Below are 57,671 nucleotides of genomic sequence, written 5' to 3'. Positions count from 1 at the left end.
CAAACCGGCTATATGCACAACCGGCTGCGCATGATCGCCGCCAGTTTTCTGGTCAAGGATTTGCTGATTGACTGGCGTCTGGGCGAACGCTATTTCGCGGAGAAGCTGCTGGACTTCGATCTGGCCTCGAACAACGGCGGCTGGCAATGGGCGGCCTCCACCGGCTGCGACGCGCAACCCTATTTCCGCATCTTCAACCCGGTGACGCAATCGCAGAAATTCGATCCGGACGGCCGCTTCATCCGTCGCTACGTGCCGGAGTTGGCCGCGCTCAGCGATCAGGCGATCCACGCCCCCTGGCAGGCCAAGGCGCTGCCGGAAGGCTTCGTGCTGGGCCGGGACTATCCACGCCCCATCGTCGACCACGCCGAGCAAAGGCAATTGGCGCTGGCTCTGTTCGGCAAGCAATGAAAAACGCCCGCATCCGCGGGCGTTGTTTCCAGCAAACCATTGACGGGTAAACGTCAGGGCTTTTTCTTGGCCGCCGGTTTGGAGGCTTCTTTCTTGACGCCGGCCACCGGTTTGGCCGCAGCGGCGGCGGGCTTGGCGGCGGCGGCGGGTTTGGCCGCGGCTTTCGGCGCGGCGCTGGAAGCGCCGCTGACCGCGATCTCGCTGCGCAGTTTTTCCAAGGTCTTGTCGCCAATCCCGCTGACGTTTTTCAGATCGTCAACGCTCTTGAACGGTCCGTTCTTGGCGCGATAATCCACAATGGCCTTGGCCTTGACTGGGCCGATTCCGTTCAGCGCCTCCAGCTCCTGCTGGTTGGCGGTATTAATGTTGACGGCGGCGAAAGCGGTGCCGCAAATCAGCATCAGGGCGGCAAACAGGGCTAACAATTTTTTCATCATTGATCTCCTTGTGAGACAGGACTGGCAACCTCAACCGCGTTGCAGGATCAATTCTATGACGACCTTGCTGCCAATGTAAGCTAGCGCCAAGGACAGGAAGCCGGCCAAAGTCCAGCGAATCGCCACCCGGCCGCGCCAGCCTTGCAACTTGCGGCCGATCAACAGGCCGCCGAACAATAGCCAGGACAACACGGCGAAGATGGTCTTGTGCGTCAGCGCCGCGGCATGTCCCAACACTTCTTCGGAAAACACCACGCCGGTCAACAAGGAAACCGTCAGCAGCAAGAAGCCGACGCCTATCACCTGGAACATCATTTTTTCCAGGGACAGCAAGGGTGGCAATTGCTTGACCAGCGGAGAGGCCCGTTTATCGTGCAGGGCTTTCTCCAAAAACAGCATCAGAATGGCGATCAGCGCGCCGATGGCGAACAGGCTGTAAGCAAACAGGGAGACCAGGATATGCAGCACAAAAGCCGGATTGCTCAGGTCTTGAACCACGTGCTGGCCGGGGAACAGCAGGGCGAAACCCAGCGCGGCCATCGCCAGCGGCATCATGAACAGCTGCAGGCCTTCCACGCGATAGAAGAAGCTGCAAGTCCAATAAATCAGCAGCATGATCCACACCATCACCGACAGCGCGCGGCCAACCCCCAGGGACAGCAAAGCGCCCTGAGTCAGCGGCAACAACACCGCAATCGCCTGCAGCAGCAGCAGCACGCCCAATAGGCTGTGTTCCAGCCGCGGCTTGCGCGGCCAGCACGCCAGGCCGCGCCAGTTGGCGAAGTAGTGCCAGCTGAAAACCCCGTAAGAGAGGATCAGCGCAATAGAAAGTACGAGCAGGAAACGAGTCATGTCGGGTGTTTTATCAAAACCGGGCGCAGCCCCGGCGGCTCGTGGTAAAATCGATAGTTTGAGAGTCTACACCAACCGGCAAGCCGTTGGCAGAAGTAAGGACGCACCATGCTAGACAACCTGACCAGCCGCCTGTCCGGCGTGATGAAAAATCTGCGCGGCAATGCGCGCTTGACCGAGGCCAATATCCAGGACGCGATGCGCGAAGTGCGCATGGCCCTGCTGGAGGCCGACGTCGCCCTGCCCGTGGTCAAAACCTTTATCGCCCAGGTCAAGGAGCGCGCGCTCGGCCAGGACGTGGCCGGCAGCCTGACGCCGGGCCAAGCCCTGGTGGGCGTGGTCAATGAGGAATTGACCAAATTGATGGGCGAGAAGAACGACGCCCTCAATCTGGCCGCCGTGCCACCCGCCATCGTGCTGATGGCCGGTCTGCAGGGCGCCGGCAAAACCACCACGGTCGGCAAGCTCGCCAAGCTGTTGAAAGAGACCCAGAAGAAAAAAGTGCTGGTCGTCTCCGCCGACGTTTACCGCCCCGCCGCCATCGAGCAGTTGAAACTGCTGGCCCAGCAGGTCGGCGTCGAATGGTTCCCGTCCTCCGGCGACCAGAATCCGGTCGATATCGCCCGCGCCGCGGTGGATCACGCCAAGCGCCACTTCTTCGATGTGCTGATGGTGGATACCGCCGGCCGTCTGGCCATCGACGAGGCGATGATGGCCGAGATCAAGGCGCTGCACGCGACGCTGAATCCGGTGGAGACCTTGTTTGTCGTCGACGCGATGCAGGGCCAGGATGCGGTCAACACCGCCCAGGCTTTCAATGAAGCGCTGCCGCTGACCGGCGTCATCCTCACCAAGATGGACGGCGACTCGCGCGGCGGCGCCGCGCTGTCGGTCCGCCACATCACCGGCAAGCCGATCAAATTCATCGGTGTCGGCGAAAAAGTGTCCGGCCTGGAACCCTTCCACCCGGACCGGATCGCCAGCCGGATTTTGGGCATGGGCGATGTGCTGTCGCTGATCGAGGAAGTGCAAAAAGGCATCGATCAGGACGAAGCCGCCGCCATGGCCAAGAAGTTGAAGTCCGGCAAGGGCTTCGACCTTGAAGACTTCAAGGCCCAGATGCAGCAGATGAAGAAAATGGGCGGCATGAGCAATCTGCTGGAGAAAATGCCGGGGCAACTGGGCCAGATGGCCAAGGGCGTGCAGGGCGCGGAGGCGGAGAAAGCCATGCGCCGCATCGAAGGCATCATCAACTCGATGACGCCGCAAGAGCGCCATAAGCCGGAATTGCTCAAGGCCAGCCGCAAACGACGCATCGCCGCCGGCGCCGGCGTGACGGTGCAGGAGGTCAACAAGCTGCTGAACCAGTTCGAACAGACTCAGAAAATGATGAAGCAGTTCTCCTCCAAGGGAGGCATGATGAAAATGCTTCGCGGCATGAAGGGCATGATGCCCGGCATGTAAGCTGAAACGGGTGCCTGGCACCCGTTTTTCTTGATGTAAAAGGATTTCGATGTCGCTCGATGTTGCCGTTCTGACCGATTCGCGCCTGCTGCCGCCTGACGACGGTGACTGGTACCGCCGCCAGGTTCATCATGAAGACGGCCTGGTGCTGGCGGCGCTGCAGCGCCAGGGCTTGCGCGTCCGCCGCCTGGCCTGGGACGATCCGGACATGGACTGGGCCGACTCGGCTTGCGCGCTGTTCCGCACCACTTGGGATTACTTCGAGCGCCTGCCCGCGTTTTCCGACTGGCTGGCGCGCGCGGCCGCTCAAACCCGCCTCTTCAACGAGATTGAGCTGATTCGCTGGAATCTGGACAAACACTACCTGTCCGAGCTGCAACAAAACGCTGTTCATACGGTGGACACGCGCTACATTGAGAAAGGCGCGCCGCAAACGCTGCGCCAGTTACTGGAAGAGCGGAACTGGGACGACGCCATCTTGAAACCGGCCGTCTCCGGAGCCGCCCGGCACACTTATCGCGTCGCCCCGACAAACGCGGAATCGCTGGAATGCGTATACGCCGAGCTGATCCAGCAGGAGACCATGCTGCTGCAGCCCATGCAACACAATGTGCTGAGCCAGGGAGAATTGTCCCTGATCGTCATCGACGGCCGCTTCAGCCACGCCATCCGCAAAACGCCGAAGTCCGGCGACTTCCGCGTGCAAGACGATCACGGCGGCCAGGTTCACCCGCATCATGCCGACGCGCAAGAGATCGCTTTCGCCGAAGCCGCCGTGCGGGCGGTCCCTTTCGACGTGCTGTACGCGCGCGTCGACATGATTCGCGACAACCATGACCGCCTGGCGGTCATGGAGCTGGAAATGATTGAACCGGAGCTGTTTTTCCGCTTCCGACCGCAAGCCGCGGAGGAGTTGGCCGCGGCGCTCGCGCGCCGTCTGCGCTGAGCAATGAGCGATTTTGTACCGCAACCCGCCAGAACACCGGCAACCCACGTTTGGAACTACCCAGCATGAACCTGACCACGCTGACCGCCCTAAGCCCCCTGGATGGCCGCTACGCCGGCCAAGTCGAGGCCTTGCGCAATCTGTTTTCCGAGTACGGCCTGATGAAGTTCCGCATCAAAGTGGAGCTGGAATGGCTGAAGATGCTGGCCGCCGAGCCGGGCATCGAGGAAGTGCCTTCCTTCTCGGAGGCCACCATCCGTGAAATCGACGACGTGATCGCCAACTTCAACGTGCAACACGGCGAAGAAGTCAAAGCCATCGAGGCGCGCACCAATCACGACGTGAAAGCCATCGAATACTGGCTGAAGGAACGCCTGTCCGGCAATCCGGAAGTGATGGCGGCCAGCGAGTTCATCCACTTCGCCTGCACCTCCGAAGACATCAACAATCTGTCACACGCGCTGATGCTGAAAACCGCGCGCAACACCGTGGTGCTGCCCGCGATCGACGAAGTCATCCACAAGCTGCAAAAACTGGCCCACGAACTGGCCGACACCGCGATGATGTGCCGCACCCATGGCCAGCCTGCGACCCCGTCCACGATGGGCAAGGAGTTGGCCAATACGGTCTACCGCCTGAAACGTCAGCGCGAGCAACTGGTTCATCAGGAAATCCTCGGCAAGATCAACGGCGCGGTGGGCAATTACAACGCCCATCTGGTCGCCTACCCCGACATCGACTGGGAAAGCTTCTGCGGCCGCTTCGTCACCGGCCTGGGCCTGACCTTCAACCCCTACACCATCCAGATCGAACCGCACGATTACATGGCCGAGCTGTATCAGGTCCTGGCGCGGGTCAACACCATCCTGATCGACCTGAACCGCGACATCTGGGGCTATATCTCGCTGGGCTATTTCAAGCAAAAAGTGAAGAAAGACGAAGTCGGCAGCTCCACCATGCCGCACAAGGTCAATCCGATCGACTTCGAAAACGCCGAAGGCAATCTGGGCATGGCCAACGCCATCCTGGGCCACTTGGCGGAAAAGCTGCCGGTATCGCGCTGGCAGCGCGACCTGACTGACTCCACTGTGCTGCGCAATATGGGCGTGGGCTTCGGCTACACCATTCTGGGCCTCAAAGCCTGCCTGAAAGGCCTGAACAAGCTGGAAATCAATCCTCAGGCAATCGCATCCGAGCTGGACAATAGCTGGGAGCTGCTGGCGGAGCCGGTGCAAACCGTAATGCGTCGCCATGGCGTGCCCAACCCCTACGAGCAACTGAAAGAGCTGACGCGCGGCAAGGGCGGCATTACCCGTGAAACCCTGCATGCCTTCATCAAGAACCTGGAGTTGCCCGAAGCGGAGAAAGCCCGCCTGCTGGAATTGACCCCGGCCAGCTATATCGGCAAGGCCGCGGAACTGGCCAAGCGCATTTAATCTCGCCTGCGCGAGCAATAAAAAAACCGCCCTCACCCGGCGGTTTTTTTTATTCAACGACCATTTAAAAAAATAGATCGGCGCGAAAAACAAAAAACCCAGCTTTCAAAAGAAAGCTGGGTTTTTGAATTTGGTTGCGGGGGCAGGATTTGAACCTACGACCTTCGGGTTATGAGCCCGACGAGCTACCAGACTGCTCCACCCCGCGTCAGAGAGGTTGCATATTATACAAGCCAGCTTTGACTGTCAAGATATTTCTACCTTGAGCCAGTTCAGGCGCTCCAATTCACCCAGCCCAGCTGCCATGTCGCCAAGATCACCAAGCCAAAGACGATGCGGTACCAGGCGAACGCATTGAAATTATGGCTGGACACATAGCGGATCAAACCACGCACGGCGAAGAAGGCGCTGATGAAGGCCGCGACAAAGCCAACGCCTATCACCGGCACATCGGCGGCGGTGAATTGGTGCCAATGCTTGTACACATCGTAGAAGGTGGCCGCGAACATGGTCGGCACCGCCAGGAAAAAGGAAAACTCGGTGGCGACCTTGCGATCCAGGCCAAACAGCATGCCGCCGATAATGGTGGAGCCCGAACGCGACGTGCCGGGCACCATGGCGAACACTTGGGCACACCCCACTTTCAAGGCGTCCTGCCAGCTCATTGCGTCCACGCTGCTCACCCGCGGCACGCGCTGTTTGCGCTCAACCAGCAGAATGATGACGCCGCCCACCACCAGGGCCAGCGCCACCGTCACCGGATTGAACAAATAGTGCTTGATCGCCTTGATCGCGAAAAAACCGATGACCGCCGCCGGCAGGAAAGCCACCAGCAAATTACTGATGAAGCGCAGCGACTGGGCCTCCCGCCGCAAAGCCCCCTGCGCCACGCCCAGAAAGCGCTGCCGGTACTCCCAAACCACCGCCAGGATCGCGCCCAGCTGTATCACCACCTCGAACACGTCGGCATTGTTCTGAAAGTCGATCAGATCCCCGACCACGATCAAGTGCCCGGTGCTGGAAATCGGGAAAAACTCCGTCACCCCTTCGACAATGCCCAGCAATAAAGCCTTGGCCAACAGCATTACATCCATGTCCACCCATCCCCCATCAAGGATTAATACGCACAAAAGGCAGCCCCAGGGCTGCCTTCTTCACCAAGCGTCTTGCTCGATTCTTATTTTTTCTCGGCTCGGGCTTTGGCCACCAGCTCGTTGATCACCTGCACCATGCGCTCCGGCGCCACCGGCGTCACCACGTACTTGCCGTTGACTATCACCGTCGGGGTGCCCTGGATCGCGTAATCGCGGGTCATCTTGGCCGCCTTGGCCACCTGCGCGTTCACGCCGAAGGATTTGTACGCCTGCATCACCTTGGCGGCGTCAACGCCCTTCTGCTGCTTCAGCCAGTTGGCGAACACGCCCTCGTCCGACAGGTTGACGCGCGACTTCACCACGGCCTCGAAAGCCGGGCGATGCAGTTTTTCGTAAGTGCCGGAGGTCTTGAAGGCGGAGAACATGCGCACAAAGCCTTCCATCGACTTCTGCCACACGATCTGTTCTTTGGAGAAGGCCACGTCGGCGGGCTTGCTCTTCTCCCAGGCGCTCATCGCCGGCTCAAGTTCCAGGCAGTGAATGCAATGGTAGGAGAAGAACTCGATCACCTCGACTTTTTTCGGATCCGCCACCGGCTGCGGCGTCGCCAGCATGGTGTAATCCTTGCCCAGCTCAATCGCCGCGTTTGCCAAGCCGCTGAACAGCATCAACGAAAGCAATAACCACTTTTTCATTATCGATTTCCTAAATAGAGGAAGAGTTTATTCCGCCTTGACGACCGTCGCGCCAATGCCGTCCTGCTTCAACTGAGCCTTCACCCGATCCACCTCGTCCTGGCGGTTGTACGGCCCCACCCTGACGCGATGCACCAGCCCCTTTTCCGGCACAGTCACCGACTGGATTTTGGCTTCCACGCCCAGCAAGGCCAGCTTGGCCTTGAGGTTGTCCGCCTCGTCCTGATTCTGGAAGGATCCCAGCTGCAAGTAGACCTTTTTGGCCGGCTGCTGCGCAGAAGGTTCCGTCGCTTTGCCGTTCTTGCCGGGCACCGCATCCACCTGTCCTGGCAGGATCTTATAGAAATCAAAGCGTTGCTCGTCCTTGCCAGCGTCCTTGGCCGCCGGCGCGGCCGGGGCCGGCTTGGCTGGGGTTTCCGTCGGCATCGGCGGCGCAGCGGAAGGCGGCTCCTGAGCCGGCTTGACCGCCGGCGCCGGAGCGGCGGCGGTTTCCGAGGCGGCGTCGGCAATACGGGTGCCCGGCGCCAGCAGCTCCGTCGGCGGCGCGGAAGCGCCGGCCGCCTTGCGATCCAATTTCTCCAAGTTGCTGAACGGCGTAGAGGACTTATTCAGATACATGGCGAGGCCGACCGCGACGGCAATGCCGACGATCAGACCGATGACGATGCCCGCCACCATGCCGCCGCCTCCGCTTTTGGAGCTGGATGAGCGACCGCGGGAACCACGGGAGGAATTTTTTAAATCTCGATTTGCCATGCAGCACTTACGCTTTTAACTAATCAAATAGTTCAACAAACTATCTGGATTGATCAATTCTTTATTTATTGTTAGCCATTAGGCATTGCGGCGCGTCGTAATTGAATCGCCTGCAACACATGCTCCCGCATGACCATTGCCTGACCCTGTAAATCGGCAATGGTTCTGGAAACTCGAAGTATCCGATGATAACTGCGCGCAGACAAGCCGATCTTGTCCAAAACTTGCCGCAATAATGCCAGCGCCTCGGCATGAAAATCGCCAATCGCCTCCAGTTCGGCCCCGCTTAAGCCGGCATTCACCTTGCCCTGCCGGGCCAATTGCAGACGATACGCCGTCTCCACCCGTTCGCGCACCAAAGCGCTGGACTCGCCGACAGCCCCGCCCACCAACTGCTCCGCCGGCAAGGACTGCACTTCAACGTGCAAATCGATACGATCCAATAAGGGACCGGAGATTTTACCTCGATAGCGCCCCACTTGCTCGGGCGTGCAGCTGCATTTTCCGCTGAAATGCCCAAGATAACCACACGGACAGGGATTCATGGCCGCAATCAGCTGGAAGCGCGCGGGAAAACTGGCTTGGCGCGCGGCGCGCGAGATGTGGATCACCCCGGCCTCCAGAGGCTCGCGCAGCACTTCCAGCACCTTGCGATCGAACTCGGGCAATTCGTCCAGAAACAAAACGCCGTGATGCGCCAGGCTGATTTCTCCCGGCCGCGGATCGCTGCCGCCGCCCACCAGCGCCACCGCGGACGCGGTATGGTGCGGTGAGCGGAACGGCCTTACGCCCCAATCGTCCAGCGCGAAGCCGTCGGTCCCCAAGGAGCGCACGGCGGCGCTTTCCAGCGCCTCTTCGTCCGGCATGCCGGGCAAGATGCCGGGCAGACGCGCGGCCAACATGGATTTGCCGGTGCCGGGCGGCCCCATCATCAAAAGACTATGCCGTCCGGCCGCGGCCACTTCCAGCGCGTGGCGCGCCAGCGGCTGGCCTTTGATGTCTTGTAGATCGGGGTAGTCCGGGGCCGAACGAGGCAAACCGCCTTCTGGTCGATACGGTACCAGCTCGGAGAGGCCGTTGAGAAAGGCGCAGGCTTCCACCAGAGTGCTCACGCCGTACAAGGGCATGCCTTCCAGCACCGCGGCCTCCTTGGCGCTGGCCATCGGCAAGATGAAGGCGCGCCCCGCTTCCCGCGTCCGGCACGCCATCGCCAAGGCGCCGCGGACCGGCCGCAAGGCCCCGGTCAAAGCCAGTTCTCCCGCGATCTCATACTCCGCCAGACGGGGGCAACGCACCTGTCCGCTGGCCGCCAGAATGCCGATGGCGATGGGCAGATCGAAACGGCCGGAGTCCTTGGGCAGATCGGCCGGAGCCAGGTTGACTGTGATTCGCCGGGCCGGAAACTCAAAACCCGAGGTTAGAATCGCCGCGCGCACACGCTCCCGGCTTTCCTTCACCTCAAGGTCAGGCAGGCCGACAATGGTGAATGCGGGCAAACCGTTGGCCAGATGCACTTCCACCGCGACCTCGGGCGCTTCCAATCCTGCCAGCGCCCGGCTTGCCACCACGGCCAGCGTCATATCGCTAGGAGTGGCCGAGTTCTGATTGCGCTTCTACCGCGGCCTGCGTTTCCTCCGGGAATACCTGCGCCTCCAGGCGCGCCAGCTTCAGCTCCAGCTGCGCCAGCTTCTCCCGGGTGCGCACCAGCACCTCCTGCTGCACGTCGAACTCCTCGCGCGTCACCAGATCCATCTTGCTGAAGGTGGAGGCCATCATCGCCTTGACGTTTTTCTCGATGTCCTTGGCCGGGCTGGCGGCGATGGTTTCGCTGATCTTGTTGCCGATTTCCTCAAACAGCTTTTGGCTCAACATGACGCGGCTCCTTATGAGTAAGTGATAACAGTGCAGAGTGTAGCAAAAAGCCAAGTCCGCCACCCGCCGGCGCGCACCCGGCCTAGGGCGTGGCCAGGCCCCCTCCCCTGACGCCACAGTGCTTGCGGCACCAAATCAGTGCGGCCCGCCACGACCCCATGCACCGGGAAAGTGCCAAAACGGCCAGTACAGGCCTTTTTTGCGTTGCAACATGATCTTAGGGTTTTCTTTTGCGCCAATCAGGCCTGGCACGATTCATGCGTATCGACGCTACAGCAGCGCTCATCTCAAGCCACCGGATCATCAGACCCTAAGGAGCAGTCATGAAACTCGTTTCCGCCATCATCAAGCCCTTCAAGCTGGATGAAGTCCGCGAAGCCTTGTCCGCCATCGGCGTGCAAGGGGTCACGGTTACCGAAGTCAAAGGCTTCGGCCGTCAAAAAGGACACACCGAACTCTATCGCGGCGCCGAATACGTGGTGGACTTCCTGCCCAAGGTCAAGCTGGAGATTGCCATAGACGACGCTTTGCTGGATCAGGTGGTGGAAGCCATCGAAAAGTCCGCCCGCACCGGCAAGATCGGCGACGGCAAGATCTTCGTCTACGACCTGGAACAAGTGGTGCGCATCCGCACCGGCGAAACCGGCGCCGACGCGGTCTGAACCGCGATAGAGACACAGGGGAAACGACAATGAAAAAACTGCTCGCAACCATTCAGCTCGCCGGCTTGAGCCTGGCGGCTCCGCTGGCCTTGGCCGCCGCGCCGGCGGGTCCGGCGATTGCCGACGCCAAGAGCATCAGCGCCGGCGACACCGCCTGGATGCTGATCTCCACCGCCCTGGTGCTGTTCATGACCATTCCTGGCCTGGCGCTGTTCTATGGCGGCATGGTGCGCAAAAAGAACGTGCTGGCGACGCTGATGCAAAGCTTCGCCATCACCGCGCTGATCACGGTGCTGTGGGCGGTCATCGGCTACAGCCTGGCCTTCACCGTCGGCAGCCCCTATCTGGGCGATTTGAGCCGCGTGATGCTGGACGGCATGGTTTACCTGAAAGAGGCCGGCAAACTGGCCGTGCACCCGCTGGCCGGCACCATTCCTGAATCAGTGTTCATGACCTTCCAGATGACCTTCGCCATCATCACTCCGGCGCTGATCACCGGGGCCTTCGCCGAGCGGATGAAGTTTTCCGCCATGCTGGTCTTCATGGCCTTGTGGTCCTTGCTGGTCTACGCGCCGGTGGCTCACTGGGTCTGGGCGCCGGGCGGCTGGATGGCGGACAAGGGCGTGCTGGACTTCGCCGGCGGCACCGTGGTGCACATCAACGCCGGTATCGCCGGCCTGGTGACCGCCTTGGTGCTGGGCAAGCGCGTCGGCTTCGGCAAGGAAGCGATGCCGCCGCATAACCTGGTGCTGACCCTGGTGGGCGCGTCCATGTTGTGGGTGGGCTGGTTCGGCTTCAACGCCGGCTCCGCCGCCGCGGCGGACGGCCGCGCCGGCATGGCGATGGTCACCACTCAGCTCGCCACCGCCGCCGCCGCGCTGGCCTGGATGTTCGCCGAATGGCTCACCAAGAAGAAGCCTTCGGTGCTGGGCATTGCCTCGGGCGCGGTCGCCGGCTTGGTCGCCATCACGCCCGCCGCCGGCTTCGTGGACGTCAAGGGCGCGCTGATCATCGGCCTGGCGGCCGGCGTGGTGTGCTTCTGGGGCGCCACCGGGCTCAAGCACATGCTGGGTTATGACGACTCCCTGGACGCCTTCGGCGTGCATGGCATCGGCGGCATCCTGGGCGCGCTGCTTACCGGCGTCTTCGCCGTCAAGGAAATCGGCGGCGCGGAAGGCAGCCTGGCCGCGCAAGCGCTCGGCGTCGGCGTCACCGCGGCTTATTGCGCCGTCGTCACCTTCATCTTGCTGAAGCTGATCGATATCGCGATCGGACTGCGCGTCGCGGAAGACGAAGAGCGCGAAGGGCTGGACGTGATCCTGCACGGGGAGCGCGTCGAATAAATCCGGATTTTCTTGTTGTGGTAAGGGACTTGGGGCGCCGCTGGCGCCCTTTTTTTTGGGAAAGCCGCTCATGAAAAAGCCGGCCCTGACGGACCGGCTTTCGCTTGCGGAGTTGAAACCGCTATTTAACGATGCGCAGGCTGGGGCGGCCCGTCGGCTTGGCCGGCGCATCCGGCTCGGACGGCGCTTCCGCCGGCTTGGCCTCCTCGTCGGCCGCCACCGGTTTCAGCGTCGGCGCGGGCGCTTCCGCCTCGCCCAACTCCACCTCGAATCCCATGCCTTCGCCGCTTTCCCTGGCAAAAATCGACATCACATTGCCTATCGGCACCCAGATGTCGCGGGACACGCCGCCGAAGCGGGCGGAAAACGACAACCAGTCATTGTCGATACGCAGATTCTTGGTGGCCGACAGACCGATATTCAGCACGATCTCGTTGTTTTTCACGTACTCGCGCGGCACATCGGCACGCTCGTTGACCCATACCACCACATAGGGCGTGAAGCCGTTGTCGCCGCACCACTCGTGCAGCGCTCGGATCATGTAGGGCTTGGTGCTGGAGCTCATTGGCAATCCTTATTTGCGCATGGCCTTTTCGGACGGCGTCAGCGAGTCGATGAAGGACTGGCGCTGGAAAATACGCTCGGCGTACTTGAGGATAGGCGCGGAGTTTTTGCCCAGATCGATATTGTAATGCTCCAGACGCCACATCAAGGGCGCGATCGCCACGTCGATCATGGAGAAATCGTCACCCAACATGAACTTCTGCTTGGCGAAAATCGGCGCGATCGTGGTCAGGCCATCGCGAATGGCTTCACGAGCCTTGTTCGCTTCCTTGCCGGTGGCGCCGGCTTCCAGCGCCTTCACATGGATGAAGAGCTCGTTTTCAAACCGGTAGAGGAACAGACGCGCGCGCGCGCGCATTACCGGGTCAGCCGGCATCAGCTGCGGGTGCGGGAAACGCTCGTCGATGTACTCGTTGATGATATTGGATTCGTGCAGGATCAAATCGCGCTCGACCAATACCGGCACCTCATTGTAGGGGTTCATCACCGCCAGATCTTCCGGCTTGTTATGGATGTCCACATCAATGATTTCGAAATCCATTCCCTTTTCAAAAAGCACGATGCGGCAACGCTGGCTGAACGGGCAGGTAATTCCGGAGTAAAGAGTCATCATGGCAGGAGGAAATCCTTAACTAACAATGGGTTGATTCAGCTGGGCATTCTAGCACTTTCCGTCCACCAATTTCCAGCGCCGCATCATAAGCCAATGATTAAAAAGAAAAAAGGCGGATTTCTCCGCCTTGATCAAATCAAGCAACCGGGCTTAATGCACGTCGCGCCAGTACTCTTTCTTCAGGAAATACGCCAGCGGCAACAGCAACAGCGACAGGAACATCAACACGACATAACCAATCTGCTGACGCTTCACCTGAGCAGGTTCGCCCACATAGACCAGGAAATTGGTCAGGTCCGCCATCCGCTTGTCGAACTCCAAGGTATTGGCTTTGCCGTTCTCCAGCTTGGTCAGGGTACCGGCCTTGATCAGCTCCAGCTTGTGCTCTTCGTGGCCTTCCGCGTTCTTCTCGGTCTTCAGCACCTGCTCGCCTTGCCATTCCCAGAAGATGTGCGGCATGCCCACCTTGTCGAACACCGCGTTGTTCCAGCCAGTCGGCCGGCTCGGATCCCGGTAGAAGCCACGCAGATAACCATACAGGTAATCTGCGCCGCGGGAACGCGCGATCAGCGACAAGTCCGGCGGCGTGGCGCCAAACCAGGCTTGAGCGTCCTTCTTGTTCATCGCGATATTCATCGGATCGCCGATTTTGGCGCCCACCGGCAGCAGGTTCGCCTTGATCTGCTCTTCGGTCAGGCCGATATCGGTCAGGCGGTTGTAACGCATCGCGCTGGCCGAATGGCAGGACAAGCAGTAGTTGGTGAAGATCTGCGCTCCGCGTTGCAGGCTTTCCGTATCTTGAATATTGATCGGCGCCTTGGGCAGCTTGGGGCCTTCGCCGGAAGCCAGGGCCGTAGCGCTGAACGGCAGCGCCAGCGCCATGGCCGCGATCAGGTGGCGGATTTTGCTTTTCATGAGTCCTCTCCCCTTTTTACACGTTCATGGCGAATACGGCGGCGGCCACCACGGTCACCACCACCAGCACCGCAAACCGGATCTGACGCTTGGCGTTGGTATCCGTCACCCGCGTCGGCACCGGGATGCTGCCTACATCGTTCTTGGTGTAGAACGGCATGCCCAGGAAGAAGACGAAGTAGACGAACGAGAGCACCTGCGCGATCACGGTGCGGGCATTGGTGGACGGCAAAGCGCCCAGAATGCCAAGACCGATGAAGGACACGATGAACAGGACCAGCATGAACTTGAACTTGGGACCGCGGTAGCGGATGGATTTCACCGGCGAGCGATCCAGCCACGGCAGGAAGGCGATCAACACCACCGCCGCGCCCATCGCGATCACGCCCCACACCTGGGTGCCCAGGAAGGACGGGATGGCGCGCAAGATGGCGTAGAACGGCGTGAAGTACCATACCGGCGCGATATGCGGCGGGGTCTTCAGCGGGTCGGCCTGGTCGAAGTTGGGCTTCTCCAGGAAGTAACCGCCCATTTCCGGCATGAAGAAGACAATGGCCGAGAACACGATCAGGAACACCACCACGCCCAGCACATCCTTGACGGTGTAATACGGGTGGAAGGGAATGCCATCCAGGGGAATGCCCTTGTCGTCCTTCAGCTTCTTGATCTCAACGCCGTCCGGGTTGTTGGAGCCCACTTCGTGCAAAGCGATCAGGTGAGCCACCACCAGCGCCAGCAGCACCAGCGGCACCGCGATCACGTGCAGCGCGAAGAAGCGGTTCAGCGTGGCGTCGGACACCACGTAGTCGCCGCGGATCCACACCGACAGGTCCGGACCGATTACCGGGATGGAGCCGAACAGGTTGACGATCACCTGCGCGCCCCAGAACGACATCTGGCCCCAAGGCAGCAGATAACCCATGAAGGCTTCCGCCATCAGGCACAGGAAGATCAGCGTGCCGAATACCCACACCAGTTCGCGCGGTTGCTTGTAGGAACCGTAGATCAGGCCGCGGAACATGTGCAGATAGACCACCACGAAGAACATCGAGGCGCCGGTGGAGTGCATGTAGCGGATGATCCAGCCGCCGGCCACATCGCGCATGATGTATTCGACCGAGGCGAAGGCGACCGGAATGCCGGCGCCATTCAAGGTGCCGTCCGGCTTGTAGTTCATGGTCAGGAAGATGCCGGTAACGATCTGGATCACCAGCACCAGCATGGCCAGCGAACCGAAGAAGTACCAGAAGTTGAAGTTCTTCGGCGCGTAATACTCGGTGACATGCTCTTTGAGCATCGACGATAACGGAAAACGTTCGTCCACCCAGTTGAGCAGCTTTTGTCCTTTAGTCATGTAGCCCCCTCAGCTTATTTGTCTTCGCCAATCAGCAGGCGGGTATCGGACAGATATTTGTGCGGCGGAATTTCCAGGTTCTTCGGAGCCGGCACGCCTTTGTAGACGCGCGCGGCCAAGTCGAACTTGGAACCATGACAGGGGCAATAGAAGCCTCCCACCCAGTCCGGGCCCAGATCGGCGGGCGCGATGTCCGGACGGTGGGTCGGCGAACAGCCCAAATGCGTGCAGATGCCGACGGCGATCAGCAGCTCAGGCTTGATCGAACGGTGCTCGTTCTGGCAATACGTCGGCTGCTGATCCATTTCGGACTTGGGATCCACCAGCTTCTCGTCCAGCTTCGGCAGGTTTTTCAATTGCTCCGGCGTGCGGTTCAGCACCCATACCGGCTTGCCGCGCCACTCGACGTTGATCTTCTGGCCCGGCTCGATCTTGCCGATATCCACCTCGACGGGAGCGCCGGCGGCCTTTGCCCTCTCGGACGGGAAGAAACTCATCAGAAACGGCGTCGCCACTCCGGCCGCCGCCACACCACCAACAGCGCTGGTTGCAACCGTCAGAAAGCGACGGCGCCCCGCATCGACTTGTTGTTCACTCATTACAGTCATCCTCAAACGTGGAAACCGAGCCCAAAACTGCCTGATTTTACCCGATTCCGAGTAGGGACTTGAAGCTTCTATGCAAATAAATTGGCCGAAGCCCTGCCTAGCCGCCTAAACCGGGTTGGAAATGTCTACAAATTCAACACTTATGCCATGAAGCTGAGCCAGGCGCTCGCCCAAAGCCTTGATGCCAAAACGCTCCGTGGCGTGATGCCCCGCAGCGATGAAAGCCACATCACACTCCATTGCCATATGATGATTTTGCTCGGACGCTTCGCCGGTGATGAAGGCGTCCACGCCCAGATCGATGGCTTCGGCGAAAAAACTCTGCGCGCCGCCGGTGCACCAGGCTATGCGCGAAATCGGTTTGTCCGCCCTGCCCAACAACAAAGCCTCGCGCCCCAGACGAGCGGAAACGTGTTCACGGAAATCACTCGCACTGCCGCCTCGCCGCCACGCCCCATGCCACAGCAAACCCTGTTCACCGCCCTGCCCCTGGGCCTCCAAATCCAGTACCTTGCCCAACATCGCGTTATTGCCCAGCTCCGGATGCGCGTCCAAAGGCAGGTGGTAAGCCAGCAAGTTAAGATCATGCTCCAGCAGCGTCTTGACCCGCTGGCGCTTCATTCCGCAAATCCGGGCGTCTTCCCCCTTCCAGAAATAACCGTGGTGCACCAGCACGGCGTCCGCTCCGCGCGACGCCGCGGCATCGATCAAAGCTTGCGAAGCGGTGACGCCGGTCACCAGCTTGCGCACCGCCTGCCGCCCTTCCACCTGCAAGCCGTTAGGCGCATAGTCTTTGAAGCGCCAAGGCTCCAAAATCGTGTCCAGACTGCTCAGCAAGGCCTTCAATTCCATCACGCACTCCTTAACTTAATATATGCCCCGGCCTTATTTTGCCAGAAGCCAACGCATTTTAAGCCCACAAAAGAAAAACCCCGCCGTAGCGGGGTTTTTCAAAGCCTAAGGAGGCGTTGGCTTACATCATGCCGCCCATGCCGCCCATGCCGCCCATATCCGGCATGCCGGCCGCCGGCTTGTCTTCCGGCAATTCAGCGATCATGCAGTCGGTGGTCAGCATCAGACCAGCAACCGAAGCCGCGTGCTGCAGAGCGGAGCGGGTTACCTTGGCCGGATCCAGCACGCCCATTTCCAGCATATCGCCGTACTCGCCGCTAGCCGCGTTGTAACCGAAGTTGCCCTTGCCTTCCAGCACCTTGTTCACCACGACCGACGGCTCTTCGCCGGCGTTCTTGACGATCTGGCGCAGCGGCGCTTCGATGGCCTTCAGCACGATCTTAACACCGGCGTCTTGATCGGCATTGTCGGTTTTCAGGCTGTCCAGAGTGGAGCGGGCGCGCAGCAGAGCAACGCCGCCGCCAGCCACAACGCCTTCTTCCACAGCGGCGCGGGTAGCGTGCAAGGCGTCTTCAACGCGAGCCTTTTTCTCTTTCATTTCCACTTCGGTGGCAGCGCCAACCTTGATCACCGCAACGCCGCCGGCCAGCTTGGCCACGCGCTCTTGCAGTTTCTCGCGATCGTAATCGGAAGTGGCTTCTTCCATCTGCTTGCGGATCTCGCCCACGCGCGACTGGATCTCGGCCGCTTGGCCGGCGCCGTCGATGATGGTGGTGTTTTCCTTACCCACTTCAACGCGCTTGGCTTGGCCCAGCATTTCCAGCGAAGCTTTTTCCAGGGTCAGGCCCACTTCTTCGGCAATCACGGTGCCGCCGGTCAGGAAGGCGATATCCTGCAACATGGCTTTGCGACGATCGCCAAAGCCCGGGGCTTTAACGGCTACCACTTTCAGGATGCCGCGGATGGTGTTGACCACCAGAGTGGCCAGCGCTTCGCCTTCCACGTCTTCTGCGATGATCAGCAGCGGGCGGCCGGACTTGGCCACTTGCTCCAGAACCGGCAGCAGATCGCGGATATTGGAGATTTTCTTATCGAACAACAGGATGAAGGGATTGTCCAGAGCGGCAATCTGCTTGTCCTGGTTGTTGATGAAGTACGGGGACAGGTAGCCGCGGTCGAACTGCATGCCTTCAACCACGTCCAGTTCGTTGTTCAGGCTCTTGCCGTCTTCAACGGTGATCACGCCTTCCTTGCCCACTTTTTCCATGGCATTGGCGATGATGTCGCCGATGTCGGAATCGGAGTTGGCGGAGATGGAGCCAACCTGAGCGATTTCCTTGGTGGTGGCGCACGGCTTGGCGATCTTGGCGATCTCACCCACCAGCGAGGCAACGGCCTTGTCGATGCCGCGCTTCAGGTCCATCGGGTTCATGCCGGCGGCAACGTACTTCATGCCTTCCAACACGATGGCTTGAGCCAGCACGGTGGCGGTGGTGGTGCCGTCGCCGGCCACGTCGGAAGTCTTGGAGGCGACTTCTTTCACCATCTGCGCGCCCATGTTCTCGAACTTGTCCTTCAGTTCGATTTCCTTGGCGACGGATACGCCGTCCTTGGTGATGGTCGGCGCGCCAAAGGAGCGGTCCAGCACCACGTTGCGGCCTTTCGGGCCCAGAGTCACTTTAACGGCATCAGCCAGGATGTTGACGCCGGTTACCATCTTGGCGCGAGCGGAATCACCAAACTTTACGTCTTTAGCAGCCATTCTTTAAATCTCCAGAATTCTGAGTTGGGGAAGTTCAGATGTGGGTCGGATTACTCAACGATGCCCATTACATCTTCCTCGCGCATCACGAGGACTTCATCGCCGTCAACCTTGACGGTCTGACCGGAGTACTTGCCGAAGATGACTTTGTCGCCAACCTTCAGCTCCAGCGCACGACGCTCGCCGTTTTCCAAGATCTTGCCGTTGCCTACGGCCAGCACCTGGCCCATGTCCGGCTTCTCTGCGGCTGCGCCCGGCAGAACGATGCCGGAAGCGGTTTTTTCTTCAGCCTCGAGGCGCTTGATAACAACACGGTCGTGCAAAGGACGAATTGCCATGGATCTCTCCTGTTACAGTGGCTGTTGAGAGTTGAAACCTGTTTGAGTTGAGGCGAGCGTTAGCACTCACCTGCTACGAGTGCTAATGATAGGGACGAGCGGGAGGGTTTTCAAGAGCCTGCCGTAGCAATTTTCGACAGACTCCGGAGCGTCAGAGGCGGGTCGACTTACGCAGCAACATCCAGCGAGGCGTGCGGAAACGGATGATCATCCTGTACAGACGAACGTAGCTGAAAATGAAAGCAAGTACGAAGCCAATCAGCACAGGTGTATTGTTCCAAAACAACATAGCAGGCACGACGGAAAGCGAGGACAAAGCCCACAGATACGGAGAGGTCAGGCTGTTGCGCTGAGTCAAGTGAGCAGCATCTTTTGAACCTACCATCCATAATACAACTCGCTTGTAAATAATCTGGTGCAAATGCAAGGCATCAGGATATCCCACTGCGCGGTTTTGCAGAAATTTTCTTCTATATATTGAAAATAATGTTTCAAAGACAGGGTAAATTACACACAGCATGGGGAACCATGGCGAGACGCTGGAATGTCGTTGCACGAGAAGCACGGCGATCTCCGCAATCATAAAACCTACCAAGTAGGCTCCGCCATCTCCGGCAAAAATCAAGCCTCTAGGAAAGTTCCAAAACAAAAAACCAGCAATTGCACCAATCATAGCAAAACAGAGCCCCATTAACTCTATGTCTTGCACTTTGAAAGAAACATATGCCATGGCCAAGAAAATAAAGATAGCAACAACCCCAGAGAGCCCATTGTACCCATCTATTATGTTAACGGCATGAGCCACTCCACCCACAGCGACAACCGTCAACAACAAAGATAGAGGCCACCAGTGAAACAAAATGGCATCCACAATGGGAATATCCAAACGAGCCAGCCCCGCATCAATAACAAAATAGGCAACGGCTGCGGCAAGAAAAGTAGCCATGAGACGAGGTCCAGGGCCAATTTTTTTTGTCAAATCTTCAATCAAACCCGCGCAAAAAGCAGGCAGGGAAGCCAGCACCAACATGGAAGGCAACCATGACTTGGTGAAAAAAAACAAGACAAAACAACCAGAAACCAAGCCAGCCATAATCGGCCCACCACCTACCCGAGGGACTGGCTTTGCATGAAACTTCTGCACGCCACACAAATCATGATCAGCAGAAAATTTTTCATGCAAATGAGAAAAACGAATCAAAATAGCACCAAATATCAGTGCAATAAATGTTGAGATCAATAATATCTGTAACATACCCTTCTCACGAATCTTTCTTTAAGACTCCATCAAAACACTTGTCCAATGAGCCTGATTATCCCATGGCAGGGCAAACAGTTCCAAACACGCTGACATCCGAAATTACCAAAAAAACCACAATCAGCTTCTAAGAATCAACATATAAGCCAGCCGCCGAACCCAATTCGGCAGCACACGAACACTAGCTCGGACAGTAAAATTAGACAAAAACTCAGAAAGAGAGAGAAACCCCCAACGATACATACGGTACAACATCGCCGCCTCTATAGGAATCTGAGACCAGCCGCCTCTCCGTTTAAACATCTCTCGCCCTCCACGCACTTCGACCAAAATTTCTGGCAGATTTTGAAACCGAGCCCCATGCAACAACATTCTGACATAAAGATCATAGTCTTCAAATGTACGCATCTCCGTGTAGCCTCCTGCCTCCAAATACTTTGCTTTACGGAACATTGCAGTCACATTGTTCATAGGGCTACGCCGCTTCGCATAACGCCACACGTCATCATGCATCTCGGGAACTTTGCGAATGGCCTTCATATCTCCTGGGAATTGATCGAACTCCCGAATCCAACCACCAACGACATCCGCGCCCCCATAAATCAGCACTAGTTGCTTTTCAAAACGCGTTGGTACGCTAAGATCATCTGCATCCATTACTGCGACCACTTCATGAGCCGCAGCAACAATTCCATGGTGACGAGCGCCACCAGGTCCTAGCGACTTCTCCAGCCTAAGCACGCGGACTGTTCCCAGCTTGCTTATCTGCTCAACAACTAGCTCATGCGAAAGCTCAACCGGACCGTCTAAGACCAGGACTAACTCATCCGGCACACGGGTCTGATTAAAAACGCTTTCCCCGGCAGCCAAAAGTTGCTCAGCATGGTCACCTCGATAGGTTGCCATAACTACGGACAGACCCTGTCCTATCATTCTATTTTTCCCCTAATACCCAGTTTCGCCAACGGATATAACGCTCACGGCCGATAAGTCCCTTAGCAGCCCCCTTCACTTGATCTTCAAATACCCAGCGAAGACGCGTGCCCATTTTGGGCTCCATAACACCGACGATATCCTTCCAAACCATTGTTGAGTAAATTGAATTTCTAGGAATAATATATTCGGCCGCATTAACCACGCCATGCATAGATGTACATAAGTAACGATACCCCATAGACAGGCCAAGCTGATGCAACCTAGAGGAGCTGTCTCCGAAGGGATAAGAAAAAGCATCAACTGGCGCCCCCAGAAAGGACTCTAACTGTTGCTTTGACTCGTAAAGCTCAATCTCAGCATCTTTTATAGAAAGCGTGCTCAGGCGCCGATGACTAACACTATGAGAACCAATGCACATCCCATATCGATGCATTTCATCTACTTGCGACCAACTAATATGGCCTGGCGTGCCAATTTTACTCGTAATCAAAAAGAAGGTCGCTTTAATTCCACGCTCGACCAATAAGGGGAAAACAATATCGTAATCCGAAAGATAACCATCATCAAAAGTGAGCATCCACTTTGCATTGTCGCCTAGTCCGTCTGGAGCAAAAACAGCCCACCGATTGCCAATAAAATCTATAATTTTACTAAAAGTATCTACTGATACATCCTCCCAATCGACTACAGCCCCACGATTAATCTTGTGCAACACCAATGGAATCATTCCATGCAAAGACAGATCTGAACGTACGGCCATCACACCCCTCCCAACCGGAGCCATCCTTTACTGACCGCCCACAACGCCATGGGCTCAACTATGCCAAAGAGACGTGACCGATGAACCCATCTACTATGAGTGAACTCATACCCGCCAAAGCTGCGTTTAAACTTATCAATAGATGGCACACCAAGCCCCCCCATATCGTATTCGGTAACCCCCAACCGAATTGCCTCCTTAATGGCATGCCATTGCAATACAGATGTCGCAGCAGACCTCATCCCCAGTTCGTTTGCAGCCCCAGACAGATATAACATACGCGAACCATCAATCAAAAAAATACCTCCTGCAATCATCTCTCCATTCACGGTAGCGTTCACACAGTGCGCGACACCCTCCTTAGATAAAGAAATCATCTGGCGGTAAAAAGATAATGGGTGAGGTACCTTTAAATTTTGCCTTGCAAAGGTTCCAATCAACATGCTGTAGTAATCAGCAATCCATTTTTCATCAGGTAAGAGCGAACTAACAACAACCCCTGCTTTTTCCGCCTTTCGCGTCATATTACGCGCGCGCCCCTCAAATGAAGCCCAAACAGCATCCTCACCTTTGGCCAGATCAACCAGTAAAGTATCCCTACGAACAAAGTCATATCCCAAGGAGCACAGTTCATCTCCCCAATTTTGACTTCCACGGCTTCCCCATTCAATATAGTGTCCCTCTTTTATCAGCAGGCCATGTATAGAAGCCATTGCAGCAGCTATCATTTTAGGCTCAGCGTCAGCGTGGAACAATGGCCCGGCAAACTCTGTATACATTCCACTCAGAGGGGTTCCAATCAAGCGAAACGGTCCCTTTCGCTTGCTCATGAAAGGAGTCAGTGCAAAAATTTTCCCATGATGGTCTAGGCAGCGAACAAAGCAGATATCGGCCCCAAATGCTTTTTTCAGTGCATCCAACCAGGGCAGCCTATGATAAATGGAGGCTATTCCCTCCCCAAATTCAACAAGACTCTCTTGGTACAATTCACGGGGAATCCATTCGCTTCTTATCTGCATCATCAAACAAACCCTGTAATGACTTACAAATTACAAACTATTGACATACCGACGAAGCACACTCAGGATGCGCGCCAATTGGTACGGCCCAATACTCTGATGTACTGGCAACAGCGCCAGCCTAGTATTAAGCATATTACTGATAGGGTAAGACAATGGGTCCTGAGCAACTTCAGCTGGTAACTCATGCCATGGCCAGCGACAGGCACCAATCCCAGATCTTCGCAAATATGAAACCAGCTTGCCGGAATGATCTTCAAGAATTGCCCACTGCGGCGTACATCCCACGGGAAGTTTAGGAATATACGATATTAAACCCATAGCGGCGCAAGCCTCTACAAGCTGATTGTAATTGCCCTGTATAATCCGGCTTGTCTCTCTCAGGTAACATTCATCCGCCAAATAATGCCAAAGAGGCTTGGAAGCAATAGTAGGCAAGACCACACCGACTTGCTCTTCTACTTTACCCCCTCGTTGCAACTTGCGCCGGATATTATCAACCGTCTCAGAATAGATATTGGGCCAACCAAGTACGGCAATGCATCCCTCAAGAGCACGGCTGACAAAATAACGCACCGCATTTTGTGGCTCACCAAGAGTATTTTTAAGGGCACTCTGCTCATTTACAGAATGATTAAATCGCAGGGCCCCGCCATCCGGCACAGGCAAGGTTTTACGCATACTAAATATAGCGGCATCACCATACGAACCAACAGGAACACCATCAATACTTGTAAGAAAACTATGACAACAATCTTCAATAACTTTCACCCCTAGGGGGCGACACACTTCTACAATGTGTTTAACTGCGGCTGGAAAACCGAAAAAATGAACTAAGAGCACTGCCTTTACCTTATATTTTGCTATAGCAGCTAGAACTTTTTTTGAATCAAAATCCAAATTGGATTCAATATCCAAAAAAGCAACTTTATAGCCCATCTTTTGCAAAGGCTTAGTTATTGATGCACAGATGTATGCAGGAACAAGTATTACATCCCCTTGACTCAAACCCAGAAGAGGTAATCCGGCAAGTAAAGCATCTCGGCCACGCGGGTAAAATGAAAAAGGCCCAGCCGTCGATGGCACATGGACCAACTTTTGAGAAAACAAATAATGCCAAGGAGATGGCCTAGCTAAAACTATCACCTACACTCCTACAGGTTGCAGCCTAATTTCACAGGCACTTTATTCTTTGAAATAACACAAAAATTTTGCACTTCACCACAAAACGCCAACAACAATAACTCTTTCGTTGCGAACACGAAACACCAAACATAATTGCCATGCGCAAGCATGGCTATTGAATATGGCATTCAACAATGCCGACTTATACCAACTCAAAATCTCGATGGCGAAAGAGACGAGTCCATACATGCCTAATGAGCCATAATGGTGCACGATAAAAAGCCCGAAGCAGCAGAAAAAAAGCCCTCCGCCACTGTCCGGTCTTCAGAACAGCAACCGCCTCCGCCAATAGCACTCTTGCAGAGACAAGGCGCCAAATCTTTTCATTGTTTTCCGTAAAATTTTGAACCTTAAAAACATGATCATGAAGCATGAAATTTAAATTCTTGTAATGTCTTGCTAAGTTAGCCGAGCTATTCCCTCCATGGATAAGGTACTCACCCTCAACTGAGTGCACGAAAGAAAAATTAGCTTTTTCATATGCAAGGCGAAGCCATAGATCGTAGTCCTCAACTGTTACAAGCTCACAATCCTCTCTAAATCGTAATTTTTTCTCAACCAAAAATGACTTCCTCACTACAGTCGCAGAAGTAGAAAGTCGATTGCCCTCCATTAATAAAATACGATAAAAATCCTTACAAAAAGGGCCATACCTTAATACTACTTTTTTATCACTTTTATTACTTACAATCAATTCATCCGTGCTAATTACATCTGCCTGACTATTTTGAGCAATTTCTACTGAAACCACCTTTAGCTTACTAGAATACCAGAAATCATCTGAATCCAAAAAAGCAAGCCATTCGCCCTGTGCATTTTCCATGCCCAAATTTCTAGAAGCCGCGATGACGCCATTATTGTGAATTTTAAGCAACCTTAAACGACTATCCGAAAAAGAAGCAACAACCTCTTCCGTATGATCCGTCGAATGATTATCAATGATTAAGCACTCCCAGTCTGAAAAAGACTGGTCTATCACCGAGCCAATTGCACGCCTCAGAAATTCTGCATGATTAAATGTAGGGATAATCACAGTAAACATCGTCATTGACTAACCTCAATCACCGAAAATACTCATTGCAGTAGAGTAACAATTTATCAATCTCATCCAAAAAACTCTCCATATCGCACAAAGATGACAGATGATTACTCACATAATTTAGGGTTGCCCCCTCCTGTTCATTAGAACAAGACTGTCTTGTCAAACCAACATCATAACCAAGAACCGGTTTGCAACGAGATTGTATTAACTCAGCCATAGCAATAACACTCATAGAGTTACCACTACCCACATTTAACAAAGGAGAAGGCCTCCTCCGACTCTCGTCAATTCGAAAGAAATCAACTTGACATAGTCTGTCAATTAATCCACATACAGCACTCAATGGAATGAAATCTCTATGCTGAAGTCCATTACCCTTCAAAGTTAGATTCTTGTTCTCCACCGCTTGGCGACATAAGTCATTAACCAATAGCATCCAACAACGAACTCGCGTAGCTAAGGGCCTACCAAATGCATTTGATAAACGCAGTACAATGCCTTCGATATGACCTTGCTCGCCCGCCCACAATACGGTGTCCTCACCAGAGCGATGACTAGTCGCGTATGGATGCAAATTAGAGGGGCATGTCGACTCTGATATCCGCCCTTGAAGTGGGCTTGCATAAACATGCGCTGTCGAAAGATGAATGAACCGCTTCACACCTGAAGCAATCGCTGCCTTTAACAATGATGCTACATACACACCATTTACCAACAAAGCTCCAGCAGGGTTGTAAGCACAATCAGTGGCATTCATCCCCATTGCGTTGACAATCACGTCAACACCCTGACATATCTCTCGCAAACACTCTTCATCCGACCACTCTATCTCAACCAAATCAACATCCAAAAGCCGACCTACGTCGGCTTTAATGTCTCGTGTTCCTAGGCGTACCTGGAAGCCGGAACATAACAAGTGTTCTGCTACTCTTCCACCAACAAGTCCACCTCCTCCAGTAATCAAAACACGTTTTGTTTTTCCCATTTTGTCGCCCATGGGGCAGCCCCTTTATCCCAAATAGACTGGAGAAGGTCGTTATCCCTTTTAGTATCCATACAATGCCAGAATCCTTCGTGACGGTAAGCCATCAGTTCGCCCGCAGCAGCAGCGCGCTCCATGGGCTCTCTTTCCAACATCGTCGCGTCATCATCAATCAAATCAAAAAAACCTGGTTCAAAGACAAAAAAACCACCATTGATCCACCCTTCTTGCAACTGGGGCTTTTCTTGAAAACTTGCGACACGGTCACCAGCAAGCTCCAACTCGCCAAATCTAGCTGCAGGTCTAACCGAAGATATTGTAACCATCTTTCCATGATTGATATGGAATGCTTCAAGGGCATTCAAATCAATATCAGCCAACCCGTCACCATAGGTCAACATACAGCGTTCATTTCCAATGAAATCACGTAACCGCTTGACTCGGCCACCAGTCATCGTCTGGCCACCCGTGTCAAATAATGAGACATTCCAATCGATATTATCATGTTGATGAGGAGTAACAACTCCACTCCCCAAATTAACTGTAAAGTTAGAGTTCAGTGCATGATAATTTAAAAAGTAATCCTTTATAATATCAGCCTTATACCCTAATGCAACGACGAAATCTTTATAGCCATAGGACGCATAAGTCTTCATGATGTGCCACAAAACTGGTCGACCGCCAATTGGTACCATCGGCTTAGGAATAGTTCCAGTATACTCAGACAATCGAGTACCAAATCCACCAGCAAGAATAATTACTTTCATAAACTACCACTCCAATTAAAATCAATGTCGGCTAAAGCGAGGCGATCCACCTCTTCCGGATCGTGCATCATATCTGCCAGATTCATCACTAAGGACTCAGAGCCACCAACTCCTTCAAAGCCTAACCAAACCATGGGTGGAATAGTAAGACGGCCATAATTATCCGGAGAAAGATTTAACTGCTGAAACTGCCCACAAGTAGGTGATAGTGGACGATCATCGTACATAACAAAACGAACAGCGCCAACTGGCACAACCAGATTCAACGTCATTTTTTGATGACGCTTCCAGCCTTTAACAACCCCATGTTTAATAAAAGAAAAGTATGCCTCACCAAAACCCATATAGCCTGGATCGCAACACTTCATTGCATGTAAAACATCTCCACCGGGCACCTTCACACGAGCTAGCTTTGTCAACAGCACATCACTGATCATGCTTGAGCCCATGCCATACCCCTGCCTGCCGCAAGTGCTGAATATTCTTTGATTTGCGAAATCGAGAACTTAAGCATAGAGTCAAGCTCTTGCTCATAATGGGCTTTGTACCACTCAACAGTAAAACGCACCGTCTCCTCAAAATGCAAAGTCGGCAGCCATTTCAAATCAACAAAAGCTTTATCGCAATTAAGTTTTAGCAAGCCGGCCTCATGCAAATGTTGCTTAGATGAAGTATCTACCCAGCTTACATTTTTCCAATGTTTACTCATCCCATCAATCAACTCACCAACAGTATGATTTTGATTAGCTGGAGGTCCAAAATTATAGGCCTCTCCATGCTTATCTGCATTGCGAGCGAGTTCAATACCTAGGGACAAATAGCCACTTAATGGTTCCAGGACGTGCTGCCATGGCCTCGTAGCCCTCGGACTACGAATTTCTACCTTTTCTCCACGTGACCATGCTCTCATGCAGTCCGGTACAATACGATCACTGGCCCAATCACCTCCGCCGATCACATTTCCCGCTCGGGCAATACCAAGGCGAACGTTACAATCTTCACTCGCAAAGAAAGAAGAGAAGTACGACCGTATAATGAGTTCAGCTACACCTTTTGAGCCGCTATATGGATCCTTGCCACCAATTCTATCAGTCTCTCGATACCCCCAAACCCACTCCACATTATCATAGGCCTTGTCACTGGTAATCATGACAGCAACAACGGGTTTATTCAAACTACGGAGCGACTCAAGCACATGTGCTGTACCCATTCCGTTCACAGAAAAAGTATCCACAGGATTGGCGTAAGAGTGTCTAACCAATGCTTGCGCTGCGAGATGAAATACAAAGTCAGGTTGGACTTCATCTACAACCTGCTTCACAGCATAGCAGTCACGGACATCTACTCTTCTGTCATCAACCAGAGCCCCGATACCCGACACTTCAAAATTACATGGCTCACTTGGTAAGGCATCAGAGAGTCCCACAACTTTTGCCCCCAATGAGGACAGCCAAATTGCGAGCCAAGACCCCTTGAAACCAGTATGCCCGGTAAGTAATACTGTTTTCCCACGATAAAAGTTCAACACGCTACGAATCTCCATCTAACCGATCTTAACACCATTGTGCCCGGCCAATTTTGCAGGGCATTATCGCTGCGTTGAGCCCAAGTCTATGCTCAACAAATTCGACGTAGCAATAAAAGATTAGCTCCGCCTCAAGTCATCCTTCATTTCTCAATGATCAAAAGCTTTCTATATTCCTCAGCCATCCGCTGAGCAGCAAAGAGAGTCTCTGCTCGTTGACGTCCTAGTATGCCTAATTCTTTTCGAAGTTGTGGCTCCCGCAATAGACGAATGAGATGAGCAGCAAACCCTTTTACATCATCAGCTTCAACCACATACCCACCTTCACCATTATCACCAACGACTTCAGGCAGTCCGCCGACACGGGTTGCGACAACAGGTACTCCACGCGCCATTGCCTCAACCGCCGTCAAACCAAAAGACTCGAAGCTTTGAGAGCTAATCGCCACTACGTCAGCTTGATCAATTAGCTTTGGTCCATCAGGCACAAAACCTAGTAGATGAATATTCGCTTTGGGTGCAAGCTCACGACGGGCAGCCTCAACCACTGCACGCTCTTCAACACCACCACCACCACATGCAACTAGATGTGCGCTAGGAATAGCTTCCGCGACAAGAGAAAATACTTCGAAAAGAAAACGGTGCCCCTTCCTTGGCTCATAGTTAGCAAGGAGCAAACATAACGGCGCATTTCCGATTTTTAATTTTTTTCGTAAATCAAATTCATTATTTAAATCACGAGAAGCTTTTGAATTAATGCCATTATAAATATAGCCAATCGTCTCAGCCTCACGGAAACTACAACGAAAGCGTAAAGAATTTGCACAGCTGCGTGACACACTAATCAGATGATTAGTAGAGCGCACCAACAATCGATCTAATCTATTTTCGAACCAACCAAGTCCAAATCTAGGCTTAACTGCAAAATTATGAAAGTTATGAACACTAGGCCTTACATGCCCAACTTTATCCAAATCAGCCCAAGCAATATTGGCAATACGGCAACTTTCCCCCCCTGGGAAGCCACCATTGACCACAAGAAGAGCATCACCCTTCAAACTACGCAATAGACTCCGCAAAGCGAGGAGTTGTAAAGGATAAAAAATAATCCGCAAAAAAGGCTGAACACTTCGACGTGCTGCAAATGGTAGCCACCACAAAAACCGTCGAGAAATACTCCAACTCAAAGGAATATTATGAAATATAAATTCACACTCACGCATTACCGCTTTTTGCAGCACCACTTTTCCAGGATGACTCGAATTGCAAACAACGACAAAAACATCCTCTGAATCAGGCCAAGCATTCAACAATGTGGAACAAAAAGTATCTAAGCCGCCGTGTTGAATATTTTCAACAAACAGTATTATCTTCAAGGTTACACCGCCTAACGATCTAAATTAAACCAATCTCAACCAAACTTTTTTTATCAACATCGGAAAATCGAGACCTCGCTGTATATCTCTCAAACTCACCACAAGCTTTAACTACAAACAAAAGCAAAGGAAAAATTAAAAATGTTTGATAATCAATAGACAGCCCATACATAAAGACCACAATTGCAATTGGCAAAAAATCTTTTAAGAAGAAACGCAAAACCAAAACATATGCCACGAGGCCAACCAAACCTGTCTGATAAAATAATTGCGGCAATGCCGCAGGAAACTGCCTATACTCACCCCACCATGCATAACCGAAGAATGAAGCCAAGGGATTCTCAATCACCCTATTAAGCAAGAAAGAAGAGTCACTTTCCCTTACATCAAACGAACTTCTCTCAACTAAGCCTTGAATAAAGTCGCCGAAAATATTAAACCACAGAATCATAACAGCACAAATTCCTAGCACTAGGGTAATACGTACACATTTATTCCCTTTATTCAAAAAATAGAAAACAAGAGCAAAAATAAAAGCAAAGTAAAATGCAACAGAATGCGTCGCAAATGCTGCCAATACGTTAGCCAAGCCAAACCAAAAACTAAAAATCTTTTGACGACTAAAAAAACTTAGCATTGCATTTACAAGGAAAAACATCGACATCATGCCTGGCTCAGCAAGAATTCCTGTAACTCTATAGAGGGCAAACACGCCATAGTCCTGCACTACAATCGCTCCAAATGGAGAAATCAAATAGTTTCTTACATTTCCCTCGTAAAGCAAGCCAAAATCAATTTCCTTAAAAAAAGACAAGGCATATTGAGCTAAAATCCAATTTATTATAGAACAAATTGAAATGACCCAAAACAGCCCTCTCCACCATCGTACAATCAAATATACAAGCCCTTCTCTTTTTAAGTTTCCAGCGAGCACTAAGGCTAAAATCATTATTAGCGCCCCATTTATAGCTGGAGCCCCACCTTCAGCTGAAAAGCTAATCAGCACTCCAGATAAAAACATGATAAAAAAACAACAAATCCATCCAACGCAAAAATCTGGAGGCAGGCGATACCGCCCCATAAAAGCCAGCACAATTATTAGAAGTACAGGTACCGCTTTCGACAAGAAATCAGGAGCAAACCCCCGAAAAATAGATGGAGAAGATATTAATACAGAAAAAAACAATAACAATACAACAAGGAATTCACGCCGCAAGATCGGCTGCCGCAATGTAGGGAGTTTTTCCATATATACGCACACAAATTAACATACCGATTTTGATAAAAGCTAACACCAGCAAACACTGAAAACACACTCAAGCAGACTATCAACAATGCAAAAGGCAATTAGCAAGCTCGATGGCTGGATTTTTGCTCATTTTTGAATATTTAGAACAAAAAATTTCAACAATTTTTTTCCGTTTTGGCTCACCCCACCAAGCTGCCGTATCATCCCAAATTTCATTTACCATATGAGCTGCCGATTTCGGCGAAAGATGTATGATTCCAATATCAACCAGCGCCTGAAAATCCTCTTTCACTTCATCACGTAAATGAGCAAGACCATTTTGCCAAAAAGCAATAGTTGGAATATTCAGGGCCATGGTTTCCAACAAGCCAGTAGAGTCATAGCTATGAACAACCAATCTTGATCTGCGAATTTGATCTTGAATATTTAGCAGACCAAGATCTAACTTTATATCAGAGTCAAACTTCTTCCAGCGAGCCGGCTCATTCCAATCAAGACGAGCCCAATCATGGTGTAAACGAACATTCAACAATGACCTTACATTAGCATTCAGTCCACTCGCAAAAGAGAACTGATCCTCCATATAATTAATAAACTGCTGCGAGCCATCCCAAGTGGATACACGATGACCAGCCCAGACCTGCACCAACAACAAGTCTCCTTTAGGATCTACTCGCAGTACTGTGTTTGCAGGAATTTTAAAATTAAAACCAGGTACATGTTGATGAAGGCCACCTTTCCATCCCCAACTTATAAAGTTATCGCTAGTTTCCTCCTCCACAGAGGGGTTCATATAACGATGTGTACCATAATTATTTCCATGCTGCCCGACAATATACTTCACGCCACTTTGCACTTGCTTTGCAGTCCATACTTTAAATAACTCATCTGTCCCAAAATTATTGCTAGTGAATATGAATTTTGGTGACTTTGGCCAAGGCAAGTATTCTGCCTGACGCACAAGATGCGCATAGCCCTCCAAATAACACTTAGGGATAATCTCAAAGACCACGCTTCTGAATAAGCTCTCGATATCACCAACATCTTCAATCTGAATCTGCGCGCAAAGTTTTTTGCGTAATTTAAAATCAAACTCCTGAGCAAAATGAACTTCTGGCGATCTCCACAGCTGTGGAAACTGCTTTAAATATAGCTGAAGTTTTGCTTCTTCAAATCTAGGCAGATAAGAATTAATAATAAACGCATCACAATCTCGTACGAAATATTTTGAAAATTTACGAGTGCATTTCCACGCTAAAATTAATATTTGTTTTTTTACATTCCACTTCGAAATATTTACCTTACCCTCTGCCTCCATCTTTTGGCCGATCTCCGACCCTTGTATATATTGCAGAGATGGGGCAATTATTTTCAGAATACGAAGATTGAAATGACCGTCCCACTTCGGATCACTGTAGGCCCAGAGAGCCTCTCCGGAGGTTGACCTCGGCAAGAGGTATTCATCCTCCTTCGGATCGATAACAAAACTAGGTTTATGTATTTCAAGACAGCTTTGAATGGTTCGGACACGATTAAATACAACGGAGATTGCCGTACGAAACCATTGCCCAAGCACAATTTTCCAATACCGAGAAGAGTAATTTACGCCATGGGCAGAATTTATCACTTTGCAAAAGTCAACAAACACTTTCTCTTCTAATGCTCGTACTATTGCATGATCTATGTCCCGTTGAGCGATAGAAAAACCATATGGTGTTCCTATATAAATTTCACGCAAATTTAATTCGCTATCAGAATGCCCATTCTTACACCACTCTCCCATTAGTACTGCTGGTCCAGCCTCGCTCCAGAACCGTCTATCTGAAGAAGTAATAAAACAAAGTTGATTATTTTCAGGCATTACATGCAATCCACAGGCTGAGAGATTCGGGGCTCATCTCTCAGCAAAGCTATACATCAGTCGGTTGCCAAATCCTGAATCGAAACGGGCATACCAAACGCCACATCTCGAGTCATGACTTTACCAATCAAACTTTCCATATACTTAGGGGCAAGCCCATAACCAGGGCGGACACTACGTACAGAATCTGGAGTGATAACATCCCCCTTCTTAAGGTCTTTCACGAAGTAGAGCGAACGGCGAAACTTCACATTACCAATCTCACTCGACTTTCGCCCATAATTGACACTCCCCATAGCATCCCAAGCTGTTCTGGTGAACATACAAAGTTCCCGCAGCTCTGATGGCTCTAACGAGAAACTGTCATCTGGCCCACCACCCTTACGATCTAAGGTAAAGTGCTTCTCGATAATGGATGCTCCAAGCGCCACACTTGCAATAGCAGTCGTATTGTCTAGCGTATGATCCGACAGCCCCGTCACCAAGCCAAAACGTTCGATCATGTCTGGAATGGTACGAAGGTTGTAATCTGCAGCTGGAGCAGGATAGCCACTGACACAACGCAATATAGCTAACTCTTTGCACCCCGCCCCGCGAGCAGCCTCAATGGCCTCTCCAATCTCATCTGAGTCAGACATGCCTGTCGAAATAATCATAGGCTTTCCCGTACGGGCGACATAACGAATCAAAGGTAGGTCAATCGCTTCAAAAGATGCAATTTTATAGGCAGGCGCGCCTAAATCTTCCAACAAATCCACTGCTGTCGTATCGAATGGAGAGCTAAAAATTGTAATGTCAATTTTTTTTGCATATTCAAATAATATCTTGTGCCACTCCCATGGGGTATGTGCCCATTCGTAGAGTTCATAAAGGCTGCGCCCAGCCCATAAGCCTTCTTTTATTTGAAAATCAGGAAGATCGCAATTCAATGTAATTGTATCGGCACGATAAGTTTGGATTTTAATGGCATCGGCACCAGCCTTCTTCGCCTCATCCATGATACGCAAAGCAGCATCAAGATTCCCATTATGGTTAGCCGACATTTCGGCAATCACATAAGGATGATGCAGCGGGCCTATTTTACGCCCGGAGATACATAAATCATTCATTATCATACTTCTCCAGTTTTAAAGCATAACGCTGCCCACGAAGCTCAAAAAATGCCGGAAAACGGTTGGGATCACACACTCGTATCTGGTCAAATTGCTCAACAATGGATTTGTTCGGGTCTACTTGACTATCTTGCCATGTCCGCAAACGAAAATAAGTAGCTTCAATATCAACGGGTTGTTGCTGGGGGCAAATATTTCCAAACGAGGTCAACGCAAAATCCATCAACTCCATCTCGGCTGAAAATACTAGATCATTAATCTCATGCCATAGCGCAGTTTTTGGAATAGGAACCCAACGTTTACTCCAAATACGCCCACTATCAACTTTATCTTCCGCCTCCAATAATGACATTACTATTCCATCAGCTCCAGCTAATAACTCCCAGATATGTGGGCTCCACCCTCTACCACGGGGTAAATCACTAGCATGCAACACGAGCGATGAGGTATACGCTTTGCGATCTCGTGCGGAAACAATTTCTCCGCAGGAAATTAGAAAAAGAATATCACCACCGCTAAGCTCACTTTTTTTGCGGACCAACTCCACTTGGTGTTCAAAATTATTGCGAGCAACCCATAACTGAAGGTATGTATTCACCGGATGCTCAGCATCGCTACAGAGAATAGAAATTCTCACGCTAAAAACCTCTCACTAGTTGTCTAGCGACACGCTCGGTACCAAAGCCATCCGTCACTTTAGCCGCAGCCTCTGACATAATGTAAAGCAAGGAGTTATCATTAAAAATTTGATCCAAGATGCGGTATAAATCTGTAGATAGTGTATTCATTTCAACAAGGCATGCTGCTCCAGCAGCACTCAGCGCTTCTGCGATGGGACGTTGATTATCCGCCAACACTAATTGAACTGATGGAAGGCCAAGACAGCACCTTTCCCAAGAAGTACTACCTGCAGCACCTATTGCAACATCCGCTTCACACATCAACTCAGCCATGTTCTTAACACTTACAAGCACTTCCGCAGGAAATGGTAAAGTTCTCGCCTGCTCGATCACTTGATTTCGCCAAGGGGCACTCGGCCCTAAAACAACCGTCACGTGTAGCTCAAAAAACTTTTCAAATAATGCAAGTGCATCCAAAATAGCACCTGTCGCATTTTCAGCATCAACTCCACCCATGGTTATTAATAGCCGCCTAACCGTACTTAGTTTCCTCCTTGCCAGGCTCTTTTCACGCACCGCGGCAAACTCCGGGCGTAGTAATGCAAATTGCGGGCCCGTCATGCATATGCATGTGCTTGGAACAAGGCCATTATAGGCCATAGGGGTTTTGCCTAGATTTTGATCTAATAACAAGTCAACTGCATGCGGCCGATTTGCCAAGTCATCAATCGCTAGTAAATAGCGGAATCGAGAGCGCATTGCACACTCCCACACCGCATCTAAGCCATAGTGATCAACCACCATCCAATCAAAGTATTCATCTCCAATACAAGTCAGTGTCTCCATCGCATCTTTCAATGGCTCAACGCCTAACCAGGCTCGGTAGTCCACACTCTTTGTCAGTGATTGATTCACTGCGACGCCAGGCGCCAGCAATAAAGATTTAAAACCTCTCGCCTCTATATGAGGATGTAAATGCCCTTCATGTTCTCTTGTCAGAAAAGTACAGTCGGCCCCGAAAGAACGCAAACGCTCCGCCAGAGTCAGGCACCGCATAACGTGGCCAGTACCTATAGTTACCGATGCATCAGCACGAAAAGCGACCTTCACTAGAGTCCCTTACTGCAATAAGCGGTATAGAGCAGCTCTGCCCGCTCCCAATCTGCCTGAGTATCAATATCTACTACTCGCCATTCAGGAATCACGATTGTGCGGCCGTGCAGATGAATGTTCTGCCCTTTTAGCCACGCCTCAGCTTTACCCCAGTAAAACTGCCCTGCGTCAAAAAAGCCTGATTCAAGATCCTGAGTCCTAACTTCTGTATATTCAGCTTGGAAAGGTTGAACGTATCCATCTTCTGTACGCCGGAGGGCACGCTGTATCGGTGACGGAAAATGTGCAACAGGGAAAACGTAATGGCTCCGCCCTTCACATAAAATATTGTATGCCTGCACAATATCCTCCGTCGAAATGAAAGGAACTGCCGGATAGATGCAACACACTTCGTTTGCACGCCAACCATTCTTTTCACAATCTTGAATCGCATGTGCGATAACAGGTACAGTCGGAGTATGATCACAGGCCAGTTCAGCAGGACGTATAAAAGGTGTTTCTGCTCCATATCCCCGAGCTAGATCAATGATATCAGCATCATCAGAGGAGACCAGCACCCGATCAAAAATTTGACTATCCAAAGCGGCACGAATTGCGTAAGCAATCATGGGCAAACCATGAAAATCTTTTATATTCTTACGGGGAATACGCTTGCTGCCCCCACGAGCAGGGATAACTGCCAGTTTCATAACTGGAGAGCCTTATGCAAGGCTGCCACAACTCTATCTTGCTGCACTTCAGTCAGAGTCGGATACATTGGCAGACTGATTGCCTCTGAATAGTACTTCTCAGCCTCAGGAAAATTACTAGGCTCATAGCCTAACTCTTGGTAATAGGGCTGCTTATACACAGGAATATAATGCAAGTTAACACCAATATCTTCTTTTCTAAGAACATCAAATACGGTTTTATGTGATACTTTAACCATATTTAAGCAAATACGAATAACATAAAGATGCAAGCCTGAATAATTATCCGGCCCCTGCCATGGCGTAATCACAGGCAGTTTCGCCAATAGTTCATCATATCGACATGCAAGTACATGGCGGCGCGCCACATACTCATCTAAACGAGAAGCCTGACTAAGACCGAGCGCAGCTTGCAGCTCGGTCATACGATAGTTAAATCCCAAATCAATTTGCTGGTAATACCAAGCCCCATCTGGGGCATGAGTCATTTTTTCAATTTCTCGGGTAATACCGTGGCTTCGAAGGAGTTCCATTTTGTTGGCCAAGGAACGGTCATTAGTCAGAGCCATCCCTCCTTCGCCAGTAGTGATAATTTTAACTGGATGGAAGCTAAAAACAACGATATCACTATAACGACAGCTACCGATGAAATCTTCTTTATGCTTCCCGCCAACCGCATGTGATGCGTCTTCAATAATCCTAAAGCCAAAGCGCTTGCCCAATGCATAAATAGCCGCCATATCACACGATAGACCACACAGGTGAACAGGCACAACAACTTTAGGAAGCCTCCCCTCTTTCTCTGCTAGCAGCAATTTTCGCTCGAGAGCTTGGGGGCACATATTATAGGTTTGTGGGTCGATATCGACAAAGTCCACATTGGCTCCACAATATCGGGCACAATTGGCTGATGCTACAAAAGTAATTGGGCTTGTCCACAGCCAGTCACCAGGTCCCAATTCGAGAGCAAGACACCCCAAGTGCAATGCTGCTGTTGCACTATTCACCGCCAATGCATATGTGGCTCCCACATGGTTCGCTATCGCCTGCTCGAAGCGCGGGACCATTGGCCCTTGTGTAAGAAAATCAGACTGCAATACGTCAATCACCGCATCAATGTCTGCTTGGGTAATTTCTTGGCGACCATATGGGATCATATTTAGATGCTCCCTATTTTTTCGCGATTAGTATCAATCCAATCATGCAGTGTTTCCGCAGACATCCACTCAGTATTGTTGTCACTGGTATAACTAAAGCCTTCAGGAACACGCTTGCCGTCTTTAATACGATTACTGTCTTGATCCCAATTATGAATTGCAGGAAGTATTTTAAAATGCTCAGGATATTCATAGGTATAAAATGCATCCTCAGCACCAATCATCTGTTCATGCAACTTTTCACCAGGACGAATACCAACAGTCTCTTGCTTAGCATTTGGTGCAATTACTCCAGCAAGATCGGTGACTTTCATCGATGGGATCTTTTTGACATAAATCTCACCACCGACCATATCTTCGAACGCATGCCAAACAAGCTCGACCCCTTGTTCAAGAGAGATCATAAAACGAGTCATTCTGGGATCGGTAATCGGCAAGACACCTTGATCACGAATCGACATGAAGAAAGGAATAACAGATCCACGTGATCCCATCACATTGCCATAGCGGACTACTGCGAAACGAGTATCCTGACTTCCTGCATATGAATTGCCTGCGACAAAAAGCTTGTCCGATGCCAACTTGGTAGCGCCATACAGATTAACTGGACTACTCGCCTTATCCGTCGAGAGCGCAACTACTCTTTTAATTCCCTTATCAATACATGCATCGATAAGGTTCATTGCACCAGTAACATTTGTTTTTACACACTCAAATGGATTATACTCGGCGGTTGGCACAATCTTGGTCGCTGCGGCATGTACGACGCAATCAATACCCGTTAGAGCTCGTGCTAAACGATCTTTATCCCGAACATCTCCGATGAAAAAACGAACACGTTCATCATCTTTGTACAGTTTAGCCATTTCCCACTGCTTCATCTCGTCACGGGAATAAATAACAAGACGCTTGGGATTGTACTTTTTTAAGGTCATTGGAACAAAAGTGTGTCCAAATGAACCAGTACCCCCGGTAATAAGAATAGATTTTTGATTTAGCATAATACCTATCTACATTTAGTCAGATTTCAAACCACTTCAGCTTCACCAGCGCTTTAAGCCTAGTTAAGCCCACTTTTAATTCACTCCTCGTCATTGACAGCAACCAAGGAGAAAAATAAACATATAAACTCACCAACCCAATATATAGCAAAGCCATCAATGGGAGCTTTAAAAACAAAGACCCATTTTCGCCGAGAAGACTCCAAACAGCCAAATGGGAAGACCACCCTAAGCCCACACATCCTAATAAAGCAAAAATCTGGTATTTCCAGTCAAAATGCCATCCAAAAGTACGTGCGATCATCCAAGCCATAAAGCTCACAGAAAATATTTGAACAAAAACTAACTTTAAAGCCAAGCCATTTGCCCCCAACTGCAGGCCAGGTACAGCCGCGTTGGTTGGAGCAAGCACAAGATATGCGGCAACCAAGCTCACCAACATACCAAGCGAACCTGACAAAGCATATACTCTTGTATGTCCTGTCGCGAACAGCATCGTTCCACCAATCTGCCCCATTGACTGATGTACCGGGTAAAGCAGCATGATGGCCATCGCCGTTGTTCCACTCAGATAGTCTTGCCCAACCGTCACCCGTAGAATCTCAGGAGCCAGAGGTTGAAGCCCTCCCGCCACAAATGCTCCCACAAAAAACAATAGTCGTGAAGCACGCTGGTATAGCACCTTCAGTCGCTGCATGTCTTGTTGATGGTGTGCTTCCGCAACCTCTTTCCACAGGATACGCAGTACAGAGACGGTTGCCAGCAACGCCACAGCTGAATACTGCTGTGCAACGCTAAAATAAGCTTGCTCCTTGGCCCCTCCCCATGTCTGCAGCATCCAACGATCCGCAAAATCATGCACAAAGCCGAGGAGCATCACTGGTATCAATGGCGCGCAATACACAAAGAACTCCCGGAACATGCTCTTCGGTGTGTCTGACGCAGCAGCCCCTTCTGTCAAACTTACTTTTGAAGACACATACAAGCGAGACGCAAACCATGCAGCAATTGCCCATTCGATAATGAGTGCGACAAACACTAAAGTGATGGCTAACTTGCCCAATAATGCCAATGCAATTACCACAATCAAGTGGAGCATGACGGCTAATGTGTTGATCTGCTGACCTCGGATCGTTTGCCGGCTTGCTTCGGCCATCTGTGCAGCCAATGTCCATACCGTTCCTTGCATGAACGCGGCCAAGAAAGCCAAAGCCAAAACTGAACGGGACTCTCCGGCCCACAACATCCCGAGCAAGGAGTCTGGCATCAATAGAAGCAGGAATAGTAATGCCACTACCAACTGAATCGCAATCCACCCCCAAAAGACTGCGATGAATCTCTTACTGCGCTGACGACGAGAGAGCAGGGTAAAAAAGGCGGTTGAGCTACCTAGATCCAACATGCCACGGAGGGCGGTAAAGGCAGCAAGCAGAAAAGACATTCGCCCATAGTCTGTAGGTCCTAACCAACGTGCAAGCAAAATGCCCGTAGCGACAGTCACCACGCTTCTAATCAAATTGGCGACAAAGCTGGCAAAAAAACGAGACTTTATATTAGCCACTACTCATTCCCAGTTTATACAGAAAAGTAGGGCCCCCCTAACTTTCCCCCTTACATCAAAGCCTCACGTCAGGTCTAAGCCTACAGAAACAGTACAGCATTAGATATTGGCAAATAAACCCCACCGACTCTCTCAAAAAAAGCACTTGCCTAAGAATCAGCACTAACACTTCACTGTCATGAAAGTTCACCCCCCGATACGCCAAGAGAAATCACCTATAGCGCTCTTATCTGGGTGACTCCTAACTCAGACTCCACAGACCTCTACCTAATCAGGTACAAAAAATGGTAAACAACCAACTAATTTCACCTAATGAACCAAGCCCCAAATCATTAAAAGCATAAACACAGCGGACAACAATTCAAAAACACTCATCTATTGATGAAAAGCCACACTGAAAACTTAATTTATCAAAACAGAAAAATATTATAAAAGCAGCCCCCTATAAACAATACTCCTCAATGAATGAGGAGTATTATCATATGCCTTTATCTACAGCCCTTATGATTTCTTAACACTAGCAAAGTGAGGGATGAAATTTACCATACCGCCAGATAAGTTAGAACTCCTTCCGCGGCCTGCCTGCCATCAAATACAGCACGCACAACCAAGTCCGCTCCTCGCACCATATCTCCACCGGCAAAAATTTTACTATGGTTGGTCTGGCACTTATACACGCTTTGTGCTGTCAAGGTCCGACCATTGCTGGCAATCGCTATGCCCAACCTTCTCCCCCATGTTGCGCCTTCCGCCTGAAAACCAAAGGCAATGATCACATGATCACACTCCAGCTCTACCCCGCTATCAGGGACTATCATGGGATTTTGCCGCCCCTTCGTGTCAGGTTCACTCAAACGCGTCTCAGCCAGTTTTACCTCCAACGTTCCGTCAGGCCGTAACTCAATTCCCAGCGGCTGCCGATTCCACAAAAACTCTACACCTTCTTCGCGCGCGTTGGCGACCTCGCGCTTGGAGCCCGGCATATTCGCCTCATCTCGGCGGTAGGCACAAATCACACTTTTCGCGCCCTGGCGTATCGCGGTACGGTTGCAGTCCATCGCGGTATCCCCCCCACCCAACACCACGACGCGTTTGCCTTGCATCGTGATCGGCTCTTCGCCATCCGGCAGCGTGCCCAGTCCTTGGCGCACATTATTGATCAAGTAAGGCAAGGCTTCCAACACTCCGGGCAAATCCTCTCCAGGAAAGCCGCCCTTCATATACTTGTACGCGCCCATGCCCATGAAGATGGCGTCGTATTGTTCCAGCAACTCTTCTATCTGGATATCCTTGCCGATCTCGGTGTTGAGCACAAACTCCACCCCCATGCCCTCCATGATCTCGCGGCGGCGCTTGATCACGGATTTTTCCAGCTTGAACTCCGGAATGCCAAAGGTCAGCAGGCCGCCGATTTCCTCGTAGCGGTCAAACACCACCGCCTTGACGCCATTGCGTACCAATACGTCGGCACAGGCCAGGCCGGCCGGGCCGGCGCCGATTACTGCGACTTTCTTGTCCGTCCACACCACCTTGGACATATCCGGCCGCCAGCCGGCTTTGAAGGCCTCGTCGGTAATGTATTTCTCGATGCTTCCGATGGAAACCGCGCCGAAGCCGCCCTGGTTCAGGGTGCACGCGCCTTCGCACAGACGGTCCTGCGGACAAACCCGGCCGCAGATTTCCGGCAGGCTATTGGTTTTGTGCGACATTTCCGCCGCCTCGAACAGACGCCCCTCTTCCACCAACTTCAGCCAGTTGGGAATGTAGTTGTGCACCGGGCACTCCCATTCGCAGTACGGGTTGCCACAGGACAAGCAGCGGCCGGCCTGGTCGGCCGCGTCCACGCTGTGCAACGGCTGATAGATTTCTTTGAATTCGATCTTGCGCACAGAGGCGTCCACCTTGTCTCCAGGGTTGCGCGAAAGCTTCATGAATTGGAAAACATCGCTCATGGTTGTTTCCTGTCTTGCTGGGCCCGTCGCCTGCAGGCGCCCGGGTTTTGAATGAGGTATCGGCGGAACGGCGTCAGGGCCGCCCGCCTTGCGCGTCTTAGTCCTTGAGCAGGCTGTCGAGCTTGGCCGCCTTGGGTTTGACTAGCCAGAAGTAATCGACGTAATCGTCGAAGTTCTCCAGCATCGCTTTGGCCGTCTCGGAACCGGTCAACTCAACGTGCTTGGCGATCTTCTCCAATAGATAGGCGCGATACATGCCCATGGCTTCGCCGTTGATCAGGTGGATGTCGATCAGCTCGTTGTTGTAGCGATAAGCGAATTTCTCATTCGGGTCGTAGACGAAGGCGAAGCCGCCGGTCATGCCGGCGCCGAAGTTGTAGCCGGTTTCGCCCAGCACGATGACGCTGCCGCCGGTCATGTATTCGCAGCAATGGTCGCCGGCGCCTTCGATGACGGCCAGCGCGCCGGAGTTGCGCACGCCGAAACGCTCGCCCGCCACGCCCGCGGCGAACAACTGGCCGCCGGTAGCCCCATACAGACAGGTATTGCCGATGATGATGGACTCGCCCGCCCGGTATCCCGCGTTCTTGGGCGGATAGATGGTCACCCGGCCTCCGGCCATGCCCTTGCCCACATAGTCGTTGGCGTCGCCTTCCAGTTCCAGATGCAGACCGGACGCGTTCCATACGCCGAAACTTTGCCCGGCGCTGCCGCTGAACTTGATCTTGAGACAGCCAAACGGCAGGCCCGCCGCGCCGTGCACGCGGGCGATCTCGCCGGACAGGCGCGCGCCGATGGAGCGGTGGGTATTCTCGATCGGGTAGCTCAGCTCCAACATCTGTTTATTGTGGATGGCGGACAAGGCGTCTTGCAGGATGGCCTCCGCCAGTTCGCCCTTGTCGAAGGAGGGATTGCTGGCGCTGACGCAGAAACGCGGCTCGCTGTCCGGCACCCGGCCTTGCGACAGCAGCGGCGACAGGTCCAGCTTCTGCTGCTTGTCGGTGTCGCCGGCCGTCAGGCTCAGCAGGTCCATCCGGCCGATCAGTTGCTCCATATTGCGCACCCCCAGCTTGGCCATCCACTCGCGGGTTTCGCGCGCGATGAACAGGAAGTAGTTCATCACCATTTCCGGCAAGCCGGTGAAGTACTTGGAGCGCAGCTTGATTTCCTGAGTGGCCACGCCGGTGGCGCAGTTGTTCAGATGGCAGATACGCAGGTATTTGCAGCCCAACGCCACCATGGGGCCGGTGCCGAAGCCAAAGCTCTCCGCGCCCATCATCGCCGCCTTGATCACGTCCAGGCCGGTCTTCAAGCCGCCGTCGGTCTGTACCCGCACCCGGCCGCGCAGGCCGTTGGCGCGCAACACCTGCTGGGCTTCGGACAGGCCCAGCTCCCATGGGGAGCCGGCGTATTTGACCGAGGTCAGCGGCGAGGCGCCGGTGCCGCCGTCGTAGCCGGAGATGGTGATCAGGTCGGCGTAGGCCTTGGCCACGCCGGCGGCGATGGTGCCGACGCCGGGTTCGGCCACTAGCTTGACGGACACCAGCGCGGACGGGTTGACCTGCTTGAGGTCGAAAATCAGCTGCGCCAGGTCTTCGATCGAGTAAATGTCATGGTGCGGCGGCGGCGAGATCAGGCTGATGCCTTCCTTGGCGTGGCGCAGCCGCGCAATCAGGCCGGACACCTTGTCCCCGGGCAGCTGGCCGCCCTCGCCCGGCTTGGCGCCTTGCGCCACCTTGATCTGCAGCACTTCGGCATTGACCAGGTAATGCGGCGTGACGCCGAAGCGTCCCGAGGCCACCTGCTTGATCTTGGACATCTTCTCGGTGCCGTAGCGCGCGGCGTCTTCGCCGCCCTCGCCGGAATTGGAACGGCCGCCCAGGCGGTTCATCGCGATCGCCAGCGCTTCATGCGCCTCAGGCGACAAGGCGCCGAGCGACATCCCCGCGGAATCGAAGCGCTTGAGGATGGCCTCCACCGGCTCCACTTCGTCGATGGAGATAGGCTCGCCCAGCGGCTGCACCTGCATCAGGTCGCGCAACATCGCCACCGGGCGCTGGTTCACCGCCTCGGCGTATTGCTGATAGGCCTGGTAATCGTCGTTCTGCACCGCTTTTTGCAGCAGGGTCACCACATCGGGGTTATAGGCGTGGTATTCCTCGCCGTGCACGTACTTGAGCAAGCCGCCCTGGGAGATCGGCCGCATCGGGTTGAAGGCGAAACGCGCCAGCTTGCGCTGATCGTCCTCGAAGTCGGCGAAACCCGCGCCGGACACCCGCGACACCGTGCCCTTCAGGCACAACTCCACCACTTCCTCGTGGATGCCCACCGCTTCGAACAGCTGCGCGCCGCGATAGGAGGCGATGGTGGAAATGCCCATCTTGGACAACACTTTGAGCAAACCCTTGTTGATGCCCTTGCGATAGTGCTGCAAGGCTTCGTTGAGCTTGAGTTTGACCTCGCCGCTCTGCACCAGCTCGATGATGCTTTGATAAGCCAGATAGGGGTATACCGCGGTGGCGCCGTAGCCGATGATGCAGGCCATCTGGTGCGCGTCGCGCACCGTGCCGGTTTCCACTAGGATATTGGTCTTGCAGCGCAAGCCGCTGTCGATCAGCGCGTGGTGCACCGCGCCGGTGGCAAACAGCGCCGGGATGGGCAGGCGCTGAGGCGTCACATGGCGATCGGACAGCACCACGATGACCGTGCCCTCCTTGACCGCGTCCACGACATGCCGGGTCAGCGTCTCCAGCGCCTGGCGCAAGTCGGTTTCGCTGGGGCCGTAGCACAGGTCGAAAGTCGTCGCCTTCAGATAAGGCTCCGGCCGCGTGGTGACGCGGGTGAATTTCTCGTGCGACAGCACCGGGGAGCGCACTTCCAGCCGCTTGGCGTGCTCGGCGCTCTCTTCAAACATATTGCGTTCCGGCCCGAACACCGTGTTCAGCGACATCACCACCGCTTCGCGGATCGGGTCGATAGGCGGGTTGGTCACCTGGGCGAATTGCTGGCGCAGATAGTCGAAGGGCGAGCGCACTTTCCGGCTCAGCACCGCCATCGGCGTATCGTCCCCCATCGAACCCACCGCCTCCTGGCCGTCCTCGGCCAGCACGCGCAGGATTTGGTCTCGCTCTTCAAAGCTGATATTGAACAGCTTTTGCAAACGCGCCAGTTCGTCCTTGGACAAAGGCTCGACACCGGCGTCGTCCTCGATCGACAGCTCCAGGTATTTGGCGCTGTCCTTGATCCATTGCCGATACGGCTTGGCGCTCTTCAATTGGGCGTCGATTTCCTCCGGCAACAAGAGCTCGCCGGTGGCCAAATCCGCGGCGAACAGCTGACCCGGCTTGACCCGGCCCTTGCGCACCACGTTTTCGGGCTGGTAGTCCCACACCCCCACCTCGGAGGCGATGGTCAGCACATTGTCCCGGGTCAGCACCCAGCGGGCCGGCCGCAGGCCGTTGCGGTCCAGCATGCAGGCGGCGTAGCGGCCGTCGGTGAGCACGATGCCGGCCGGGCCGTCCCATGGCTCCATATGCATGGAGTTGAATTCATAAAAGGCGCGCAAGTCCTTGTCGGTGGAGTCGACGTTCTGCCAGGCCGGCGGCACCAGCAGACGCAGAGCGCGGAACAGCGGAATGCCGCCCATCAGCAGGCCTTCCAGCATATTGTCCAGCGACATCGAGTCGGAGCCGTCGGTCTGCACGATGGGACGCACCGCGTCCATGTCCAGATGCGGAGACGCCATGATGCGCTCGCGCGCGCGCGCCCAATGGCGGTTGCCCTGCACGGTGTTGATTTCGCCGTTGTGGGCAAGGAAACGGAAAGGCTGCGCCAGCTTCCACTGCGGCCAGGTATTGGTGGAGAAGCGCTGGTGGAATACGGCCAGGCTGGACTCGAAGCGGGGATCGTTCAAATCCAGGAAGAACTTGGATAGGTTCTCCGGCGTCACCAGGCCTTTGTAGGACAGAGTATGCGGCGACAAGGTCGGCAGATAAAAAAACGGGTCGTCCGCCTTATTGGCTTTCTCAGCCTGGCGACGACCCATGTACAAACGGCGCTGGAACATTAATTCATCCATGCCGAATGGACGGTTAACAAAGACCTGGACCATGGCGGGAAGCGAGGCCAAGGCCGCCTCCCCACAGGCGCTGTCGTCGGTGGGAACCTGTCGGAAACCGGACACCTCCAAACCCTGGGACTCCAGAAACTCGCGCAGGCGGCGCAAGCTGCGCTCTCCCTGTTCCGGATCGGGATGGTGGAACACCAGCCCGGCGGCGTACACTGGCTTCAGCGTCAATCCAGCCGCAGCGGCGACTTCGCGCAAAAAACCGTCCGGCTTGCGAAATAGCAGGCCGCAGCCGTCGCCGGATTTGCCGTCGGCGGCCACCGCGCCGCGGTGGGTCAATTTGGCCAGCGAGGAGATGGCGGTTTCCACCAGCCAGTGACTGGGTTTGTCGTCAAGCTGGGCGATCAAGCCAAAACCGCAGCTATCCTGCTCGAAGTCCGGATGGTACAGGGTGCCCTGTAGCCAGCGTTGTCTGTCCATAGCTTTGTCCTGCTTATAATGTGAAACGAATGTTTCGATTCTAAGGGCAAGGAGCTTGACCCTGCAACCGGTTTTTGTGCACCGCATTAGACGATAAAAATCATCATGTTACAGTGATTTTTTTGATTTTTCGATGTCGAAAAATCGTATTTTCACGGCGGATTAATTGTGATTTTGTGACGCGAACGTTCAATAAAACGACTGTCAAGCCGCCTTGTCAAGGACATCCAAAATGGCGATTTCAATCAAATTCAGTATATTGTCAAACAATAACCAAATATAATGCCCATTCTGTCCCCCCACCCCGCCAATCAGGAGCTGATCCGTCACCTGGCCGAGCAGGCGTTTTCCCGCTCCGCCGGCGCCCCGCTGGTGGGCGGCAATCAGCTGGAACTGCTCTACGACAGCGTGGAGAACTTCCCGGCTTGGGAACAGGCCATCGCCGACAGCCGGGAATCGATCTTCATCGAGATGTATATCTTCGCCAAGGACGCGTTTGGCCTGCGCATACGGGATCTGCTGATTGAACGCGCGCGCGCCGGAGTGAAGGTCTGCCTGCTTTACGATTGGCTGGGCAGCTGGAAAACGCATCTGGGCAGTTTCTTCAAGCCCTTGCAGGCCGCGGGAGCGGAATTGCGCGCCTACAACCCGCCGTCTCTGACCGCCGGCCTCAGCATGCTGGGGCGCAATCATCGCAAGCTGATCGTGATCGACCGCCGGACCGTCTTCGTGTCCGGCCTGTGCATCAGCTCCAGCTGGGAAGGCCGTCCGGAGCGCGGCCAAGAGCCCTGGCGCGATACCGGCGTCAAATTCAGCGGACCGCTGGCGGCCGACGCGCTGGCGGCCTTCGCCGACAGCTGGGCCAGCTGCGGCGGCCCGCTGCCCGCGGAATGGCTGACGCCGCCGCCATTGGAAAACTGCGGCGCGGTGGCGGCGCGCCTGATCGCCACCACGCCCGCCACCGCGCAAATGATGCGGCTGGACTTGCTGATCGCCTGCTTCGCCCGACGCACCCTGTGGCTGACCGACGCCTACTTCATGGGCACCAGCATGTATCTGACCGCGCTGAAACAGGCCGCGCGCGACGGCGTCGACGTCCGCTTGCTGGTGCCGCGCTCCAGCGACATCGGCTGGATCGCCACGGTGTCGCGCACCCAGTACCGCCCGCTGCTGGAGGCCGGCGTGCGCGTCTTCGAATGGGACGGCCCGATGATCCACGCCAAAACCGCGGTGGCGGACGGCCGCTGGGCGCGCATCGGCTCCACCAACCTCAATCTGTCCAGCTGGCTGGCCAACCGCGAACTGGACGTGGCGGTGGAGGACCAGGCCTTGGCGGAAAAGCTGGCCGAGCGGTTCCTTCAGGATCTGGACCACGCCACCGAAGTGATCCTGGCCGGCCAGCGCCGCCGCCCGACGCTGACCAAGCCGCGGCCCAAGGACTATCACGGCCTGCTGCTGCCGCCGCATACCGCCGCCCTCAGCGGCGCCAGCGCCGCCGCGCGGCAAGCGGCGCGGATCGGCGACGCGCTGGGCGTGGTGGTGCGCGGCACCCGCAATGTCGACGCCAGCGAGGCGTCCGCCTTCCTGACCATAGGCATGGCGCTGCTGATCTTCGCCGGACTGATCGCCTTCTTCCCCTGGCTGGTGGCCGCGCCCTTGCTCTTTTTGCTGCTGCTCAGCGGCGGCGCCATCGTCGCCAAGGCTCTGGGCTTGTACTGGGTCAGGCGTGGCAAAAAACAACAGCCGCCGCCGGCCGCACCGGCTGACGAGCAAGATGGCTCGCCCCAGGACAAATGCGATTAAAAACAATCCGTTGACTTGGGCTGATGTCCCCAAGACATCGCCGCCGCATCGCGCCTGGCCGCCGTCAGGCGTTTTTTTCGCGGAAAAAATTTTGCTGCGCAACAACATGACAAGCAAAAGGTCTAAAATGCGCGCTTTCTTGGGATGTTCTCCAGGCCGGCAGACGTGCCGCCCGCGCAGACAGCACAGCGCGAGCCGACTACGGACCGCGGCGCAAAGCGCCCTGTTTTTATTCGCGCCTCAAGGCCAGCCTCCATGGCGGCGGCGGCCCCCGGTCTGCCCGTGCGTACAGAACTGCGCCCCAACGCGCACCGAGTGACACCGCAAAGGGTTACAGGTGCCCGCGGCTTCGGCCCTCGCCCACGGCGAGCCGACGGCCCATCCGCGTCCCGCCCCCGCGCGTGTCCGAGTTAACAGCAACAAGGACTCAGGTATGCGTTTTCATTTCCCCATCGTGATCATCGACGAGGACTTCCGCTCGGAAAACACCAGCGGCTCCGGCATCCGCGAACTCGCCGCCGCCATGGAGGCGGAAGGCATGAGCGTGATCGGCTACACCAGCTACGGCGACCTGACTTCCTTCGCCCAGCAGCAAAGCCGCGCCGCCGGCTTCATCTTGTCGATAGACGACGAGGAATTCCACACCGAGGACGCGGCGCAGGAAGCGCTGGGCAAGCTCTACGGCTTCGTCGCGGAAATCCGCCGCCGCAATCCGGACATCCCGGTCTATCTATACGGCGAAACCCGCACCGCGCGCCACATTCCCAACGACATCCTGCGCGAGTTGCACGGCTTCATTCACATGCACGAGGACACGCCGGAGTTCGTCGCCCGCCACATCATCCGCGAGGCCAAGAGCTATCTGGACAGCCTGGCGCCGCCGTTTTTCCGCGCGCTGGTGGATTACGCCCACGACGGTTCCTACTCCTGGCACTGCCCCGGCCATTCCGGCGGCGTCGCCTTCCTGAAGAGCCCGGTGGGCCAGATGTTCCACCAGTTCTTTGGCGAAAACATGCTGCGCGCCGACGTCTGCAACGCGGTGGACGAACTGGGCCAGCTGCTGGACCACACCGGCCCCATCGCCGCTTCGGAACGCAATGCCGCGCGCATCTTCAACGCCGACCACCTGTTCTTCGTCACCAACGGCACCTCCACTTCCAACAAAATCGTCTGGCACAGCTGCGTGGCGGCCGGCGACATCGTGCTGGTGGACCGCAACTGCCACAAATCCAATCTGCACGCCATCATGATGACCGGCGCCATCCCGGTGTTCCTGATGCCGACGCGCAACCACTACGGCATCATCGGCCCGATTCCTAAGTCCGAATTCCAGCTCGACAATATCAAGAAGAAAATTCAGGCCAACCCCTTCGCCCGCGAAGCGCTGGCCAAAAACCCGCAAGCCAAGCCCCGCATCCTGACCCTGACCCAGTCCACCTACGACGGCATTATCTACAACGTGGAGGACATCAAGCATCTGCTGGACGGCGAGGTCGATACCCTGCACTTCGACGAAGCCTGGCTGCCGCACGCCGGCTTCCATGATTTCTACGGCGACTTCCACGCCATCGGCGAAGGCCGCCCACGCTGCAAGGACAGCCTGATCTTCTCCACCCAGTCCACCCACAAACTGCTGGCCGGCATCAGCCAGGCCTCGCAGATCCTGGTGCAGGACCCGGAGCAACGCCAGTTGGACACCGCTTGGTTCAACGAAGCCTATCTGATGCACACGTCCACCAGCCCGCAGTACTCCATCATCGCCAGCTGCGATGTGGCGGCGGCGATGATGGAACAGCCGGGCGGACAGGCGCTGGTGGAAGAATCGCTGGTGGAGGCGCTGGACTTCCGCCGCGCCATGCGCAAAGTGGACGAGGAATACGGCCGCGACTGGTGGTTCAGCGTCTGGGGACCGGACGATCTGTCCGACGACGGCATCTGCGACCCGGCCGAGTGGCAACTGCGCCCGAACGAGCGCTGGCACGGCTTCGTCGGCATTGAGAACGGCTTCAATATGCTGGACCCGATCAAGGCCACGGTGCTGACTCCGGGCCTGGATGTGGACGGCAGTTTCGAAGAGATGGGCATTCCCGCCGCCATCGTCACCAAGTATCTGACCGAACACGGCGTGGTGGTGGAAAAGACCGGGCTGTACAGCTTCTTCATCATGTTCACCATCGGCATCACCAAGGGCCGCTGGAATACGCTGATCTCCCTGCTGCAGCAATTCAAGGACGACTTCGACAAAAACCAGCCGATGTGGCGGGTGATGCCGGAATTCATCGCCCAACACCCGCAATATGAGCGCGTCGGCCTGCGCGATCTGTGCCAGCGCATCCATCAGCTCTACAGCAAACACGATGTGGCCCGCATCACCACCGAGATCTATCTGTCGGAAATGGAGCCGGCGATGCGTCCGGCCGACGCCTTCGCCAAGATGGCCCACCGCGAGATCGAACGCGTGCCGGTGGAGCAACTGGAAGGCCGCGTCACCGCCGTGCTGTTGACGCCCTACCCACCGGGCATCCCGCTGCTGATTCCCGGCGAGCGCTTCAACAAGACCATCGTCGACTACCTGCGCTTCGCCCAAGACTTCAACCGCGAGCTGCCCGGCTTCGAAACCGATGTGCACGGGCTGGTGGCGACGGAACTGGACGGCCGCAAGGTCTACTGCGTCGACTGCGTGAAATGAGAAAGGGCGGCGGCGCTCCGCCGGCACGCCGCCGCACAATTTCTACACAATAATCCTTAACACACCAGGCTGGCGCGCTCGCGGCAGCGTGCGATAATCGCCGCCATGATGTCATTGGACCGCCGCTACGCCCTCACCGCCTGGCTCTTGCTCAGCCTGGCGGGTTGCCTATGGCTGGGCTGGCGCCAGTTTGGCGCATTGGAACAGCGCTTCCGCCAGGAATCCTTCATTACCCTGCGCCTGCTGAGCCAGAAAGCTTCGCAACACGACGCGGTGCTGGCCACCCTGGCCGCCTCGGAACAAAGCCGTTTGCCCGCCGACATGCTCAAGCGCCTGCAAACCGCCATGCCTCAGCTGAGCGCCATCGGTTTTTGGCGACAACAGCAATGGCATGGCGATCCCAGCGGCCTGCGTCCGCCGCTGGCCTTGCTGTGGCAAGCCCAGCAACAAGGCCAGACCCTGCTCGGCTTCGACGCGCAACAACGCTACTGGCTGCAAAGCCCGGACGGCTGGGCGCTGTTGATCGACCCGTTGCGCATGCTGGTCCAGGCCGAACTGCCCGAGCCGCTGGAAAACATCTCGCTGCAATTGCGCGGCCACCGCATCGAACTGCTGCAACGCAAGGCCGGCGCGTCTGCCAATGATTGGGATCTGAGCCTGGACCGCAAGCTGCCCAGCGCCAGCCAACCCTTCCGCCTGTCCAGCCGCACCGCCTTGAGTTGGGACAGCTTGCCCTGGATGGAAATCCTGCTGTGGAACGCGCTGCTCGCCGCCGTCGCCGTCGCCCTGTACGCCAGGCATAGGCAACGCGCCTCTCAACAGCGCCAGCAACAGCAGGACCGTCTGGCCGCTCAAGCCCGGCTCAATACCCTGAATGAAATGATGGCCGGGCTGGCGCAGGAATTGAATCCGCCGCTGACCGCCATCATCGCCAATACCCGCCAGCTGGAACGGACGCTGGACGAGCCCTCGCAACGCGAAGCCGCGCGCGACACCCTGCTCGCCACCGGCGCGCAAGCGCGCCGCGCCGCGGCCCTGATCAGCCGGCTCAGCCGCCTGCTGGCCCATCCCAAAGCGACGGACACCACGCCGCTGGATCCCGACGCGCTGGTGAACTCATTGCTGTTTCTGCGCCAGGCGGAATTGGCGAACCAGAACATCACCCTGGAATGGAATAATTTAAGCCCGGACGAGTGGCCGCGCGCGGAACGCACCGCGCTGGAACAGATTCTGCACAACCTGGTGCAGAACGCCTGCGACGCGCTGCAGGAACAAGGCGGCCGCATTGTGATCAGCGGCGAAAGCGACGGCCACAACTACCGTTTCAAGGTCATAGACAACGGCCCGGGCATTCCCGAAGCCATCCTGCCCAAGATCTTCCTGCCCTTCTTCACCACCCGCTCGCGCGGCATGGGCCTGGGGCTGCCGCTCTGCGAGACCTTGGCGCGGGCCCAAGGCGGCAAGCTGCACGTGCAAAACGCCGCCAACGGCGGCGTCATCGCCCAACTGATACTGCCCTGGGCCAAGCGCGGCGCCTGAGGCGGCGCGCGTCAAACCCGTTCAAAAATCTGCTGCGCTTCGGCGAGACGGATGGAGCAGGCCGTTAAAAACAAGCTCACAATGCTCACGAGCACTCGCACATTTCGCTTGTGTTCTCTTCGCCTCGCCCCTGCCCGCAAGGTTTTGAACAGGCTCTCAGCTCTTGCTCGCCAGCGCCAGCCGCAAAGCCAGCCCGCCGAACACCGAAGCCAGCAGCCATTGCGGCAGCCGGCTGTTCCCCAGCCTGTCGCCAAGCGCGCGTCCGAAACGGCTGGCCGCCAGGATGATCGCCCCATTGATCAGCAGGCCGATCGCGTTCAACAAGGTCGCCAGCACCATGATCTGCAGCGAGACCGGCCCCGCGGACGGATGCACGAACTGGGGAAACAAAGCCAACACGAAGAGCGCCATCTTGGGATTGAGCAGATTGGTAAGCAGGCCCTGGGCCACGATGCGCGGCATAGACTGCGCGCCCGCGGCGCCCGGCACGCTCAACACGCTGCGACTGCGCAGCGTCGTCCAGGCCAGATAGAACAGATAGGCGGCGCCGGCGATGCGCACCGCGTCGTAGGCCAGCGGCGCGTGCACGAACAACTGCGCCAAACCGAAGGCCGCCGCCAGCGCATGGCAATACGTGCCCAGTTGAATGCCCGCCAGGGTGGCGAAGCCGGCCTTGCGTCCCTGGCTGGCGCTGCGGCTGGCGATCAGCAACATATCCGGCCCCGGCGTCGCCGCCAGCGCGACGCAGGCGAGACTGAACAGTAAAAGCGTGGACAAATCAGGCATGGCGGACATTCCGGGCAAATACAAAGCGATATGATACAAGCCGGCCCGGCGGAGTCAAAGCCTCACTCCACCAGCGCCGCGCCGCGCTCCCGCAACAAGGCCCGCAACACCGAGCGGTGACAGCGCGCCTCGTCCTGGCAGTAACAGCCTATGGAAAAGTGGCTGCCGTGCGACAAAGCCGCCAGCAAGTCCAGCTCGCGGCTTTGCTCCGGCGCCTTCATCTCCGCGCGATACGCCCGCTCGAACGTCTGCCATTCGGCTGCGCTCTGCGCCGCCTGCGCCTGTTTCACCAGTTCCGCGCTGGGCGCCAGGTTGGGAAACCACACATCGTACCAATCGCCGCTGGCGAAGGCCTCCTTGGGCACGCCGCGCGGCGGCCGCCGCACCGTGCCGATGCGCGTGCCCTCCTGCGGGTGACGCGGACTGCCCAATTGCACCACGCGTATCGTCATCGCTCGTTCTCCAAAACGGCGCGGCCCATGCGCCGCGCGCAACAACATTGTCATCAATGGCCAAGCCTGCGTAGACTAAGGGCCCGCCCCCTACGCGAACAATCCTCATGCAACACTATTCGCTTTATCTGCTGATGGCCGCGGCCACCGTGCTCAGCCCCGGCCCCGGCATTTTGATGACCCTGACCAATTCGCTGCGCTTCGGCCTGCGCGGCACCCTTGGCGGCATTCTCGGCACCGCCTGCGGTTCCTTCATCGTCGCCGGCGTGTCGGCCACCAGCCTCGGCCTGTTGCTGGCCGCGTCGGCGCTGGCCTTCACTGTGATGAAATGGATAGGCGCCGCTTACCTGTTTTATCTGGGCGTCAAACTGCTGCGCGCGCCGGCTTTTCGCTTCGATGAGATCCCAAGCCAGCCGCTCGGCTTTGCCCGGCGCTTTGGAGAAGGCATGGCGGTACAGCTGACCAACCCCAAGTCCATCTTCTTCTTTCTGTCCATCTTTCCGCAGTTCATCGACACTCAGGGGGCCTACGCGCCGCAATTCCTGCTGTTGGTCGGCACCTTCAGCGGCCTGATCATCCTGATCCACACCGTGTACGCGCTCACCGCGCAACGCGCGCGCCGTTGGCTGGCCAGCGACCGCGGCGGCAAATGGGTGAACAAGGCCGGCGGCGCGACCTTCCTGCTGTTCGGCGCCCTGCTCGCCAACTCCAACAGATAAACGCCATGCGTCTGCAACTGGAGTCGCCGCGACAAGCCGATGTGCTGGCCTTGATAAGCCAGCTGGACGCATACCAGGCCACGCTCTATCCGGCGGAAAGCAATCATCTGATGGACCCGGCGGCGCTGGAACCGCCACGGGCGCATTTCATCGTCGCTCGCGACGAGAAGCTCGCGGCGGTCGGCTGCGCCGCGCTGGTGCCGCATGAGGATTACGGCGAGATCAAGCACATGTTCGTGGCGCCGTCCCAACGCGGCAAGGGCGTGGCCCAGGCGCTGCTGGCGCGCCTGGAGCGGGAAGCGCGCTCCGCCGGTCTGTCCGCGCTGAAACTGGAGACCGGCGTGTCCCAGCCTGAGGCGATCGGCCTGTACCAGCGCGCCGGTTTCAAGCCCTGCCCGCCCTTCGGCGCCTACCAGCCCGACCCGCTCAGCCGGTTCATGAGCAAGGACTTATAGGCCGCCCTGCGCGCGTCGACTACCAACCGTTTTCCAACACCAGATGACCCGGCGCGCTCTGCCGGCTCATCCGGTAGCCCATCTTCATCAATTGCCGGTGGGTATCCTCCACCATCGCCGGGTTGCCGCAAATCATGAAGCGCGAGTTTTCCGGCGACATCGCCAGCCCCGCCGCCCGCTCCAAACCGCCATTGGCCAGCAAGGCCGGGATGCGCTCGTTCAACACGCCCTCCGGCGCGTCGCGCGTGACGATGGGCAAGTATTGCAATTTGTGGCCGTGCTCGTCCCACAAGGGGTGTTCGCTCAGCTCGGCGATGAAATCCTGATAACTGAGCTCAGCGGCGTGCCGCACGCAGTGCGCCAGCACGATGCGATCAAAACGTCGCCACTGAGCGGGGTCTTGCAGAATCGACAAATACGGCGCCAAACCTGTGCCGGTGGCCAACAACCACAAATCCTTGCCCGCCGGCAAGCGGTCCGCCAGGAAGAAGCCCATCGCCTTCTTGTCCAGCATCACTTCCGCGCCTACCTGCAGCTGCGCCAGACGCGAACTGAACTGGCCGTCCGGCACTACGATGGAATAGAACTCCAGATACTCGTCGGTCACTGCCGAACACATCGAATACGCCCGCCACACCTGACCGCCGTGTTCGCCCAACGGCAGGCCCAGCCTCGCGAACTGCCCCGGCTCAAAACGATAGGCGTCCGGCCGCCGCAAGCGGAAGCTGAGCAGATTGTCCGCCCAGCGCCGCAGCCACAAGATGGGTTGAACCGTGTACTTTTCTTCGATCGCTGTATCCATTGCTCGCCAATACCCAAGTAAATTACTCAAGTATTGTGCTCCAGATCGACGCCGGCTTCAAGCCTGCGCCGCGGCGGCGCTCAACGATAGGCGGCCAGCCATTCCTCGTGCAGCGTGGCGACCAGCTGCCCCGCCGCCAGCTCGCGGCCGGCCGCCACGTTTTCCCCGGCCCACAAGGACAGAAAATCGCTCAGCCCGGCCTTGGCCGCCGCGGCGCGCAAGGGCCCGGTCAAGGCGTTCATCACCGGATACGCCGGCACCAGGTCTTCCTTGTCGGCCATCAATTCCATATAACGGTTGTTCAGGCCGCGCGCGTAACGGCCGGAAAACGCGCGAGTCAAACGGGTGCCGCCGGGCGCGGCCTTGGCCAGCTCGCTTTTCCACAAGGCGGAAATGCCGGACTCCGGGCAACGCAAAAACGCGGTGCCCAACTGGCAGGCTTGGGCGCCGTGGCGCATCGCTGCGGCGATATCGCGTCCATGCATGATGCCGCCTGCGGCGATCACCGGCAGCGGCTGATTCTGCGCCAACTCATAGACCAGCGACAAAGTGGGCCGCAGGCTGTCCTGGGGCCGTCCGATGAAGGTGCCGCGATGGCCGCCGGCTTCCCGGCCTTGGGCGCAGATCGCGTCCGCGCCCAGTTCGGCCCAGGCCAGCCCTTCCGCCATATTGGTGGCGGTGCCGATCACGTCTATCTTGGCCTGCTTCAAGAGCTTGAGCTGATGGCGATTGAGAATGCCGAAGGTGAAGCTGGCCGCCGCCGGCTTGGCCTCCAGCAGCGCTTCGAACTGGCGCGCGAACGGCTCGCAGAAGCGATCAGGGATCTGCGGCGCCGGCAGCCCCAGCTCCCGGTGCAGCGGCGCCAGCCATTCCAGCGCCTGCCGCAAGGCCTCCTCGCTGGGAGCGGGATCGTCCTGTACGAATAGATTGATGCCGAATGGCTTGTCGGTGAGGCGCCGCACCGCGGCGGCTTCGCTGAGCAGGCGTTCGGGCGGCAGCAGCGCCGCCGCCAGAAACCCCAGGCCGCCGGCCTGACTGACCGCGGCCACCAAGGCCGGAGAGGTGGCGCCGCCCGCCATCGGCGCCTGAATCAAAGGGGTGCGCAACTGCCAGCGACGGCACAAAGCGGAAGCCATATATTTCCTCGATTACGCCCGCGCGGGCGTCGGTTGAAAGAATAGCGCAGTCAGCTCAGTCCGCCAGAGCCTGCTCCAGATCGGCCAGGATATCGTCGATATCCTCTATGCCTATCGACAGCCTCACCCCGCCTTCGCGGATGCCCAATTGAGCCTTCTGCTCCGGCGGCATGCCGCCGTGCGACATGGTGTAGCTGTGGTTGATCAGCGATTCGACCCCGCCCAGCGATTCGGCCAGCGCGAACAGCTTCAACCGCTCGGCCAAGCGGCTGGCCGCCGCGCGGCTGTCGTCCTTCAGCCAGATGCTGACGATGCCGCCGAAGCGACGCATCTGCCGGCGGGCCAGTTCATGGCCCGGATGCTCCGGCAGCCCCGGAAAGAACACCCGCTCCACCTTGGGATGAGATCGCAGGTAATCCGCCACCCGCTCCGCGTTGTCGCAATGGCGATCCATGCGCAGATGCAGGGTCTTGATGCCGCGCAGGGTCAGGAAGCAATCCTGAGGCCCCGGCACCGCTCCCGCCGCGTTCTGAATGAATTTGATCTCGCGGTGCAGCGCCTCGTCGTTGACGGCCGCCAGGCCCAGCAACACGTCGGAGTGGCCG

Annotated in this window: 53 protein-coding genes and 1 tRNA gene (2 of these 54 running past the window's edge); 11 read left to right on the top strand and 43 right to left on the bottom strand. The window is 55.2% G+C overall.

Annotated features, from left to right (window positions below; genetic code table 11):
• Positions 1-411, top strand: the end of a protein-coding gene (locus QUG03_RS04240) for a cryptochrome/photolyase family protein (protein ID WP_500819469.1). It extends 990 nt beyond the left edge of the window; 411 of the gene's 1,401 nt are visible here — the last part of the coding sequence; its start codon lies beyond the left edge, outside the window; the stop codon is at positions 409-411.
• A gap of 53 nt (positions 412-464) precedes the next feature.
• Here the strand turns inward: QUG03_RS04240 and QUG03_RS04235 are convergent, their stop codons facing one another.
• Together QUG03_RS04235 and QUG03_RS04230 are read right to left on the bottom strand one after the other, a co-directional pair.
• Complete coding sequence (locus tag QUG03_RS04235) at positions 465-845, bottom strand: ComEA family DNA-binding protein (protein ID WP_107800586.1); 381 nt, start codon at positions 843-845, stop codon at positions 465-467.
• A gap of 33 nt (positions 846-878) precedes the next feature.
• Positions 879-1,700, bottom strand: coding sequence for a cytochrome C assembly family protein (locus QUG03_RS04230; protein ID WP_107800587.1), 822 nt, complete (start codon positions 1,698-1,700; stop codon positions 879-881).
• 108 nt (positions 1,701-1,808) lie between these two features.
• On the opposite strand from QUG03_RS04230, the gene ffh reads away from it, so the two are divergent.
• The 3 genes from ffh (at position 1,809) to purB (ending at position 5,546) form a co-directional block, all read left to right on the top strand.
• A complete protein-coding gene (ffh, locus tag QUG03_RS04225; protein WP_227104941.1) occupies positions 1,809-3,164 on the top strand; it encodes a signal recognition particle protein in 1,356 nt (451 codons plus the stop codon).
• A gap of 49 nt (positions 3,165-3,213) precedes the next feature.
• Positions 3,214-4,110, top strand: a complete 897-nt coding sequence (locus tag QUG03_RS04220) for an ATP-grasp domain-containing protein (RefSeq protein ID WP_500819468.1) — start codon at positions 3,214-3,216, stop codon at positions 4,108-4,110.
• A gap of 65 nt (positions 4,111-4,175) precedes the next feature.
• Complete coding sequence (gene purB, locus QUG03_RS04215; protein ID WP_107800590.1) at positions 4,176-5,546, top strand: adenylosuccinate lyase; 1,371 nt, start codon at positions 4,176-4,178, stop codon at positions 5,544-5,546.
• 131 nt (positions 5,547-5,677) lie between these two features.
• Here purB and QUG03_RS04210 read toward each other — a convergent pair.
• The 6 genes from QUG03_RS04210 to QUG03_RS04185 all read right to left on the bottom strand — a co-directional run bounded on the left by QUG03_RS04210 (position 5,678) and on the right by QUG03_RS04185 (position 9,963).
• A tRNA-Met gene (locus tag QUG03_RS04210) sits at positions 5,678-5,754 on the bottom strand.
• A 64-nt stretch (positions 5,755-5,818) separates the two neighbouring features.
• Complete coding sequence (locus tag QUG03_RS04205; protein ID WP_107800591.1) at positions 5,819-6,640, bottom strand: undecaprenyl-diphosphate phosphatase; 822 nt, start codon at positions 6,638-6,640, stop codon at positions 5,819-5,821.
• A gap of 83 nt (positions 6,641-6,723) precedes the next feature.
• Positions 6,724-7,335 carry a thiol:disulfide interchange protein DsbA/DsbL gene (locus QUG03_RS04200; protein ID WP_500819467.1) on the bottom strand — a complete coding sequence of 204 codons (612 nt, stop codon included), beginning with the start codon at positions 7,333-7,335 and terminating at the stop codon, positions 6,724-6,726.
• Between the two features lie 27 nt (positions 7,336-7,362).
• On the bottom strand, positions 7,363-8,013 hold the full coding sequence (locus tag QUG03_RS04195; RefSeq protein ID WP_500819465.1) for an SPOR domain-containing protein: 651 nt from the start codon (positions 8,011-8,013) through the stop codon (positions 7,363-7,365).
• Between the two features lie 149 nt (positions 8,014-8,162).
• Positions 8,163-9,671, bottom strand: coding sequence for a YifB family Mg chelatase-like AAA ATPase (locus QUG03_RS04190; protein ID WP_500819464.1), 1,509 nt, complete (start codon positions 9,669-9,671; stop codon positions 8,163-8,165).
• Positions 9,672-9,675: 4 nt separating this feature from the next.
• Complete coding sequence (locus QUG03_RS04185) at positions 9,676-9,963, bottom strand: accessory factor UbiK family protein (RefSeq protein WP_107800595.1); 288 nt, start codon at positions 9,961-9,963, stop codon at positions 9,676-9,678.
• Positions 9,964-10,286: 323 nt separating this feature from the next.
• Here QUG03_RS04185 and glnK point away from each other — a divergent pair, with 323 nt between their 5' ends.
• A complete protein-coding gene (gene glnK, locus QUG03_RS04180; protein WP_043591378.1) occupies positions 10,287-10,625 on the top strand; it encodes a P-II family nitrogen regulator in 339 nt (112 codons plus the stop codon).
• Positions 10,626-10,654: 29 nt separating this feature from the next.
• Positions 10,655-11,968, top strand: a complete 1,314-nt coding sequence (locus QUG03_RS04175; protein WP_304502830.1) for an ammonium transporter — start codon at positions 10,655-10,657, stop codon at positions 11,966-11,968.
• A 121-nt stretch (positions 11,969-12,089) separates the two neighbouring features.
• Here the strand turns inward: QUG03_RS04175 and QUG03_RS04170 are convergent, their stop codons facing one another.
• From QUG03_RS04170 to gltB, 30 genes are all read right to left on the bottom strand, one after another.
• The gene (locus QUG03_RS04170) at positions 12,090-12,533 is read right to left on the bottom strand and encodes a ClpXP protease specificity-enhancing factor (RefSeq protein WP_500819463.1); all 444 of its coding nucleotides are present in this window, start codon (positions 12,531-12,533) and stop codon (positions 12,090-12,092) included.
• A gap of 9 nt (positions 12,534-12,542) precedes the next feature.
• Positions 12,543-13,145, bottom strand: a complete 603-nt coding sequence (locus QUG03_RS04165; RefSeq protein WP_039756141.1) for a glutathione S-transferase N-terminal domain-containing protein — start codon at positions 13,143-13,145, stop codon at positions 12,543-12,545.
• Positions 13,146-13,295: 150 nt separating this feature from the next.
• Positions 13,296-14,060 carry a cytochrome c1 gene (locus QUG03_RS04160; RefSeq protein WP_500819462.1) on the bottom strand — a complete coding sequence of 255 codons (765 nt, stop codon included), beginning with the start codon at positions 14,058-14,060 and terminating at the stop codon, positions 13,296-13,298.
• A 16-nt stretch (positions 14,061-14,076) separates the two neighbouring features.
• Positions 14,077-15,414: a cytochrome b gene (locus tag QUG03_RS04155; RefSeq protein WP_107800599.1), complete on the bottom strand. Its 1,338-nt coding sequence runs from the start codon at positions 15,412-15,414 to the stop codon at positions 14,077-14,079.
• A gap of 14 nt (positions 15,415-15,428) precedes the next feature.
• On the bottom strand, positions 15,429-16,013 hold the full coding sequence (gene petA / locus QUG03_RS04150) for a ubiquinol-cytochrome c reductase iron-sulfur subunit (RefSeq protein WP_107800600.1): 585 nt from the start codon (positions 16,011-16,013) through the stop codon (positions 15,429-15,431).
• Between the two features lie 114 nt (positions 16,014-16,127).
• Positions 16,128-16,874 carry a Nif3-like dinuclear metal center hexameric protein gene (locus QUG03_RS04145; protein ID WP_107800601.1) on the bottom strand — a complete coding sequence of 249 codons (747 nt, stop codon included), beginning with the start codon at positions 16,872-16,874 and terminating at the stop codon, positions 16,128-16,130.
• A gap of 121 nt (positions 16,875-16,995) precedes the next feature.
• On the bottom strand, positions 16,996-18,636 hold the full coding sequence (gene groL, locus QUG03_RS04140; RefSeq protein WP_048414165.1) for a chaperonin GroEL: 1,641 nt from the start codon (positions 18,634-18,636) through the stop codon (positions 16,996-16,998).
• Positions 18,637-18,686: 50 nt separating this feature from the next.
• On the bottom strand, positions 18,687-18,974 hold the full coding sequence (groES, locus tag QUG03_RS04135) for a co-chaperone GroES (protein ID WP_048409518.1): 288 nt from the start codon (positions 18,972-18,974) through the stop codon (positions 18,687-18,689).
• A gap of 151 nt (positions 18,975-19,125) precedes the next feature.
• Complete coding sequence (locus QUG03_RS04130) at positions 19,126-20,229, bottom strand: MraY family glycosyltransferase (protein WP_500819460.1); 1,104 nt, start codon at positions 20,227-20,229, stop codon at positions 19,126-19,128.
• Between the two features lie 123 nt (positions 20,230-20,352).
• Positions 20,353-21,165 carry a glycosyltransferase gene (locus QUG03_RS04125; protein ID WP_279721285.1) on the bottom strand — a complete coding sequence of 271 codons (813 nt, stop codon included), beginning with the start codon at positions 21,163-21,165 and terminating at the stop codon, positions 20,353-20,355.
• A 1-nt stretch (position 21,166) separates the two neighbouring features.
• Positions 21,167-21,928 (bottom strand): polysaccharide deacetylase family protein, encoded by a 762-nt coding sequence (locus QUG03_RS04120; protein ID WP_279721284.1) that lies wholly within the window; start codon positions 21,926-21,928, stop codon positions 21,167-21,169.
• Positions 21,928-22,950, bottom strand: coding sequence for a lipid II:glycine glycyltransferase FemX (locus QUG03_RS04115; RefSeq protein WP_500819459.1), 1,023 nt, complete (start codon positions 22,948-22,950; stop codon positions 21,928-21,930). The genes QUG03_RS04120 and QUG03_RS04115 overlap by 1 nt, the downstream gene beginning before the upstream one ends.
• Positions 22,951-22,977: 27 nt before the next feature.
• On the bottom strand, positions 22,978-24,093 hold the full coding sequence (locus QUG03_RS04110; protein ID WP_500819457.1) for a DegT/DnrJ/EryC1/StrS family aminotransferase: 1,116 nt from the start codon (positions 24,091-24,093) through the stop codon (positions 22,978-22,980).
• Between the two features lie 181 nt (positions 24,094-24,274).
• Positions 24,275-25,180, bottom strand: coding sequence for a glycosyltransferase (locus QUG03_RS04105; RefSeq protein WP_500819456.1), 906 nt, complete (start codon positions 25,178-25,180; stop codon positions 24,275-24,277).
• 13 nt (positions 25,181-25,193) lie between these two features.
• Positions 25,194-26,171: an NAD-dependent epimerase/dehydratase gene (locus QUG03_RS04100; protein ID WP_500819455.1), complete on the bottom strand. Its 978-nt coding sequence runs from the start codon at positions 26,169-26,171 to the stop codon at positions 25,194-25,196.
• Positions 26,135-26,923, bottom strand: coding sequence for a glucose-1-phosphate cytidylyltransferase (gene rfbF / locus QUG03_RS04095; protein WP_279721279.1), 789 nt, complete (start codon positions 26,921-26,923; stop codon positions 26,135-26,137). Before rfbF ends, QUG03_RS04100 begins: the two co-directional genes overlap by 37 nt.
• On the bottom strand, positions 26,920-27,372 hold the full coding sequence (locus tag QUG03_RS04090; RefSeq protein WP_500819454.1) for a dTDP-4-dehydrorhamnose 3,5-epimerase family protein: 453 nt from the start codon (positions 27,370-27,372) through the stop codon (positions 26,920-26,922). Before QUG03_RS04090 ends, rfbF begins: the two co-directional genes overlap by 4 nt.
• Positions 27,357-28,466, bottom strand: a complete 1,110-nt coding sequence (gene rfbG, locus QUG03_RS04085; protein WP_500819452.1) for a CDP-glucose 4,6-dehydratase — start codon at positions 28,464-28,466, stop codon at positions 27,357-27,359. Before rfbG ends, QUG03_RS04090 begins: the two co-directional genes overlap by 16 nt.
• 125 nt (positions 28,467-28,591) lie before the next feature.
• The gene (locus QUG03_RS04080; protein ID WP_500819450.1) at positions 28,592-29,824 is read right to left on the bottom strand and encodes a glycosyltransferase family 4 protein; all 1,233 of its coding nucleotides are present in this window, start codon (positions 29,822-29,824) and stop codon (positions 28,592-28,594) included.
• Positions 29,825-29,843: 19 nt separating this feature from the next.
• The gene (locus tag QUG03_RS04075) at positions 29,844-31,073 is read right to left on the bottom strand and encodes a hypothetical protein (RefSeq protein WP_500819449.1); all 1,230 of its coding nucleotides are present in this window, start codon (positions 31,071-31,073) and stop codon (positions 29,844-29,846) included.
• Positions 31,074-31,152: 79 nt separating this feature from the next.
• Complete coding sequence (locus QUG03_RS04070; protein WP_500819448.1) at positions 31,153-32,934, bottom strand: LIC12162 family transferase; 1,782 nt, start codon at positions 32,932-32,934, stop codon at positions 31,153-31,155.
• 56 nt (positions 32,935-32,990) lie between these two features.
• A complete protein-coding gene (gene pseI / locus QUG03_RS04065; protein ID WP_500819447.1) occupies positions 32,991-34,043 on the bottom strand; it encodes a pseudaminic acid synthase in 1,053 nt (350 codons plus the stop codon).
• On the bottom strand, positions 34,036-34,683 hold the full coding sequence (locus QUG03_RS04060) for a hypothetical protein (protein WP_500819446.1): 648 nt from the start codon (positions 34,681-34,683) through the stop codon (positions 34,036-34,038). Before QUG03_RS04060 ends, pseI begins: the two co-directional genes overlap by 8 nt.
• A 1-nt stretch (position 34,684) precedes the next feature.
• On the bottom strand, positions 34,685-35,776 hold the full coding sequence (gene pseG, locus QUG03_RS04055) for a UDP-2,4-diacetamido-2,4,6-trideoxy-beta-L-altropyranose hydrolase (RefSeq protein ID WP_500819445.1): 1,092 nt from the start codon (positions 35,774-35,776) through the stop codon (positions 34,685-34,687).
• Entirely contained in the window at positions 35,776-36,468 is a 693-nt protein-coding gene (gene pseF, locus QUG03_RS04050; RefSeq protein ID WP_500819443.1) for a pseudaminic acid cytidylyltransferase, read from the bottom strand. Before pseF ends, pseG begins: the two co-directional genes overlap by 1 nt.
• On the bottom strand, positions 36,465-37,625 hold the full coding sequence (pseC, locus tag QUG03_RS04045) for a UDP-4-amino-4,6-dideoxy-N-acetyl-beta-L-altrosamine transaminase (RefSeq protein ID WP_500819441.1): 1,161 nt from the start codon (positions 37,623-37,625) through the stop codon (positions 36,465-36,467). The genes pseF and pseC overlap by 4 nt, the downstream gene beginning before the upstream one ends.
• A 2-nt stretch (positions 37,626-37,627) precedes the next feature.
• A complete protein-coding gene (gene pseB, locus QUG03_RS04040) occupies positions 37,628-38,626 on the bottom strand; it encodes a UDP-N-acetylglucosamine 4,6-dehydratase (inverting) (RefSeq protein WP_500819440.1) in 999 nt (332 codons plus the stop codon).
• Between the two features lie 19 nt (positions 38,627-38,645).
• A complete protein-coding gene (locus tag QUG03_RS04035) occupies positions 38,646-40,187 on the bottom strand; it encodes an oligosaccharide flippase family protein (protein WP_500819438.1) in 1,542 nt (513 codons plus the stop codon).
• A 539-nt stretch (positions 40,188-40,726) separates the two neighbouring features.
• A complete protein-coding gene (locus QUG03_RS04030) occupies positions 40,727-42,139 on the bottom strand; it encodes an FAD-dependent oxidoreductase (protein ID WP_500819437.1) in 1,413 nt (470 codons plus the stop codon).
• A gap of 97 nt (positions 42,140-42,236) precedes the next feature.
• Positions 42,237-46,685, bottom strand: coding sequence for a glutamate synthase large subunit (gltB, locus tag QUG03_RS04025; protein WP_500819435.1), 4,449 nt, complete (start codon positions 46,683-46,685; stop codon positions 42,237-42,239).
• A gap of 282 nt (positions 46,686-46,967) precedes the next feature.
• On the opposite strand from gltB, the gene QUG03_RS04020 reads away from it, so the two are divergent.
• The 3 genes from QUG03_RS04020 to QUG03_RS04010 all read left to right on the top strand — a co-directional run bounded on the left by QUG03_RS04020 (position 46,968) and on the right by QUG03_RS04010 (position 52,716).
• Positions 46,968-48,488, top strand: coding sequence for a phospholipase D-like domain-containing protein (locus QUG03_RS04020; RefSeq protein WP_500819434.1), 1,521 nt, complete (start codon positions 46,968-46,970; stop codon positions 48,486-48,488).
• A 433-nt stretch (positions 48,489-48,921) separates the two neighbouring features.
• Positions 48,922-51,177, top strand: a complete 2,256-nt coding sequence (locus QUG03_RS04015; RefSeq protein ID WP_500819433.1) for an Orn/Lys/Arg family decarboxylase — start codon at positions 48,922-48,924, stop codon at positions 51,175-51,177.
• A gap of 105 nt (positions 51,178-51,282) precedes the next feature.
• The gene (locus QUG03_RS04010; RefSeq protein WP_500819432.1) at positions 51,283-52,716 is read left to right on the top strand and encodes a sensor histidine kinase; all 1,434 of its coding nucleotides are present in this window, start codon (positions 51,283-51,285) and stop codon (positions 52,714-52,716) included.
• 156 nt (positions 52,717-52,872) lie between these two features.
• Here QUG03_RS04010 and QUG03_RS04005 read toward each other — a convergent pair whose 3' ends face one another.
• Together QUG03_RS04005 and QUG03_RS04000 are read right to left on the bottom strand one after the other, a co-directional pair.
• Entirely contained in the window at positions 52,873-53,502 is a 630-nt protein-coding gene (locus QUG03_RS04005; RefSeq protein WP_235086407.1) for a LysE family translocator, read from the bottom strand.
• 62 nt (positions 53,503-53,564) lie between these two features.
• Positions 53,565-53,954, bottom strand: coding sequence for a DUF488 domain-containing protein (locus QUG03_RS04000; RefSeq protein ID WP_107800619.1), 390 nt, complete (start codon positions 53,952-53,954; stop codon positions 53,565-53,567).
• Between the two features lie 107 nt (positions 53,955-54,061).
• Between QUG03_RS04000 and QUG03_RS03995 the strand changes: the two genes are divergently transcribed.
• Together QUG03_RS03995 and QUG03_RS03990 are read left to right on the top strand one after the other, a co-directional pair.
• Positions 54,062-54,673 (top strand): LysE family translocator, encoded by a 612-nt coding sequence (locus QUG03_RS03995; protein ID WP_486635891.1) that lies wholly within the window; start codon positions 54,062-54,064, stop codon positions 54,671-54,673.
• Between the two features lie 5 nt (positions 54,674-54,678).
• Positions 54,679-55,128, top strand: coding sequence for a GNAT family N-acetyltransferase (locus QUG03_RS03990; protein ID WP_500819430.1), 450 nt, complete (start codon positions 54,679-54,681; stop codon positions 55,126-55,128).
• A gap of 19 nt (positions 55,129-55,147) precedes the next feature.
• Here QUG03_RS03990 and QUG03_RS03985 read toward each other — a convergent pair whose 3' ends face one another.
• From QUG03_RS03985 to QUG03_RS03975, 3 genes are all read right to left on the bottom strand, one after another.
• Positions 55,148-55,930, bottom strand: coding sequence for a ferredoxin--NADP reductase (locus tag QUG03_RS03985; RefSeq protein ID WP_500819429.1), 783 nt, complete (start codon positions 55,928-55,930; stop codon positions 55,148-55,150).
• 80 nt (positions 55,931-56,010) lie between these two features.
• A complete protein-coding gene (locus QUG03_RS03980) occupies positions 56,011-57,066 on the bottom strand; it encodes an NAD(P)H-dependent flavin oxidoreductase (RefSeq protein WP_500819428.1) in 1,056 nt (351 codons plus the stop codon).
• 55 nt (positions 57,067-57,121) lie between these two features.
• On the bottom strand, positions 57,122-57,671 hold the end of the coding sequence (locus tag QUG03_RS03975) for a trans-sulfuration enzyme family protein (protein ID WP_227105014.1). The gene runs 596 nt beyond the window's last position; the window shows 550 of its 1,146 coding nt (coding positions 597-1,146); its start codon lies off the right edge, out of view; it ends in the stop codon at positions 57,122-57,124.

It is taken from the genome of Chromobacterium sp. CCUG 30098 (assembly GCF_059916605.1).
Note: the sequence above shows the minus strand (reverse complement) of the source record. Positions and strands in the feature narration are given on the sequence as shown.

Bases quoted from the DNA above. Each gene is read 5' to 3' on its own strand.
- pseI (WP_500819447.1), bottom strand. From the start codon at position 34,043: ATGAATGATTTATGTATCTCCGGGCGTAAAATAGGCCCGCTGCATCAT.
- QUG03_RS04030 (WP_500819437.1), bottom strand. From the start codon at position 42,139: ATGAGCGATGTTTTCCAATTCATGAAGCTTTCGCGCAACCCTGGAGAC.
- QUG03_RS03990 (WP_500819430.1), top strand. From the start codon at position 54,679: ATGCGTCTGCAACTGGAGTCGCCGCGACAAGCCGATGTGCTGGCCTTG.
- QUG03_RS04165 (WP_039756141.1), bottom strand. From the start codon at position 13,145: ATGATGACTCTTTACTCCGGAATTACCTGCCCGTTCAGCCAGCGTTGC.
- QUG03_RS04090 (WP_500819454.1), bottom strand. From the start codon at position 27,372: ATGGGCTCAAGCATGATCAGTGATGTGCTGTTGACAAAGCTAGCTCGT.
- QUG03_RS03995 (WP_486635891.1), top strand. From the start codon at position 54,062: ATGCAACACTATTCGCTTTATCTGCTGATGGCCGCGGCCACCGTGCTC.
- gltB (WP_500819435.1), bottom strand. From the start codon at position 46,685: ATGGACAGACAACGCTGGCTACAGGGCACCCTGTACCATCCGGACTTC.
- QUG03_RS04005 (WP_235086407.1), bottom strand. From the start codon at position 53,502: ATGCCTGATTTGTCCACGCTTTTACTGTTCAGTCTCGCCTGCGTCGCG.
- QUG03_RS04155 (WP_107800599.1), bottom strand. From the start codon at position 15,414: ATGACTAAAGGACAAAAGCTGCTCAACTGGGTGGACGAACGTTTTCCG.
- QUG03_RS04175 (WP_304502830.1), top strand. From the start codon at position 10,655: ATGAAAAAACTGCTCGCAACCATTCAGCTCGCCGGCTTGAGCCTGGCG.
- QUG03_RS04015 (WP_500819433.1), top strand. From the start codon at position 48,922: ATGCGTTTTCATTTCCCCATCGTGATCATCGACGAGGACTTCCGCTCG.
- QUG03_RS04070 (WP_500819448.1), bottom strand. From the start codon at position 32,934: ATGCCTGAAAATAATCAACTTTGTTTTATTACTTCTTCAGATAGACGG.
- QUG03_RS04020 (WP_500819434.1), top strand. From the start codon at position 46,968: ATGCCCATTCTGTCCCCCCACCCCGCCAATCAGGAGCTGATCCGTCAC.
- QUG03_RS04000 (WP_107800619.1), bottom strand. From the start codon at position 53,954: ATGACGATACGCGTGGTGCAATTGGGCAGTCCGCGTCACCCGCAGGAG.
- ffh (WP_227104941.1), top strand. From the start codon at position 1,809: ATGCTAGACAACCTGACCAGCCGCCTGTCCGGCGTGATGAAAAATCTG.
- QUG03_RS03985 (WP_500819429.1), bottom strand. From the start codon at position 55,930: ATGGATACAGCGATCGAAGAAAAGTACACGGTTCAACCCATCTTGTGG.
- QUG03_RS04115 (WP_500819459.1), bottom strand. From the start codon at position 22,950: ATGATGCAGATAAGAAGCGAATGGATTCCCCGTGAATTGTACCAAGAG.
- QUG03_RS04195 (WP_500819465.1), bottom strand. From the start codon at position 8,013: ATGGTGGCGGGCATCGTCATCGGTCTGATCGTCGGCATTGCCGTCGCG.
- petA (WP_107800600.1), bottom strand. From the start codon at position 16,013: ATGAGTGAACAACAAGTCGATGCGGGGCGCCGTCGCTTTCTGACGGTT.
- QUG03_RS03980 (WP_500819428.1), bottom strand. From the start codon at position 57,066: ATGGCTTCCGCTTTGTGCCGTCGCTGGCAGTTGCGCACCCCTTTGATT.
- QUG03_RS04120 (WP_279721284.1), bottom strand. From the start codon at position 21,928: ATGGCCGTACGTTCAGATCTGTCTTTGCATGGAATGATTCCATTGGTG.
- pseC (WP_500819441.1), bottom strand. From the start codon at position 37,625: ATGATCCCATATGGTCGCCAAGAAATTACCCAAGCAGACATTGATGCG.
- pseB (WP_500819440.1), bottom strand. From the start codon at position 38,626: ATGCTAAATCAAAAATCTATTCTTATTACCGGGGGTACTGGTTCATTT.
- QUG03_RS04105 (WP_500819456.1), bottom strand. From the start codon at position 25,180: ATGACGATGTTTACTGTGATTATCCCTACATTTAATCATGCAGAATTT.
- QUG03_RS04235 (WP_107800586.1), bottom strand. From the start codon at position 845: ATGAAAAAATTGTTAGCCCTGTTTGCCGCCCTGATGCTGATTTGCGGC.
- QUG03_RS04185 (WP_107800595.1), bottom strand. From the start codon at position 9,963: ATGTTGAGCCAAAAGCTGTTTGAGGAAATCGGCAACAAGATCAGCGAA.
- QUG03_RS04130 (WP_500819460.1), bottom strand. From the start codon at position 20,229: ATGTTACAGATATTATTGATCTCAACATTTATTGCACTGATATTTGGT.
- QUG03_RS04190 (WP_500819464.1), bottom strand. From the start codon at position 9,671: ATGACGCTGGCCGTGGTGGCAAGCCGGGCGCTGGCAGGATTGGAAGCG.
- groL (WP_048414165.1), bottom strand. From the start codon at position 18,636: ATGGCTGCTAAAGACGTAAAGTTTGGTGATTCCGCTCGCGCCAAGATG.
- QUG03_RS04010 (WP_500819432.1), top strand. From the start codon at position 51,283: ATGATGTCATTGGACCGCCGCTACGCCCTCACCGCCTGGCTCTTGCTC.
- QUG03_RS04170 (WP_500819463.1), bottom strand. From the start codon at position 12,533: ATGAGCTCCAGCACCAAGCCCTACATGATCCGAGCGCTGCACGAGTGG.
- groES (WP_048409518.1), bottom strand. From the start codon at position 18,974: ATGGCAATTCGTCCTTTGCACGACCGTGTTGTTATCAAGCGCCTCGAG.
- QUG03_RS04220 (WP_500819468.1), top strand. From the start codon at position 3,214: ATGTCGCTCGATGTTGCCGTTCTGACCGATTCGCGCCTGCTGCCGCCT.
- QUG03_RS04160 (WP_500819462.1), bottom strand. From the start codon at position 14,060: ATGAAAAGCAAAATCCGCCACCTGATCGCGGCCATGGCGCTGGCGCTG.
- rfbG (WP_500819452.1), bottom strand. From the start codon at position 28,466: ATGGAGATTCGTAGCGTGTTGAACTTTTATCGTGGGAAAACAGTATTA.
- QUG03_RS04075 (WP_500819449.1), bottom strand. From the start codon at position 31,073: ATGGAAAAACTCCCTACATTGCGGCAGCCGATCTTGCGGCGTGAATTC.
- QUG03_RS04200 (WP_500819467.1), bottom strand. From the start codon at position 7,335: ATGAAAAAGTGGTTATTGCTTTCGTTGATGCTGTTCAGCGGCTTGGCA.
- QUG03_RS04205 (WP_107800591.1), bottom strand. From the start codon at position 6,640: ATGGATGTAATGCTGTTGGCCAAGGCTTTATTGCTGGGCATTGTCGAA.
- glnK (WP_043591378.1), top strand. From the start codon at position 10,287: ATGAAACTCGTTTCCGCCATCATCAAGCCCTTCAAGCTGGATGAAGTC.
- QUG03_RS04100 (WP_500819455.1), bottom strand. From the start codon at position 26,171: ATGGGCGACAAAATGGGAAAAACAAAACGTGTTTTGATTACTGGAGGA.
- QUG03_RS04125 (WP_279721285.1), bottom strand. From the start codon at position 21,165: ATGATAGGACAGGGTCTGTCCGTAGTTATGGCAACCTATCGAGGTGAC.
- rfbF (WP_279721279.1), bottom strand. From the start codon at position 26,923: ATGAAAGTAATTATTCTTGCTGGTGGATTTGGTACTCGATTGTCTGAG.
- QUG03_RS04230 (WP_107800587.1), bottom strand. From the start codon at position 1,700: ATGACTCGTTTCCTGCTCGTACTTTCTATTGCGCTGATCCTCTCTTAC.
- QUG03_RS04145 (WP_107800601.1), bottom strand. From the start codon at position 16,874: ATGGAATTGAAGGCCTTGCTGAGCAGTCTGGACACGATTTTGGAGCCT.
- pseF (WP_500819443.1), bottom strand. From the start codon at position 36,468: ATGAAACTGGCAGTTATCCCTGCTCGTGGGGGCAGCAAGCGTATTCCC.
- purB (WP_107800590.1), top strand. From the start codon at position 4,176: ATGAACCTGACCACGCTGACCGCCCTAAGCCCCCTGGATGGCCGCTAC.